This is a genomic window from Kitasatospora sp. NPDC090091, assembly GCF_044747365.1.
Lineage (GTDB): Bacteria > Actinomycetota > Actinomycetes > Streptomycetales > Streptomycetaceae > Kitasatospora.
The window spans coordinates 1-40,590 of record NZ_JBIVDY010000040.1 but is presented as its reverse complement, the minus strand read 5'-3'; the positions used below and the strand labels follow the sequence as shown (position 1 = coordinate 40,590).

At 72.5% G+C, this 40,590-nt stretch carries 26 protein-coding genes; 9 read left to right on the top strand and 17 right to left on the bottom strand.

Annotated features, from left to right (window positions below):
• The 4 genes from ACIPSC_RS38215 to ACIPSC_RS38200 all read right to left on the bottom strand — a co-directional run.
• The coding region (locus ACIPSC_RS38215) for a type I polyketide synthase (RefSeq protein ID WP_400834715.1) at positions 1 to 1,265 on the bottom strand (1,265 nt) is incomplete at its 3' end.
• A gap of 178 nt (positions 1,266 to 1,443) precedes the next feature.
• Positions 1,444 to 2,658, bottom strand: coding sequence for an aminotransferase class I/II-fold pyridoxal phosphate-dependent enzyme (locus ACIPSC_RS38210; protein WP_400834712.1), 1,215 nt, complete (start codon positions 2,656 to 2,658; stop codon positions 1,444 to 1,446).
• A gap of 104 nt (positions 2,659 to 2,762) precedes the next feature.
• Positions 2,763 to 9,122, bottom strand: coding sequence for an SDR family NAD(P)-dependent oxidoreductase (locus ACIPSC_RS38205; RefSeq protein WP_400834709.1), 6,360 nt, complete (start codon positions 9,120 to 9,122; stop codon positions 2,763 to 2,765).
• Between the two features lie 75 nt (positions 9,123 to 9,197).
• Positions 9,198 to 11,423, bottom strand: a complete 2,226-nt coding sequence (locus ACIPSC_RS38200) for an MMPL family transporter (protein WP_400834706.1) — start codon at positions 11,421 to 11,423, stop codon at positions 9,198 to 9,200.
• 681 nt (positions 11,424 to 12,104) lie between these two features.
• Between ACIPSC_RS38200 and ACIPSC_RS38195 the strand changes: the two genes are divergently transcribed.
• The 4 genes from ACIPSC_RS38195 to ACIPSC_RS38180 all read left to right on the top strand — a co-directional run bounded on the left by ACIPSC_RS38195 (position 12,105) and on the right by ACIPSC_RS38180 (position 15,697).
• The gene (locus tag ACIPSC_RS38195) at positions 12,105 to 12,242 is read left to right on the top strand and encodes a hypothetical protein (RefSeq protein ID WP_400834703.1); all 138 of its coding nucleotides are present in this window, start codon (positions 12,105 to 12,107) and stop codon (positions 12,240 to 12,242) included.
• 299 nt (positions 12,243 to 12,541) lie between these two features.
• Complete coding sequence (locus ACIPSC_RS38190) at positions 12,542 to 13,960, top strand: cytochrome P450 (RefSeq protein WP_400834700.1); 1,419 nt, start codon at positions 12,542 to 12,544, stop codon at positions 13,958 to 13,960.
• A complete protein-coding gene (locus ACIPSC_RS38185) occupies positions 13,957 to 14,535 on the top strand; it encodes a DUF2867 domain-containing protein (RefSeq protein WP_400834697.1) in 579 nt (192 codons plus the stop codon). Before ACIPSC_RS38190 ends, ACIPSC_RS38185 begins: the two co-directional genes overlap by 4 nt.
• Positions 14,536 to 14,725: 190 nt before the next feature.
• On the top strand, positions 14,726 to 15,697 hold the full coding sequence (locus ACIPSC_RS38180) for an NAD-dependent epimerase/dehydratase family protein (protein ID WP_400834694.1): 972 nt from the start codon (positions 14,726 to 14,728) through the stop codon (positions 15,695 to 15,697).
• 133 nt (positions 15,698 to 15,830) lie between these two features.
• On the opposite strand, the gene ACIPSC_RS38175 is transcribed toward ACIPSC_RS38180, so the two are convergent.
• The 8 genes from ACIPSC_RS38175 to ACIPSC_RS38140 form a co-directional block, all read right to left on the bottom strand.
• The gene (locus tag ACIPSC_RS38175) at positions 15,831 to 16,667 is read right to left on the bottom strand and encodes an RNA polymerase sigma factor (RefSeq protein ID WP_400834724.1); all 837 of its coding nucleotides are present in this window, start codon (positions 16,665 to 16,667) and stop codon (positions 15,831 to 15,833) included.
• A gap of 1,484 nt (positions 16,668 to 18,151) precedes the next feature.
• The gene (locus tag ACIPSC_RS38170; RefSeq protein ID WP_400834691.1) at positions 18,152 to 18,790 is read right to left on the bottom strand and encodes a hypothetical protein; all 639 of its coding nucleotides are present in this window, start codon (positions 18,788 to 18,790) and stop codon (positions 18,152 to 18,154) included.
• Positions 18,790 to 19,866 carry an SCO0930 family lipoprotein gene (locus ACIPSC_RS38165; RefSeq protein ID WP_400834688.1) on the bottom strand — a complete coding sequence of 359 codons (1,077 nt, stop codon included), beginning with the start codon at positions 19,864 to 19,866 and terminating at the stop codon, positions 18,790 to 18,792. Before ACIPSC_RS38165 ends, ACIPSC_RS38170 begins: the two co-directional genes overlap by 1 nt.
• Before the next feature lie 182 nt (positions 19,867 to 20,048).
• Positions 20,049 to 21,491 carry an NADH-ubiquinone oxidoreductase-F iron-sulfur binding region domain-containing protein gene (locus tag ACIPSC_RS38160; protein WP_400834685.1) on the bottom strand — a complete coding sequence of 481 codons (1,443 nt, stop codon included), beginning with the start codon at positions 21,489 to 21,491 and terminating at the stop codon, positions 20,049 to 20,051.
• Positions 21,488 to 22,264: a hypothetical protein gene (locus tag ACIPSC_RS38155; protein ID WP_400834682.1), complete on the bottom strand. Its 777-nt coding sequence runs from the start codon at positions 22,262 to 22,264 to the stop codon at positions 21,488 to 21,490. The genes ACIPSC_RS38160 and ACIPSC_RS38155 overlap by 4 nt, the downstream gene beginning before the upstream one ends.
• Positions 22,265 to 22,535: 271 nt before the next feature.
• The gene (locus ACIPSC_RS38150; RefSeq protein WP_400834679.1) at positions 22,536 to 23,930 is read right to left on the bottom strand and encodes a DUF1996 domain-containing protein; all 1,395 of its coding nucleotides are present in this window, start codon (positions 23,928 to 23,930) and stop codon (positions 22,536 to 22,538) included.
• A gap of 73 nt (positions 23,931 to 24,003) precedes the next feature.
• Positions 24,004 to 24,732, bottom strand: coding sequence for a DUF4142 domain-containing protein (locus ACIPSC_RS38145; RefSeq protein ID WP_400834677.1), 729 nt, complete (start codon positions 24,730 to 24,732; stop codon positions 24,004 to 24,006).
• Positions 24,733 to 25,205: 473 nt separating this feature from the next.
• Entirely contained in the window at positions 25,206 to 25,859 is a 654-nt protein-coding gene (locus ACIPSC_RS38140; RefSeq protein ID WP_400834674.1) for a helix-turn-helix domain-containing protein, read from the bottom strand.
• A gap of 1,146 nt (positions 25,860 to 27,005) precedes the next feature.
• On the opposite strand from ACIPSC_RS38140, the gene ACIPSC_RS38135 reads away from it, so the two are divergent.
• Positions 27,006 to 28,055, top strand: coding sequence for a LysR family transcriptional regulator (locus ACIPSC_RS38135; protein WP_400834671.1), 1,050 nt, complete (start codon positions 27,006 to 27,008; stop codon positions 28,053 to 28,055).
• On the opposite strand, the gene ACIPSC_RS38130 is transcribed toward ACIPSC_RS38135, so the two are convergent.
• From ACIPSC_RS38130 to ACIPSC_RS38120, 3 genes are all read right to left on the bottom strand, one after another.
• The gene (locus ACIPSC_RS38130; RefSeq protein WP_400834668.1) at positions 28,043 to 28,750 is read right to left on the bottom strand and encodes a YoaK family protein; all 708 of its coding nucleotides are present in this window, start codon (positions 28,748 to 28,750) and stop codon (positions 28,043 to 28,045) included. The genes ACIPSC_RS38135 and ACIPSC_RS38130 overlap by 13 nt on opposite strands.
• A gap of 126 nt (positions 28,751 to 28,876) precedes the next feature.
• On the bottom strand, positions 28,877 to 30,754 hold the full coding sequence (locus tag ACIPSC_RS38125) for an amidohydrolase (RefSeq protein WP_400834721.1): 1,878 nt from the start codon (positions 30,752 to 30,754) through the stop codon (positions 28,877 to 28,879).
• A gap of 128 nt (positions 30,755 to 30,882) precedes the next feature.
• Positions 30,883 to 31,446: a Dps family protein gene (locus tag ACIPSC_RS38120; protein ID WP_400834665.1), complete on the bottom strand. Its 564-nt coding sequence runs from the start codon at positions 31,444 to 31,446 to the stop codon at positions 30,883 to 30,885.
• A gap of 269 nt (positions 31,447 to 31,715) precedes the next feature.
• Between ACIPSC_RS38120 and ACIPSC_RS38115 the strand changes: the two genes are divergently transcribed.
• The 3 genes from ACIPSC_RS38115 (at position 31,716) to ACIPSC_RS38105 (ending at position 34,742) form a co-directional block, all read left to right on the top strand.
• Positions 31,716 to 32,552: an alpha/beta fold hydrolase gene (locus tag ACIPSC_RS38115; RefSeq protein ID WP_400834662.1), complete on the top strand. Its 837-nt coding sequence runs from the start codon at positions 31,716 to 31,718 to the stop codon at positions 32,550 to 32,552.
• Positions 32,553 to 33,423: 871 nt separating this feature from the next.
• Entirely contained in the window at positions 33,424 to 33,870 is a 447-nt protein-coding gene (locus ACIPSC_RS38110; RefSeq protein WP_400834659.1) for an SsgA family sporulation/cell division regulator, read from the top strand.
• Positions 33,871 to 34,043: 173 nt separating this feature from the next.
• Positions 34,044 to 34,742 carry a transglycosylase family protein gene (locus ACIPSC_RS38105; RefSeq protein ID WP_400834656.1) on the top strand — a complete coding sequence of 233 codons (699 nt, stop codon included), beginning with the start codon at positions 34,044 to 34,046 and terminating at the stop codon, positions 34,740 to 34,742.
• A 108-nt stretch (positions 34,743 to 34,850) separates the two neighbouring features.
• Here the strand turns inward: ACIPSC_RS38105 and ACIPSC_RS38100 are convergent, their stop codons facing one another.
• Together ACIPSC_RS38100 and ACIPSC_RS38095 are read right to left on the bottom strand one after the other, a co-directional pair.
• A complete protein-coding gene (locus tag ACIPSC_RS38100; protein ID WP_400834653.1) occupies positions 34,851 to 35,591 on the bottom strand; it encodes a hypothetical protein in 741 nt (246 codons plus the stop codon).
• 129 nt (positions 35,592 to 35,720) lie between these two features.
• Positions 35,721 to 37,982 (bottom strand): RICIN domain-containing protein, encoded by a 2,262-nt coding sequence (locus tag ACIPSC_RS38095; RefSeq protein ID WP_400834718.1) that lies wholly within the window; start codon positions 37,980 to 37,982, stop codon positions 35,721 to 35,723.
• A gap of 524 nt (positions 37,983 to 38,506) precedes the next feature.
• Between ACIPSC_RS38095 and ACIPSC_RS38090 the strand changes: the two genes are divergently transcribed.
• Positions 38,507 to 40,288: an RICIN domain-containing protein gene (locus ACIPSC_RS38090; protein ID WP_400834650.1), complete on the top strand. Its 1,782-nt coding sequence runs from the start codon at positions 38,507 to 38,509 to the stop codon at positions 40,286 to 40,288.
• Positions 40,289 to 40,590 lie beyond the last annotated feature (302 nt).

Here is a 40,590-nt window from a genome sequence, read left to right as displayed (position 1 = left end):
GAGGCCCAGTCCACGTGCGGCGACGGCTCGTCCACGTGCAGCGTCCGCGGCAGAACCCCGTGCCGCATCGCCATCACCATCTTGATCACACCGCCGACACCCGCCGCAGCCTGCGTGTGCCCAACGTTCGACTTCAGCGAGCCCAGCCACAGCGGATCGCCCGACCGGTCCCGGCCGTAGGTCGCCAGCAGCGCCTCGGCCTCGATCGGATCACCCAGGGTCGTGCCGGTGCCGTGCCCCTCGACCGCATCGACGTCGGACGGCCGAAGGCCCGCGTTGGCGAGCGCAAGCCGGATCACCCGCTCCTGCGAGGGTCCGTTCGGCGCCGTCAGGCCGTTGCTCGCGCCGTCCTGGTTCACCGCACTCCCGCGGATCACCGCCAGCACCTTGTGACCCTTGCGACGCGCGTCCGACAGCCGCTCCAGCAGGAGCAGGCCCGAGCCCTCGGCCCAGCCCGTGCCGTCGGCGGCGGCCGCGTACGCCTTGCAGCGCCCGTCCGCCGAGATGGCCCGCTGGCGGCTGAACTCCACGAAGATGCTCGGCCGGGACAGGACCGTGACGCCGCCCGCGAGGGCCATCGAGCACTCGCCGGAGCGCAGCGCCTTTGCTGCCAGGGCGATCGAGACGAGCGAGGACGAGCAGGCGGTGTCGACCGTGACGGCCGGGCCCTCGAAGCCGAACGTGTAGGAGATCCGGCCGGAGGCGACGCTGGCCGCGGAGGCGATCGTCAGGTAGCCCTCGACCTCGGAGGCCCGGTCGCTGGTGCCGGCGACGTACTGGTAGTCCGAGTACATGAGGCCGCAGAAGACACCGGTGTCGCTGCCGCGCAGCGTCGTCGGGTCGATGCCGGCGTCCTCGAAGGCCTCCCACGCGCCCTCCAGCAGCAGCCGCTGCTGCGGGTCCATGACCACGGCCTCACGGGGGCTCAGGCCGAAGAACTCGGCGTCGAACTCGTCCGCGCCTTCGATGAAGCCGCCCTCACGGGTGTACGCGGTACCGGGGTTGTCCGGGTCCGGGTCGTAGAGCCGTCCGAGTTCCCAGCCGCGGCCCTCCGGGAACGGGGACACCGCGTCCCGGCCCGATGCCACCAGCTCCCACAGCTCCTCGGGGGAGGTCACTCCGCCGGGGTAGCGGCAGCTCATTCCCACGATCGCCAACGGCTCGCTGGCCTGGTCCATGAGCTGCTTGTTCTGTCGCCGCAGGCGCTCGGTCTCCTTGATCGACTTCCGGAGAGCGCCGACGATGTCATTCTTGTCGGTGGACATTCCTACTCCTTCACGTCAGGGCACGGGGCGGGGAACCGCGTTCCGGGCAGCACGAATGACACGTTCTTCTTCCTCCTGACCGCCCGAATCCGGATTCGGAGGGCCATGCCGCCTGTCGACCGGCACCGCCCACCGACGGCCCGGACCGATTCCGGGCCGTCGGTGGTACGGCTGGGGGTCAGAGCAGGCCCTTGTCCCGGAGCTTCGTCGAGACGTCGATGAAGTTGCTCAGCTGCTCGTCGGTGTGCGCGGCGTTGATGATGATGCGGAGCACCGCCTGGCCGCGGCGGGCCGCCGGGTACAGGTACGGCGGCACCCGGATGCCCTCTTCGAGGTAGGCGTGGAAGAGCTCCACGCACTTGCGTTCGTCGCCGATCACGAGCGAGGAGAAGCAGGTCTCGGTGTCGGTGACGGGGAGTTCGGCGTCGAGGAGCATCTTGCGGAAGTCGGCGACCTTCGCCAGGTAGCCGTCGACGATCTCCGGCTCGTCGTACGCGAGCAGCTTGGTGATGTAGTCCGTGCCGGCCGCGGCCGGTGCGGACATGCCCGCGGTGAACGATCCGGTGCCGGACAGCAGCTCGAATCCCAGGATGGCGTCCTTGGGACCGGCGATGAGGCCGCCTTCGAGCCCGACGGCCTTCTTCATGGACACCATGATGAAGTCGGCGCGCTGCATGCCCTCGTACTCTTCGGCGAACTTGCGGTGCGGAGGGCCGTAGAGCAGGAAGCCGTTGGCGTCGTCGACGTACGACACCGCGCCGTAGCGCTCGCACACGTCGACGAGTTCGTGCATCGGGGCCACCGTGCCGTCGATGGAGAACACCGACTCCAGCACGACGACGACCCGCTTGCCGGCCAGTCCCTTGAGCACCTCTTCGAGGCTCTCCACGGAGTTGTGCTTGAACGAGAAGATCCGTTCGCCGAACTTCAGGCCCTCGACGGACTTCCACAGCGACCAGTGCGCATCGCGGTCGAACACGAAGACCACGTCGCGGTTGACCATGGCGACACCGGGCATGAACGAATGGGTACCGGACATCGCGTTGATGAAGCCGATGTTGGCCAGCGTGCCGGTCCCGAAGCTGATCGCCGCTTCCTTCTTCAGGTACGCGGCAATCGTGGTCTCCATCTCGATGTGAGCGGGAGAGACACCCTGAACGGTACGGGATCCGCCGCTGGCCAGGCCGTACTTCCTGGTGGCGTCGAGCAGGCGGTTCATCACGTCTTCGCGGCGCTGCAGGTTCAGCATGTTCACCGACGCGAAGTTGGACACCAGGGTGTCGGTGCCGTGGACGGCGCCGGGGATGAGGCTGGACACCGGCGGGCCGGTGATACCGGCGGCCCGGATGCCCTCGGCGAACTTGTCGAAGTTCCAGCCGGGAAGAGTCGTCATCGTGAGCAGACCTCGTTTTCCTTCGTCAGCGTGTGGATACCTGGGCCGGCGCGTCGTCGGGCCGGGCGCGGTAGGGGTGCTCGTCCGCGGGCCGTCCCGTCGGGTCAGCCCTGTGCGGCAGCCTCGTGAGCCGGTGCCCCGGCGCCGGAGCGGCCGTCCGCCAGTTCGCGCAGCCGGTCGAGGAGGCCCGACGCCTGCAGGTCGCTGACGGGGATCGAGGCCAGCAGGGCGCGGACCGCGTCCTCCTCGGTCGGCTCGGCGGCGGTCTCGCTCGCCGGCTTCACCAGGGTGAGCAGGAACTGCGCGATCGCCAGCGACGTCGGGTGGTCGAACACGAGGGTGGCCGGCAGTTGCAGCGACGTGAGGCGGGTGAGCCGGTTGCCGAGTTCGACGGCGCTGAGCGAGTCGAATCCGAGCGACTGGAGCTCACGCTCCGGGTCGACCGTGTCCGCCGCGTCGTGGCCGAGCACCGCGGCGACCTGGGCGCGTACGAGGTCGAGGACGACCTTCTCGCGGTCGGCCTCCGCGACGCCGGCGAGCCGCTGGTCCAGCGACCGGCCGCTGTCCGGGCCGCCGGCCGGTGCCCGCACCAGCCCGCGCAGCAGCCCCGGCAGCATGCCGCCGGACGCCTGGCGGCGCAGGGCGGCGTGGTCGAGCCGTACGGGGGCCAGCAGGGCGGTGTCCAGGCCGAGGGCCTGGTCGAACAGCTCCAGCCCGAGGGCCGCGGGGAGCGAGCGGACGCCCATCCGCTCCAGCCGGGCGATGTCCGAGGCCTCCAGCTGCGCGGCCATGCCCGCGTCGTTCGCCCACAGGCCCCAGGCGAGGGACGTGGCGGGGAGTCCGTCGGCGCGCCGCCGGGCGGCGAGTGCGTCGAGTGCGGCGTTGGCGGCCGCGTAGTTCGCCTGGCCGGGGCTCCCGATGAGGGCGGCCACGGACGAGAAGAGGACGAACGCCGCCGCTCCGCGGTCCTTGGTGAGCTCGTGCAGGTGCCACGCGCCGTCGGCCTTGGGGGCCATGACCCGGTTCACCTGGGCCGGGGTCATCGACTCGACCACGCCGTCGTCCAGCAGGCCGGCCGCGTGGACGACCGCGCCCAGCGGTCCCTCCACGGAGTCGAGCACCCGGGCCACCTGGTCGCGGTCGGCGACGTCGCACGCCTCGATCCGGACGTCGGCACCCGCGGCCTCCAGCTCGGACACCAGTTCGGCGGCACCTTCGGCGTCGGGACCGCGCCGGCTGACCAGCACCAGGTTCCGGGCGCCGTGCCGTTCGACGAGGTGCCGGGCCAGCAGCGCACCCAGACCGCCGGTGCCACCGGTGATGACGACGGTGCCGTCCAGGTCCGGTGCCGTCGGGACGGTCAGCACCACCTTGCCGATGTTGCGGCCCTCGCGGAGGTACCGGAACGCCTCCTGGGCACTGCGCACGTCCCAGGACCGGCACGGTCCGAGGTCGATCGCGCCCTGCGCGAAGAGCGTGAGCAGCTCGCGCAGCATCTCCTGGATGCGGTCCGCCCCCGCCTCCATCAGGTCGAAGGCGCGGTAGCGGACGCCCGGGTGCTCCCGCTCCACCGTGTCCGTGTCGCGGATGTCGGTCTTGCCGATCTCCAGGAACCGGCCGCCGCGCGGCAGCAGGCCCAGGGACGCGTCGACGTACTCCCCGGCGAGCGAGTTCAGCACCACGTCGACGCCCTCGCCGCCGGTGGCCTCCCGGAAGGTGTCCCGGAACTCCAGGTCACGCGAGGACGCGATCCGGTCGGCCGGGATGCCCCGGTCCAGCAGGGCGTTCCACTTCGGCCGGCTCGCGGTCGTGAACACCTCGGCGCCCACGTGGCGGGCCAGCTGGACCGCCGCCGAGCCCACGCCGCCGGCCGCGGCGTGCACCAGCACCCGCTCGCCGGCCTGCAGGCCGGCCAGGTCGAACAGGCCGCGGTAGGCGGTGAGGTAGACGATGGGAACCGATGCCGCCTCGGCGAACGACCACTGCGCCGGCATCGGGGCGAGCATCCGCCGGTCGGACACGGCAACGGGGCCGAAGGAGTCGGCGACGAGCCCGAACACCCGGTCCCCCGGGGCCAGGTCGGTGACGTCCGCACCGACCTCCAGGACCACACCGGCCGCCTCGGTGCCCATGTCGGCCTCGCCCGGGTACATCCCGAGCGCGATGAGCACGTCGCGGAAGTTCAGGCCGGCGGCCCGGACCCCGATCCGGACGTCGCCTGCGCCGAGCGGCCGGTCCCCGTCGGACGGAAGGACGGCCAGGCCGTCGAGCGACCCCTTGGTGGCGGCCGTCAGCCGCCACGCGCCGTCCGGCAGCACCGCGGCCTTGGCCAGGCGCGGCACCACGAACCGGTTCTCGCGCACCGCCAGCTGCGGTTCCTCGTCGAGGACGGCGGCCAGGGCTCCCCACTCGGGTGCGGCGCTGCCGTCGAGGTCGACGAGCACGAACCGGCCGGGGCGCTCGGACTGGGCACTGTGCACCAGGCCCCAGACGGCGGCCTGGGCGATGTCCGGCCGCTCGGACCCGACCGCGACGGCGCCGCGGGTCACGAAGACCAGCCGCGTGTCCACGAGCCACTCGCTGACGAGCCACTGCTGCACCAGCGTCAGGGCGTCCTCCGTGGCCTTGCGGGCGGCGGTGGCCGGGTCGCCCGCCGGGGTCTCGACCGAGACCAGGACCAGGTCGGGCGCGGGCATGCCCACGGCGACCTCGTCCTCCAGGGCGTACAGGTTGACGAACCGGTCTCCCGGGGCCTGGAGGTCGCCGAGGACCGCGAGGCGGACGTCGCGGGGTTCGGGGGTCGCGACCGTGGCCCAGTCGACCTGGTACAGCGACTGCTCGGAGCTCTTGCGCGCCCGCCCGAGCTGGCCCGGCTCCACCGTGCGCACGGCGAGCTCGTCGACGCTCACCACGAGCTCACCGGCGTCGTCGACCATGACGATCCGCACGGCGGACTCGCCGGCCGGGCTGACCCGGACGCGGACAGCGGTCGCACCGGCGCGGCCGAGCCGGATGCCCGACCAGGCGAACGGCAGCACCACCGGGTCCCCGGGCCGGGTGTCGAGCATCCCGGTGTGCAGGGTGGCGTCGAACAGCGCGGGGTGGACGGCGAATCCGGTGGCCGGGACGTCGTCGGGCAGCGCCACCTCGGCGTACACGTCGTCGCCGGTCCGCCACACGGCGCGCACGTTCTGGAAGAGCGGCCCGTAGTGGAGCCCGTACTCGGTCAGCATCGGGTACAGCCCGTCCACGGCGACCGGCTCGGCCCCGGTGGGCGGCCAGGTCGGAGCGGGCGCCGGCTCCGCCTCCGACGCCGCGGCGAGGAAGCCGCGCGCGTGGCAGACCAGCACGGACGCGTCCTCGTCGGCGGACTCCGCCGCGGACAGGACGGCGATCTCGCGGCGCCCGTCGGCGTCGGCCGCTCCCACCGTGACCTGGATCCGGCGTGCCGCCCCCTCGTCGAGGACCAGCGGCGCCTGGAGGGTGAGTTCCGCGAGCACGGGGCTGCCGACCTGCCCGCCGACGGTCAGCGCCAGGTCGACCAGTCCGGTGCCGGGGACGATGGTCACCCCGAGCACGACGTGGTCGCGGGTCCACGGCTGGAGGTCGGTGGACAGGCGACCGGTGAACACCCACTCGTCCCGGGTGCCGACCTGGACCGCGCCGAGCAGGATCGGGTGCTCCAGCGGGTTCAGTCCGAACGCGACGGCGTCACCCGCCTCGGCGCCGGGGGCCTGCCAGTACCGCTCGTTCTGGAACGCATACGTCGGGAGCTTGACCCGGGCCGCACCCGTGTTGCCGTAGTACGTGGACCAGTCCACCTCCACGCCCGCCACGTGGGCCTGTCCCAGGAACCCGACGAAGGTCCGCGCCTCGGGGCGCTTGGCCCGCAGCGCGGGCACCAGCACCGTGTCCTGCACACCCAGCTCGTCCAGGGTCTGGCGGGCCATCGCCGTCAGCACACCGTCCGGGCCGAGTTCCAGGAACCGGCGCACGCCCGCCTCGTGGAGCGTCCGCACACCGTCGGCGAACCGCACCGCCCGACGCACATGCCGCACCCAGTAGGCGGGATCGGCCAGCTCCTCCGAGACCAGACCACCCGTCACGTTCGACACCACCGCGATCCGCGGGGCGGCGTAGGACAGACCGCGGGCAACCTGCTCGAACTCCGCCAGCATCGGCTCCATGCGGGGCGAGTGGAAGGCATGGCTGACGCGCAGGCGGGAGGTCTTGCGACCCTCCCAGGCCGGCAGCCACTCCTCCACGGCATCAGCGTCACCGGACACCACCACCGCCCGCGGGCCGTTGACGGCCGCGATCTCCAGCCGGCCCTCGAACCCGGCGAGTGAGGCAGCCACCTCGTCCTCGTCGGCCTGGACCGCGACCATCGCGCCGCCTGCCGGCAGCGCGCCCATCAACCGACCGCGCGCCACCACCAGCGCACACGCATCCGCCAGCGACAACACACCCGCCACGTGCGCGGCCACGATCTCACCGACCGAGTGCCCCATCACGTAGTCCGTCCGGACCCCGAGAGACTCCACCAGCCGGAACAGCGCCACCTCAACGGCGAACAGCGCCGCCTGCGTGAACTCCGTCGCATCCAGCAGAGCCGCCTCCGCCGAACCCTCCTCCGCACTCAACAGCGCCCACAACGAACGCCCCAGCAGCGGATCCAGCTCCGCACACACCAGCTCCAGAGCAGCGTCGAACCCAGGGAACGCCCCCGCCAACTCCACACCCATCCGAGCCCGCTGCGAACCCTGGCCGGTGAACAGCACCGCGGTGCGACCCGGAACCACACGGCCCTCGACCACCCGAGCCACCGACTCACCAGAAGCCAACGCGGCCAGACCGGCAAGGAGTTCATCACGATCGGCCGCCACCACCACGCCGCGGGAATCCAGCTGCGCCCGCGACACCACCGACGAGAAGCCGACGTCCGTCAGGGAGACATCCGGCTCCGCCAGGAGATGCGCCCGCAGCCGGTCCGCCTGCTCACGCAGCGCCGCCTCGGACTTGGCCGACACGACGACCGGCACCTGGGGCACCTCGGCCGACTCCGGCGCCTCGGCCGGCTCCGCGGACGGGGCCTCCTCCAGGATCACGTGCGCGTTCGTCCCGCTGATCCCGAACGAGGAGACGGCGGCACGCCGCGGACGCTCCGCCGACGCGGGCCAGTCACGCGCCTCGGTCAGCAGCTCGACCGCGCCCGAGGCCCAGTCCACGTGCGGCGACGGCTCGTCCACATGCAGCGTGCGCGGCAGAACCCCGTGCCGCATCGCCATCACCATCTTGATCACACCGGCCACGCCGGCGGCGGCGGAGGTGTGTCCGATGTTCGACTTGATCGAGCCCAGCCACAGCGGGTCGCCCGACCGGTCCTGGCCGTAGGTCGCCAGCAGCGCCCGCGCCTCGATCGGGTCGCCCAGGGTGGTGCCGGTGCCGTGGCCCTCGACCGCGTCCACGTCCGCCGCGGTCAGGCCCGCGTTGGCCAGGGCCGCCCGGATGACGCGCTCCTGCGAGGGGCCGTTCGGGGCGGTCAGGCCGTTGCTCGCACCGTCCTGGTTCACGGCGGTACCGCGGATCACGGCGAGCACGTTGTGGCCCTTGCGGCGGGCGTCCGACAGCCGCTCCAGGACGACGAGGCCGACGCCCTCGGAGAAGCCGGTGCCGTCGGCGGCGGACGCGTAGGACTTGCAGCGCCCGTCCACCGCGAGCCCGCGCTGGCGGCTGAACTCCACGAACAGGAAGGTTCCGGACAGCACGGTGGCGCCGCCGACCAGGGCCATCGAGCACTCGCCCGAGCGCAGGGACTGCGCCGCCATGTGCAGCGCCACCGCCGACGACGAGCACGCCGTGTCCACCGACACCGCCGGGCCTTCGAGGCCGAGGGCGTAGGAGATCCGGCCGGACGCCACACTCGACGACTTGCCGGTGAGGCGGTAGCCCTCCAGCTCCGGGGCGGGCCCGTTGCCGTAGTCGGAGCCGGTCACACCGCAGAAGACCCCGATGTCGCCACCGGTGAGCGAGGTCGGGTCGATGCCCGCGTTCTCCAGCGCCTCCCAGGCCACCGGGAGCAGCAGTCGCTGCTGCGGGTCCATCGCCATCGCCTCGCGGGGGCTGACGCCGAAGAAGTCGGCGTCGAAGTCGCCCACCGCGTCGAGGAAGCCGCCGCCCCGGTTGTAGAACTTCCCGGGCTCGTCCGGGTCCGGGTCGTAGAGCCCGTCCAGGTCCCAGCCGCGGTCGGTCGGCAGCCCGGAGACGGCGTCGCGACCGGAGGCCACGAGCTCCCACAGCTCCTCGGGGGAGGTCACTCCGCCGGGGTAGCGGCAGCTCATTCCCACGATCGCCAGCGGCTCGCTCAGCTGGTCCAGGATGCGGTTCTTGTCCTGGCGCAGCCGGTCGTTCTCCTTGAGCGATTTCCGGAGCGCCTCGACGAGTTCGTTCTCATCAATGGGCATGGTTCTGGGCACCTCCAAGTCAGCGCCCCGGGGGGCGAAATGAACGTCACCCCGGGGCGGGGCGGGCGGAACGCCTCAGCTGTGTGCGCCGGCCGTGGCCGGCGTCTTCTCCTCGTCGGGGTCCGATTCGCTGATGCCGAACCGGTCGTGGAACCGCTTCAGCGGTCCGGGTGCCCACCAGTTCGCGTTGCCCAGCAGCCGCATGAAGGCGGGGACGAGCACGCCGCGGACCAGCGTCGCGTCGAGCAGGACGGCCAGCGGAAGGCCGATGCCGAGTCCCTTGACGTAGCTGACGCTGGAGAAGGTGAGGCCGGCGAATGCCATGGCGAGCAGCAGGGCTGCGTACGTGACGACGCGGCCGGTGCGTTCGAGGCCGAAGGCGACCGCTTCGTCGTTGCGGCCGGTCTTGCGGTACTCCTCCGTGATGCGGGACAGGATGAAGACCGCGTAGTCCAGCGACAGCGCGAAGGCGATCGCGACGACGACGATGGGCACGAGCCAGGTGAGTGCCCCGGTGACGACGAAGTCGCCGACGAGCCACTTCAGGTGCCCGTCCTGGAGGATGTACACCAGTGCGCCGAAGGTTGCGGACAGGCTCAGGGCACTCAGCAGGATCGCCTTCAGGGGCAGCAGGACGCTGCCGGTCAGCAGGAACAGCAGGACGAAGCTGCCGAGGGCGAGGATGGCGATGGCGATCGGCAGCCGGTCGCCCAGGACGTCGAAGGTGTCGACGGAGTCGGCCGGAGCGCCGCCGACGAGGACGGCGAAGGGCGCTGCGGTGTCCCGTACGGTGCGGACGAGCTGGGCGCCGTCGTCGCCGTAGGGGTCGACGTTGAGCACGAGGGACAGGTAGGTGTCGGCCTCGGTGGCGAACCGCGCGGAGGCGGGGTCGGGCTCCAGGACCTTCTGGCCCTTGCTGTAGCCGCCGGTGAGGGCGTCGACCCTGGCGACCGCGCTGTTCTGGGAGAGCTGCTTGGCGTACCGGTCGATGTCCGCGGTGCGGGAGGTGGGGTGTCCGATGTCCGTGGCCACCACCGTGAGGGTGTCCTGCTCGCGGTTGTCGAACTTGTCGCGGACGGCGGTGGCGACCTGTGCCGACTGGGCGGTGGGCGGCAGGATCTGCTCGTCGGGCAGCCGCGCCTTCATGTCCATCGCCGGCGCGGCGAGGAACATCATGAAGGCCAGGACCGCCAGCAGCAGGGGCACCGGGCGGCGCATCACGAACATGGCGAGCCGGTGCCAGAAGCCCTCGCTGTCGGGGCGGGCGGCGGCGTTCTTGCGGGCCCGGCGCCCGGCGATGCGCTCCGGTCCCATCCAGACCAGCAGGGCGGGCACGATCAGCAGGGTGGTGGCGGCGGCGGTGAGGCCGGTGAGGACGGAGCCGACGGCCAGCGAGCGGAAGACGGTGAACGGCAGCACCAGCATGGAGCCGAGCGCCACGGCCAGGGTGGTCGCGGAGAAGACCACGGTGCGTCCGACGGTGCGCATCGTCGTGCGGATGGCGTCCGGTACGGGTGCGCCGGCGGCGAGTTCTTCGCGGTAGCGGGTGATGAAGAGCAGGCTGTAGTCGATCGCCAGGCCCAGGCCCAGGAACGTGGTGACCATCGTCACCATGTCCGCGATCTCCAGCAGGAAGGTGATGGCGAACAGCAGGCCCATCACCACGAACGTGGTGGTGATCGCGATCGCCAGGGGCAGCAGCGCGGCCCGGAGGCTGCCGAAGATCAGGACCAGCAGGACGAGGACGACGGGGATGAAGAACGCCTCGGCCTTCAGCGAGTCGTCGGCCGCCGTTTCGAGGTTCTCCACCCACATGAGGCCGCTGCCGCCGAGTTTGACGTCGAGGCCGTCGACCGTTCCGGAGTAGGTCTTCTTCAGTTCCTTCGAACGCTCCTGCACCGCGTCGAAGTCACCGACGATGCGCCCCAGGACCAGGGCCTGCTTGTGGTCCTTGCCGCGCATCGCGGACGACTGCGTCGTCCAGTAGGAGACGACGTCGCTCACGCCCTGCTCGGCGGCGACCTTCTTGGTGAGTTCGGCGCCGGCCGCGGCCACGTCCGGAGCGTCCACCCCGCGTTCGTCCTGCACCAGGATGACGAGGTTCGGCGGTCCCTGGTCGAACCGGTCCTCAAGCGCCTGGGCGGCGCGACCGGACTCGGTCCCCGGGCTCTCGTACCCCCCGAGTGTGACACGCGACGTAAGACCGACACCGAGAGCTGCGAAGGCGAGCGCCGCGATCAGCGTGATCAGGAGCACCCGCTTGGGCCTGCTGATCGCGAGGTCGGCAATGCGGTTCAGCAACTGACACCCCTCGGTTCGCGGCGCGAGGAGGACTCACGCGAAACGTGCGACATTCGGAACCTTGACCCTCCGTTGGCGGCTGCGAGGCGGCGTTCGGGCCGCCTCGACCTCACGACTCACCAGCAATGAGCCGCCGGGTGGACGGCTGGATACACATCGATCGAGAAACGCAGGAGCCTCGACCGGGTGCCGAGGGGTCGGTATACGATGCCGCCGAGCGAGCAGGCGGAGCGCGTGCGGCCGTTGCAAGGCCGCAACTCCCGTCCGCAGGTCGGGCGTTGCCGACCGGCTCGGCCGGCGGGCCGCGTGGAGCTCCGCTGCCCGGGGCAGCAGTGCGAACGGGCCGCCGTCCCGCCGATGCGGCCGCCGGATCCGTTCGACCGTCAGGACTTCGAACCGTGCCGGGGCGAGAGCCCCGACCGGTTTGGCCCGCCGCCCGAAGGGTACGGATCGCTCACCGCGGAGCCCCCCACGCCGCCGTACGGCCCCCGTCCCGAGCCGGCGCGGACGCCGGACCGCGCCACCCCGACGAACGCGGTGTCGAAGGCTCACCCACCTGCGCGTACCTCTGACGAGTCAGCGGAGAGATCAGTGAATGCGAGCGACGACCACACGGAGCCGGCCTCGGACGATGCGGTGCTCCGCAGGCTCTCGGATGCCGTCGGATCCTGCCCCGAGAGGGTGACCGAGAGCGCCAAGGCCCTCTTCCAGCGCTTCGGTGCTCAAGGGCGCCCGGCCTTCTCCCCCGGGGGGCTGCAGCCGCACTACCCCCGGTACGCCGAAGGAGTCACGCTGAACATGACGCAGCAGTTCCTCTGACGGTTCCTCATTTCTCTGCGGAATCCGTCGGGTTACGCATCTGCAGGAAGTTGCCAACCCCTGCCGCCGCGCCACGAGCGACGACTATAGATGCAGAAGTCGACCGCGAGGAAGCGTCTTTCCGTGGGCGGGGCGAACTGCCCCCCGGTGAGTTGTATCCACGGCCGGGAGTGCGGGCTCTTCATGGTGTCAGGCCATCTCCGCTTCGACGGCACGAGCATGGTTGAACGTAGAACCATCCCTGCGTGCCTCCCATCCGACGTCCGATCAGCAGTGATCCGATAACTCCAGGGACGGACATGAGCACTACCGAAACGACTCCCGCCGCCGCCCGTTGCCCGGTCGACCACTCCGCCCGGCGCCCCCCGGTCACCATCCGGGCCGCCGATCTGCCGGCGCCGAAGGCACCGGGAGCCGTGCAGACGTACCTCTTCACGAAGTACCAGACGGACTGGCTGGAGAAGGTCCGGGACAAGCTCGGTCACCGGTTCAAGCTCCAGCTCCGCCCCGGTCCCGACATGTACGTGATCTCCGACCCGGGCGACGTCAAGGAGATGTTCCAGGCGTCCCCCGACGTCCTGCACACGGGTGCCGGGAACGACGTGTCCCGCAAGTTCTTCGGCCGGACCGGCCTCGCCTTCCTCGACGGGGACGAGCACAAGGTCCGGCGCAAGGAACTGCTGCCCAGCTTCAAGGGCACCGCGTACCTGCGGATCAAGGCCGCGATCGAGGAGATGGCCGAGCGCGACATCCCCAACTGGCCCCAGAACAAGGTGATGCCGCTTCGCCCGATCATCCACCGGTTCACCGTCGAGGTGATCCGCGAGGTCGTCTTCGGCAAGGTCACGCCCTCGTGCTGGGACCAGCTGATCGAAGAGATCATGGGCGTCGTCGAGCTGAACGAGCACATGACGGCGGCCTTCCCGCTGGAGCAGATGTCGGGCTTCTCGAACTGGCTGATCAAGTCGATCCCCAGCACCGGCCTGGCCTCCTTCCTGAAGCACCGCGCCCGCGCGGACGAGCTGCTCTTCGAGGCCTTCAACGAGCGCCGCGAGATCGGCCTGCTCGACGACGACCTGCTGTCGATGATGCTCAAGATCGAGGTCGACGGCCGCAAGCTGACCGACGTCGAACTCCGCGACGAGATCATGACGTTGTTCCTCGCCGGTACCGAGACCACCGTGTCGTCCGTCGCCTGGGCGCTGGAGTACCTGAGCCGGTTCCCCGTCGAGCTGGCTCGCTTGCGGGACGAGATCGACGCGGGTGATACTGACGACTACCTTGAGGCAGTCTGCTACGAGGTGCTCCGCCTCCGTCCGCCGCTGCCTCTGCTGATGCCCCGTGAGGTGATGAAGCCGATCCAGATCGGCGGCGTGTACTACGAACCCGGCGACATCGTGTGGGCGAGTTCCCACCTGCTGAGCACCGATCCGAACAACTTCGACGAGCCCAAGGCGTTCCGCCCCGAGCGGTACCTCAACGTCAAGCTGGACACCTCCGCCTGGGCTCCGTTCGGAGGCAACATCACCCGTTGCCCCGGCGACAAGATCGCGATAGACGAAATGAAGAGCGTGCTGCGCGTGGTGCTCTCCCACTTCGATCTGGACCGCCCCGACAAGACGCCCGAGCGGGTACACCACCGCGGAATCCTCATCAAGCCCGAGCACGGTGCCCGCATGGCGCTCCGAGCACGCAAGAGGAAGGCTGTCACTGTATGAGGGTGCCGAACGAGCTGTACACCGCCCGGCCCTGGCGGATCCACGAGTTCACCGGGGACTTCACCCTGGAGGACGTCTGGGCGCTGCCGACGCCGGGCGGACCGGACGATCTGCCGCGCCTGGTGAAGCAGTTCACCTCGAACGACGACTCCGAGATGTCCGCGGCCGTGCTTCGCGTCCTGTTCGCGATCCGCTGGAAGATCGGCGCGCTTCTCAAGCTGGACAAGGCCGAGGACGGCGTCGGCAAGCGGGTGACGTCCCTGCGCGACCGGCTGCCGGCCGACCTCCTGGAGCTGCCCGACGGACCGGACTTCGAGCTGGTGCCGCTCCGGTCCGTCTACCAGACGGACACCGAGTACGTGGCCGAGATGGCCAACAAGACCTGCCACGTGCTGATGCACATCGGCTGGGTCCCGGACGGGTCCGGCCGGTACCGCGGCGAGATGGCCGCGCTGGTCAAGCCCAACGGGCTGTTCGGCAAGGCCTACATGGCCGGGATCACGCCCTTCCGCCGCACCCTGGTGGTCCCCGCCCTGATCCGCGGGATCGGCAGCAACTGGTCGAAGTACGCCTGACGACCCCCGGACGTGACGACCGCCGGACGTGACGACTCCGCGGCCGGGGCACCGTTGCCGGGCCGGTCGGGCGATCCCCACCGCCGCGCCGCCGACGCGTCGGCGGCGCGGCGCACACCCATGAGCAGGTGCACTCCGCGGTCCCGGGCGGCCGCCGGGTCCACCCGTGCTTCCGAACGAAGGACAAGACATGCGCAACCTGGTGACCGGGGCCAGCGGGTTCCTGGGCAGCCACCTCGTCGAGGGCCTCCTCGCCGCCGGCGAGGACGTGACCGCCCTGGTCCGCAGGTCCAGCGACCGCAGCCACCTCGACCGGCTCGGGGTCGGCGTCGTGGAGGCCGACCTGCTGGACCGCGGCTCGCTCGCGCGACGCGTCGCGGGCTTCGACCGGGTCTTCCACTGTGCCGCAATGGTCAAGGACTGGGGCACCTGGGACGAGTTCCGCGCGGCCAACGTCACCGGCGTGCAGAACCTGCTGGAGGCGTCCGCCGCCGCCGGGGTGGGGCTCTTCGTCCACGTCAGCTCGACGGACGTGTACGGCCACCCGGACCGCGTCGTCGACGAGACCGCACCGCTGCGCCGGCGCGGCTTCCTCTACGGCGACACCAAGATCGAGGCCGAGGAACTGCTGTGGCAGTTCCTCGACCGGCACGACCTGCCCACCGTTGTGGTCCGCCCGGCCAGCCTGTACGGGCCCCGGTCGAAGACCTTCGTCGACGACGCCCTGAAGCTGCTGCGCGAGGGCACCCCGATGATCCCGGCGAACCGTTCGGCGGGACTCACCGAGGTGTCGAACGCCGTGGACGCGATCCTGCTCCTCGCTTCGGACAAGCGCAGCGTCGGCCGGGCGTTCAACATCACCGACGACTCGCCGGTCAGCTGGCAGACCTACTTCGAGCGCCTGGCCGAGATCGCGGGCCTCCCGCAGCCCCGGTTCGTCCCGGTCCCCCGGCGTGCCGCGTACACGGCGGCATGGGCGATCGAGGCCGCCTACCGCGGGCTTCGCCTGAAGTCGAGCCCGCCGTTGACCAGGCTCGCGGTGGACATCCTGACCACCGAGCAGGGGTTCTCCACCGAACGGCTCCGCTCCGAATTCGGGTACCGCCCGCGGATCGACTTCGAGGAGGGCATGCGGAGGCTGCGCGCCGAGCTGCGCCGCTGACGGATCCGCCGTCCCCCGCCGCCCGGAGGCCGCCCTCCCGGAACGCCGCGGAACGGCGGGCCGGGAGGACGCCGCGTGCGGTGGACGGCGACGTCCAGCCGCACGGAGCCGCGCACGTGCCGGGGACGCCTCCTCACCGACGGCGGGCGGGGAGACGGCGACGGCGCGCGGCCTCGGGGCCCGGGGCCGTCGAAGCCGCCACCACGGCACGGTGGTTGGCACGCTCGACCTCCCCGGCCACCCGGGCGCAGCCCTCGCAGTTCTCCAGGTGCCGGGCCAGCTCGGGGCCGCGCCGCCTGCCGGGGCGCCGGATGGCCTCGGCCAGCCGGGCGGTGAAGTAGCGGCACTCCGGCTCGGCGCCCTCGTCCACGTCCTCGCGCAGGTAGGCCTCGCGCAGCCCTTCCCGGGCCCGCGCGGCGAGGGAGCGCACGCCGCTCGGCGTCATCCCCATCCGCTGCGCGACGGCGGCCGCCGGCTCGCCCTCCACCACGGTGAGCCAGAGGAGCACCTGCCACCGCTCGGGCAGGGAGCGGTAGGCCTTGGCCACCAGGGCGGTCTCCTCGGTCGCGAGCAGTGCGGCCTCGGTCTCCGCGTCGCCGGCGAGGTGTTCGACCCAGGTCTCGAAGTCCTCGGGGAGCAGCACCCGCCGGGTGAAGTGCCTGCTCCACTCCATCGCCGTGCGGCGGACGCAGGCCATCAGGTACGGACGCCAGGCGTGGCGCGGTCCGTGGCCGCGGGAGACCGAGACGTAGGTGCGGGCGTAGGCCTCGGCGGCGAGGTCCTGGGCGGTCTGCGGGTCGCGGCAGTAGCCGCGGGCGTAGGCCAGCACCGCGCCGTGGTGGCGGGTGAAGACCTCGGCCATCACGGCTCCGACACGGGAGGTGTCGCTGGCGGTCGCGGCGGGAAGGACCGCGGAGAGCTCGACGTCGCTCAAGGTGCTCAGACCCAGTCCGTAGTCGTCGGAACGCACGGTCAAAGTGTTCTCCTCAGGTCTGGTCGCCCCGTGGTGGGAAGGTCGCGCGCACCGGGGGGTGCGGCGGCCGCACGGGGCCGGGGAGATCGGGGGCTCGGTTGTCGGCGAGCGGGTCAGGCGCGGCGCTGCACCTGGCGGCTCTTGGGCGGGCTGGCGCGGGGGCGCCCGGTCGCGGGGGACGTGACGATGTCGATGCCCTCGGCCTGCCCGGGCGGCGACACCGGTGACGGACGGCTGCCGCGCCGTCGGGGAGGCGGTGGAGGGTGGTCCACAGCACACCAGCCGGACGGCGTTCCGGCAATCGTCTCCTTGCCCGCCACCTGCCCGCCCATTCCCAAACCGAATAGCGAGCGACGCCCGCCGGGCGGTGTTCGCGGGTGCCCGGCCGCCCGGCGGCCGGTGTCTGCGCAGACCCCACCGGTCCCACCAGCCCCGGCGCGCGGGGGAAATCCGGTGCGTAACAGAAATGCCAATTCGGGTTTGGCATGTTCCGAATCCGTAGCGTGACGCAACCGATGGCACCGTGACGGGCGAGCGGGTACACGTCACCAGGAGGTGTCGCATCGCCAGAAGCCGTTCCAGGAAGCCGTGTTCGGCCATCGGCCGTCGACACACCGTGCGCAGGCATGCGCGCTGTGCGCACGGTGGAGTAGTCGGCGAAGGGGGACACCGGCATTGAGAACCGAGCGGTAACTCCCCTCCGCACCAACGCAACTGGAGCTCCCGGGGCGTCATGGCCATGCAGACCGCACCGCCGGCGGCGGGTTGCCGCCACTGTGCGGGCGACGCATGTGACGCGCCGCTCCGGTCGACGGACGGCGCGGCCGGCGCGGACGACCGGCGGGACGATCCGGCAGTCTCTCCGGGGCCGGCGGGCGCGGAACCGGCCGTCCGCCGTCCAGGGCCTGCCGAGGGCTCGTCCAGGGCCTGTCCCAGGGCCCGGGAGCCTTCCCGGGCCCCCACGGCGGGGCGAAGGCCCCGGAAGCGTCCGGCGTAGGCGCCCCCACGGGCGCGCCACGGGGCCCGACACGGTCCGGACGAGGGCATCCTGACCGCCCGGGGCCCCGGGCGGTCAGCGGTACGTCACGCTCTCCCCGGCGTCGCCCCGGCGACGCGGGCAGACCCGGGCCCCCATGCCCGCTCGTCGGCGCACTCCCCCGCCCCGGCCGCGGCCCCGCCACCGACGCCCCCCACGCCGCCACCCCGGGCCCGACGGTCCGCCCGGCGGTGCGGGCGCTCCGGTCGGCCTCGGCCGTGGCCGCCCGGGCCCGCGGCCGCCGCCCGACAACGCCCCGCCCTCCCGACTCGACCCGGCCCTGCTCCTCGCGGAACCCATCACCGTTCACCTCCTCTCCGGCAGCCCGGCCCGCCCCGGGCCTCCCGGGAACCACGACGGCGGTGGCGATGCCGCGGCGACTCCCCGGGCCGGGCCCGGGGAGTCTCCGTGGCATCGCCACCGCCCGATCGGTCGATCGCCCGGGTCAGCCGGCCCCGGACGGATCGCTGCCGTCCTGATCGGCACCGGAGCCGCGGTCCGCACCGGCACCCTGTCCGGCCCCGGCACCTTCACCAGTGCCTTCACCGGTGCCGTGGTCGCCGTGACCGCCCTCTTCGGCGTGGTCACCGTGACCGGCCCGGTCTCCCTGGTCGCCCTGGTCGCCCTGGTCGGCGTGCCCGGTGTGGTCGGTGCCGTTCGTGACCACCCCGCCCAGCTTCTGGTGCAGGAAGTCCGCGGTGGTGTCCGACAGGACGACCACCCACCGGTCACCCACCAGGTACGACCCGCCGTACTCCTCGGCTCCCGACGTCCAGACCGTCTGGGCCCCGGTGGTCGGGAAGGTGGCGATCCACACCTCGTCCTCCCCGAGGTTGCAGAGCCCCTGGCGGAGGTCCGTCGTGTCGGCGGTGATGTCGGCCGTGCAGCCGATCCGCCGGGCCAGGTCCTCCACCGAGGCGCCGGCGGCGCCGGCCGGTGTTCCCGGAAGGGCGAACAACCCTCCGGTCCCACCCATCAGTTCGATGACACCCAGGGCGAGCAGGACGGTCATCCCGAGCCACTGGAGCCGGCGGCGTGCCTTCAGCTGCGGCCGGACGGGCGCCACGGTGGAGTCCCAGGGCATCACTTACCGGTCACCGGCTTCCCGGCGGGGTTGACGGCCGACCACAGGTTGTCCTTGCCGTTCCCGTTCGCGTCACCGGGGGCCTTGTCGCCCGCGAAGGTGTAGACGGGCTTGCAGTTGATGGACAGCTGCCAGCTGCCGTCGGTGCGCTGCATCTTGCCGATCAGCTTCGGGTCCACGCCCTTGACCTGGCTCGGGTCGACGGCGGGCGCCGGCTTCCAGGTCATCGCGCACTGGCCCTCGCACATGGAACGCATCGGCCAGGACGGGTCCTTGGCGTACTGGTACAGCGTCATGCCCTGCGCGTCCACGACGATCTGGCCCAGCTGCGCGTTCGCGGTCACGGAGACCTGGGCCCCGCCGGTGGCCGGCTGGGCCGGCTGGGGCTTCGGCGCCGCGCTGCTCGTCTCCGACGGGTAGGCCGAAGTACCGGCGGCCGCGGCGGCCGCCTTCTTGCCGTCGGGCGCCAGGGCGAACCAGACACCGCCGACGCCCTGGCCCTTGGTGTCACCGGCCGCGGAGTCCTGCGCGTAGCGGTAGACCGGCCAGCCGCCCAGCGTCAGCTGCTTCGAACCGTCGGCCCGCGTGACCTCGCCGAGCATGGCGGCGTCGATCCCGGTCCCCGCGGTCGAGCCCTCCTTGGCGACCGGCGGCCAGGTCTTGGCGCAGCCGTCGTTGCAGTTGGACATCGGGGGCTTGGCCATGTCCTTGTCGAACCGGTAGAGGGTGAAGCCCTCACTGTCGGTGACCACCATGCCGAGCTTGGCGTCGTTGCGCATGGTCAGCGCTCCCCCGGCCTTGCCCTCACCCGCCGAGGCACCGGCCGACGCACCCGCCGAGGCACTGGCCGACGCGCCCGCCGACGCACCGGCGGACGGCGAGCCGCCGGAACCCCCGTAGGAGCCGTACGAGCCGTAGGATCCGCCCCCGGCCGGCGCGGCGTCCTGCGCACCGACCAACTGGCCGGACCCGGACGGCGTCTTGGCGCTGCTGCTCATGCTGCCCCACAGGGCCATCACCACGAGCCCGACCAGCAGGAGGCAGAGCCCGGCCAATCCGTATCGCTTCGTCAACATGTTCCTTGCCTTTCCATCGGTGGAATCTGGCCTTCCGTGGATCTCTTCGTCCCCGGTGATCCGGTCCGGCGCCGAGCGCCGGTCCCCGGACCCGGGACGTGGATGTCAGGGTCGATAGCCCTCCGGAACCTCTCGATCGGCCCGCCGCTGCGACGAGCAGCACGGCCGGGGCCGCGCCGGCCTCACTGCATCCGCAGCGCGAGCGCGGGGCACCGGTCGACGGCGCGCGCCGCCTGGGAAAGCAGCCTCGCGGGTACCGGCATCACGGCGGCGGCGGGGAACCCGTCCGGCCCCAGCCGGATGACGTCGGGCAGGACACCGGTGCACAGGCCGTGGGCCTCGCAGAGCGTCCAGTCGACGACGATGGAGCCGGCACTCTCCACCTCCGGCAGCGGCAGGACGTCCTGCGACGGCCGTCCGCAGCCGCCCTGGTACGAGTGCGCGACCAGGTCGTCGTCGAACACGGCCAGGGACGAGGCCACGAACCGGGCGGCGGCGTCGGGGTGGCTGCACGCCCCCCGTCCGGTGACCGCCTGCATGCCTGCCTGCACCCGGTCGAATGCGCGCTGCCCACCGCCGCGGACCAGGTCCTCCAGGGCCGAGGTCAGGTCGGGCAGCCCGATGTAGCAGGGCCCGCACTGGCCGGCCGTCTCGTCCGCCATCCAGCGGGAGATCCGGACGACCTCCCACAGCGGGCAGGTCGTCTCCGGCAGCGGCAGGATCGCCCCGGCACCCAGCGCCCCTCCGAGGCGCTGGAAGGACTGGCGGGAGATCACGGCCGAACGGGCCGCGTCGGGCGTCAGCCACTTCCCGTGGTACCCGCCCACCAGCACGCCCTGCCCGATGTCCAGCTCGCACGCCGCCAGGACGGTCTCCAGCGGCACCCCGGTGGGGGTCTCCACCACGGTCGAGCCGGCGATGGTGAGCAGTACCGTGCCGGGTTCGTCGGGGAGGCCGATCTCCCGGTAGGGCAGTGCACCCCAACGGGCCGCCACGGCGAGCTGGGCGTACGTCTCGGCGTTGGACAGCAGCGTGGGGGCTCCCCCGACACCGCTGTCGCTGGTGCGCACGCCGCCTCCCCTGGGCAGGGCGATCCCGTTGGTGATGCCACGGGCGAGGGAGCTCCCCTCCCCCGTCACGAACCGCTCCGGCAGTCGCACCACCTCCACCGGCGGCTTCACCGACCTCCGTTCGGCCAGTGCCTGGCGCAGGGACTCCTCGGTGTCGGCCCGGGTGACGCCGATCGCCACCCGTTCCGCGCCGATCGCGGTGGCCGCGATCAGCGCACCGTCCACCACGAGGTGCGGGGCGCGCAGGATCAGCGTGGTGTCCTTCAGACAACTCGGTTCTCCTTCCGTTCCGTTGACGACCACGACCGGTGTGATGCGGCGCCGGGCCGCCGACTTGACGACCGCCCTGATCTTCCGGGCGAAGGGGAATCCGGCACCTCCCCGGCCGCGCAGGTCCACGTTCTCGGCCAGCTCGGCCAGCTCCTCCGCGCCCATCACCGGCAGCTGGCCGTGGACCTGGAGGTGCGAGCGGTAGTCGACCCGGTACAGGCTCTCCAGGCCGGCGAACAGGACCGGCCGTCCGAACCAGAGGACGGGTGGGGGGTAGTCGTTCACGCGCCCCGCCGCCGACGTCCGGATCCGGCACCGGCACCGACGCCGGCTCCGACTCCCACTCCTACGCCCACTCCGAGCCCGGCTCCGGCCAGGCCCGGCCCGGCGGCCAAGCCCCGGCCCACGGCCAGGCCCGGCCCGGCGGCCGTGGCCTGCCCCCCGACCACCGGCAGGCGCTGGGTGGTGGCCTCGGGGGCACCTCCGGAGTCCTGTGGGAGCGGCCGTACGGGGGCCTGGCGCGGGCCGGAACGGTCCTGGAGGAGCAGCCGGACGGTGAGCGCGCCTGCCACGCCCACGACGGCCACGCCGTACAGCACGACCACCCAGGGGGCCGCGACCCGGCCCGACTGCAGGCCGTGGACCAGGCCCGCTCCCCACGCCGGGTACGAGAACAGGTGGATGACCCTCCACCGGCGCGCGTCACCCGAGCGGGCGATCCGGCCCCGGGCCGCCCCGGCCAGCGCCACCGCGGGGAACAGGTACCCCGCGACGGTCCCCAGGCCGAAGACCACCGGCTTGACCGGGTCGGCGAACGGCACGAAGGCCGCCAGCGCGCCGATCTGTCCCACGATCAGCTTCATCCAGACGTGCAGGACCAGGAAGACGACGCCGGCGACGCCCATCGCGCGGTGGACGGCCTGCGCGACGAGCCGGTGCGACGGGCTCAGGACCAGCCGGTCGGTCGCCGCCAGGCCCCACAGGACGGCGGAGGTGAACGACACGAGTGCCAGCACACCGACGGCGAACGTCAGGAACGCCTGCAGTCTCTGGTTCACGACGATGGCCGTCACCCCCAGCCCCGCCGTCAACAGCGGCAGGAACGACCACGGACCCGGCCGCTTGCGACCACCCTCCGCGGGCTGTTCGCCCTCGGCCGCCGTGCGCGCCCGACCGGGCCGCTCGACGTTCCGCGGCACCGGGCCGAACCGCCGTGACCGCCGCCTCTGCCCTCTCACCATTGCTGAGCCCTCCGGCCTCGTCCTGAACCTGCTGTGTCGTATCTGGTCCCGGGGCCGGCCGGCGCGGGCCGGCCCCGGGTGGGGCGGGTCACCCGCAGCGACGCCCCTGGTTGATGCAACTGACCATCTGGTCCTGCAGGTTCTTGCTCATGTTGTTGATGAAGTCACCGTGGTCGGTGATCGGGTTGTGCAGTTGCTCGGGGAAGCTGTCGACCGCGAACCGGACCCCGGCCGGCACGTCGTAGGCGACGCGCTCGACCAGCTGGGGGATCACCTTGAAGTTCTTCGGGCACGCGCCCGAACCGTTGGAGAAGGCGGTGTGCGTCCGGTGGTTGGCGCTGTCGATGTTCTTGCCGTCCCAGCAGTCCGGGAACTTCAGCGTCCGGACGACCCGGCTCCCCTTCGGGCAGATCGGGTACTTGTCGACGACCTGGCGGTTCTCGAAGCCCGTGCAGCTCCACGACGCGTGGGCGTTCGCCGGGCCGTTGGTGAAGGCCTTGGCGTCACCGGTGAGGATGCGCAGGAACTGCTTCATCGGCTGGACCTGGTTCCCGACGGTGGAGGTGTACGTGATGTCCGCCTCGGCCGGCTGCAGGATCCGTCCCACGTTCTTGTCCTTGCCGCCACCGGGCGCCTTCGCGTCCTTCTCGTTGGTGCCGTCGAAGACGCGCAGGACGGGCCAGTAGTACGCCGAACCGTCGCCGTTGGAGCAGGTGGTGCCCGAAGCGGCGAGCTTGGCGTTGGAGGAGAACGCGTCCGTGGCCACGTTCCCGACGTAGTCGTGCATGTGGTGCGCGCCGTTGCTCACACCGGGGGCGACGATCACGTTGTCGGGGTTGAGGTGGCGGTTCTCGTTGCGCCCGCACCGGGAGGTGAAGGAGCCGGTGGCCGACCCCTTCTTGGCGGGCGCGGTCACGGGTTGGACGTTCTTGATGTCGACGAACCCGTTCTTGTTCTTGGAGAGGGACTTCACCTGCGCGGCGGCCTTGGTCTCGGCGACGCCGCCGCCCATCCCGTCGGCGCTGAACCCCTTGGCCGCGTCCTGGACCACCAGGTCGTTCCGGACCGAGCACTTCGCTATGCCCGAGAGGTCCTTCGGCAGACCGGAGTCCGGGCCGGCGCTGTCCGACAGCTTCTTCAGGGTGTCGGCGCGCTTGTTGGCGAGATCGTCCATGACGCGCTTCTCGTTGTCGCCCGGAGCGGGCGCGGCCAGGCGGTTGAACGCGTCCGCCACCTGGACGTCGAGGTCGGCGAGGTTCTTGTCCACCGCCTCCTGGGAGGCTTCCGGCACCTCGTTCAGGGCCACCCCGGCGTCGGCACAGGCGACGGTGCCGACCTGTGGGGACGCCGACTTCGAACTCGACGGGCGCTGGCCGGCGAAGGCGACCGAGACGACGGTTCCCACCGCACCGGTGCCCAGGACCACGGCCAGCAGCAGGGCACCGGCCCTTCTCTTCGACGTGTCACGTTTACGGGACTTCATGTTCTTCGCACTCCTCGGACGGGATCGGGGGCCCGGCGGGCAGGCCACGGACGGCCATCGGCCGGGTCGTCGTCTAGCGGGTCGATCCGGCGGGCGCCGGCGGGCGGCTCGCGGACGGAGCGGCCGAACCGGACGGCGGCGGGCTGAGCTTGTCGAACTTGACGAGTCGGGTGTCCTCCAGGACGTTCATGTGGTCGAGCACCGTGCCGTTGGCCGTGTTCGCCAGGTCCCGGACGGTGGCGTTCTGGGTGCCGGCCCGCACCTGGGCCAGCACCGCGAACACCTGCCCGTGGGCGCTGCGCAGGAGGTTCGCGAAGAGTTCGTCGAACTCGGGGCCCTGCGCGGCCTCCAACTGCCGCAGCCAGCCCTGCTGCTGGGCCGAGGGCTCGGTGGGCACGTTCTGGTTCAGGGTCTGGGCGGCGGTCAACACGGCCCGGTCGAGGTCGGTGTGACCGTCGATCAGGTGCTGGCCGGCCACCTTGACCTCGGGGCTGGTGCCCTTCGCGACGGCCATCCGGCCTGCGGGGATCTCCCACAGCCCGGCCAGCCGCACCCGCTTGACGAAGTCGCGGTCGAGGGCGGTGAGCGGCCCGGACGGCGTCTGCACCACATCCTGGTCGTCGCTCACCGGGGCGCTGCGATAGGCACCGGCCGACTTCGCCACGGGGTACACCAGGGCCGCCGCGGTCAGGATCATCGCGACGATGATCAGAACGGTGGCCGACGACCTCGGGACGCGGCTCACCAGGGGCAGGCCGTAGGCGGCCCCGCCCGGTCCACGCTTCTTCCGCAAAGATGACATGGGGATTCTTCCTCCACCGCACCCGGAGGATCAGGGCCGCGCGGGAGCCACCGGAACGGGTCCGGGTGGCCTTCCGGTGGTCCGCGCGGGGATGATCCACGCGCGACGCTCCACGGACGGCGCGGCCGACGAGGGGATGACACGGCAGTGACGGTCGACTGCCACGAGGGGACGGCCCGGACCCGAACGCCCGGCACCACCCCGGACGGGATCACCGGCGGCACGGCGGACGGCACGACGGACAGCGCCACGGACGGCGCGACGGGCTTGATCGGGGACGGCGTCACGTTCGGCGTCACGGACGGCGTGACGGGCTTGGTCGCGGGCGGCTGCACGAGCCGCATCACCGCGGTGGTGCCACGGTCACGGACCTGCGCGGTCCGGCCGGGAGAGGGCGGGAACGGCCCCGGGGCCGGACTCGCCGGGTGCCGTGCGTCGCCGGCACGGGACCGGCCGGCGCCGGCGGACGGGCCTCAGCGCCCGTTCGTCCGGAGGTTCCGGTTGGGTCCGGCGGTCTGGAGCAGGGACACCATCCCCGCTCTGCGGCGCAGGCGGGCGTACTCGGACGCCATGATCTGGATCTTCAGCGCCAGCAGGAGTTCGAACCTGGCCCGAGGGTCGCGCAGACCGCTGCCGAAGACCTTCTCCAGGTTGCGCAGCCGGTTCCGGACCGCCTGCGGGTGGATGCGGAGCAGCCGGGCGGCCGGGAGCGTGCCGCCGCCCTCCAGCCAGGCGAGCAGCGTCTCCTCCGTCCACTGCCGCTGCTGCGGTGTCATGTCGGCCAGACGGCCCAGCCACTTGGCGGAGAGGTGGCTCGCCAGCAGCGGGTCCTGGAAGAGCATCAGGGTCGCCAGGTGGTCCTCGACGAAGTGGATCCCGGCGGAGGCGCCCTGCGGCACCATCGTCAGCAGTTTGCGGGCCCAGCCGAGCGAGACCACCGCGTCCTCGACCGGTACGGCCGGCCCCACCACGGCGGTCCGCCCCTCCAACCAGAGGGCGAGCACCCGTGGCATGCCCGGCAGCGGGTCCGGGATCAGCAGGTAGGGGAGCGTCCCCTTGGTGCCGGCGACGACCTCCGTAGCGGAGAGTCCCGACGGCGGCGTCCCGGGCGACGAGTACAGCGCCACCGCCTGGACCGTGGTCGGCTGGGTGCGCCCCCGGCCACCGCGGGGACCGTGACCGGTGCCGGTCCGCCCCGCCGTGCCGCTGTGGCGCGCCATGCCGTGCCCGCCCGCCGTGCCGCTGTGGCCCGTCACGCCACTTCGGCCTGCCGTTCCGGCCCGGCCGGCAGCCGCACCACCGTGGCTCACCGTGCCGCTCTGACTCACCGTGCCACTGCGACCCGCCGTGCCACTGTGGCTCACCGCGCTGCCGCGGCTCACCGTGCCACCGCGACCGACCGTGCCACCACGGCTCACCGTGCCGCTCTGGCCCACCGCGCCGCCGTGACTCGCCGTGCCGGCGTGGCCGGCGAGGCGGCGCTGTACGGGTTCCCGGCGACCGACGGCCCCCGGGAGGGCGAGGTCGCTCATCGCGACCCCCTTCCCGCGACGTCGAGACAGTTCCCGTCACCGGAACCCCTCGGGAGCGCGCCGACCCGGACGGGCCGGGCGGGACGCGACCCGACGCACCGCGACCCGGTGGCGGCCGTTCCGCCCGCACCCCGCCCCAGCACGAAGAGTTCGTACGGAGTCGGCACCGGCGACCTGCTGCCGGAGCATGCTTCCCGCATGGCGACACCCCTCTCTCTCGAATCCCCCGACCCGACCGGGCCGGACACGTTTAGAGATGGGCCGCAGGAGGTTTCGTCCCGCCGCGTTATCAATCCGTTATCTTCCGAACCGCGCCCCGAACCCCCGGAGCGCCGCCGCAGGCGCGGCCCCGCAAGGACCGCACGTGCACGACCCGGCAGCCGCACGATGGTCGTACGCGCACCCTCACCCCGCGAGACCCCTGTCGCACAAAGTCCTCACAATCGATCCGGGCCGAGCGCGAATTCACCCCTGATCACATCTGACTCACCATCACATAACCATGATCACGGACCGCTTCGGTCCGATCAGGAGGGGTCACCGGCGAAGCGTCGAGAGCCGCGTTGAGCCATCGAATCGACGAACGCCGGTCCGTCAACGCAATTGTGCCGACCGAACAGGTATTCTCCCGGTTGCTTGTAGGCTGTGGCCCCCACCGGGGGACGGCAGGAACTGCGGACACCTGTCGCACGGCCCCCAGGCCCGAATGCCCTGCACCACATTCACGCGATCGGGGCCGTGATGCGACTCAACCTGAACCAGCTGGCGATCTTCGCGAAGGTCATCGAATGTGGTGGGTTCTCCGCGGCGGCCCAGGTGCTGTTCCTGAGCCAGTCGTCGGTCTCCAAGCAGGTGCAGAACCTTGAGGCGTCGCTGCGGACCGTCCTGGTCGACCGCTCCGGCCCGAAGATCCGCCCCACCCCGGCCGGCCGGGTCCTGCTCGCCCAGACCAAGGAGATGCTGGCGCTCGCCGACCACGCCGTCGGCGCCGTCCAGGCTGCCGCGCGATGGCCCAACGAGCGTCTGGTGGTCGGCAGCACGGCCGCCGTGGGCGACTACCTGCTGCCGGCGGTCATGCGCGAACTGCGGCGCCGCGAACCCGACGGGCTGTTCACCGTGGTCGTCAACAGCCCCGAGTGCCTGGCCGGCGCCCTCCAGCAGGGCCGGATCGGCGTCGGCGTGGCCGACGGCCCGCTGCCCCCGGGGCGGTACGAGTCGGAGGAGCTCGCCAGCGACGAGATGCTGCTGATCTGCGCGCCCGACCACCCGCTGGCCGGGCAGGAGGTCACCCCGGCGGACCTCGCCGCCGAGTCCTTCCTCCTCCTCGAACCGGGCTCCCAGACCCGGCGGCAGCTGCTGGAACTCCTGCACACCTGGGACCTCGTCGGCGCACGCACCCTCGACCTGTGGGGAACGGAGAGCGTCCGGGAGGCCGTCCGCATCGGCCTGGGCATCAGCCTGGTCCCCCGGCGCTCCGTCCGCTTCGAGCTCCTCCACGGCGTCCTCGCCGAACTCCACGTCCACCCCGGCCCGACGCCCCGCACCGTCACCGCCAACTGGACCGTCGCCCGCCCCCTCTCCACCTACGAGGAGCTGCTGCTCTCCATCCTCCGCGAGGTGGCCAACGCCCCCACCACGCCGCCGACTTCGTCCACGTCGGAACCGGTCGGCCGGCCCCGTCCGGGGGGCGCCCCGCAGCCGCCCGGAATCCCCCTGCAGGCCCGCCGCGCCGCGGGAGCGGAGCCCCCACCGGCTCTGGACGAGGCCGAATCGTCGACTCACTCGCGGTAGAGCAGCAGGGTGGCACCGGCCAGGACGGCGCTGGCCACCAGGGCCCAGGCGAGCTGTCCGTGCAGCACCAGGACCGCACCCGGTCCGGCGCCGGCGAGCATGGTGGCGACGGAGAGGATCTTCCGGCGCTGACGCGGAGCGGTACCGCCGGCGAGCCGGGAGTCGGCAGCGAGTCCGGTCAGCGTCAGCGTGAGCACGGTGGTGGTGAGGTCCGGCACGCCGAGGCCGCGCACGGTGCCGTTGCGGATGCCCATCGCCAGGGCGAGCAGCGCGATCACGACGTACTGCGCGGCCCCGTCCGCGCCCCTGGCGAAGACCACGACGGCGGCCGCCGCGTGCAGCACGACCTCCAGGACGAAGGCCGTCCGCAGCTGCCGGGGCCGCCGGGGGCCCTCGTTCGCCGTCGCGAGCCGGCCGGCCAGCAGCGCGCCGAGGAGGAAGGCCGCGAGGGAGGCCAGCGAGCCGGCGACGGAGAACCCGGGTGCCCCGGCGAGGGCGAAGGCGATGACGACGACGTTGCCGGTCATGTTGGCGGTGAAGACGTGGCCGAGCCCGAGATAGCTCACCGCGTCGATCAGGCCGCTGACCAGGGTGAGGCCGAACAGGGCCAGCGCCAGCGGGTGGCGGTCGTGGATGTGCGGCCCGGGCGGCCGGGGAGCGGGGGCGGTGCGGGAGTCGGCTGTCGGCGTGGTCACGGAGGCTCCTCGTGCCGAGGGGGACGTGGGCGTGGGCGTGGGGGAACGCGGGCGTTGGGGCCGAGGACGCAGGGGGGCACCGCCGGATCCGGCGGTGCCCCCCCCTGCGCCGAGGTGTTCGGTGCGTCAGAAGAAGCAGGGGTCCATCGGCACCGAGGGCTGCCCGGGGAGGGCGAGGCCGCGGGCCGCGCGCCAGGCGTGCTGTTCGCCGGAGGCCGCCACGGCCTCCAGCACGCCCTCGGCCTGGTGGACGCCGGCCAGGCCGGGCGCGGGGGTGGCGTGGTAGCCGCCGAACCGCGTGACCGGGCTCCAGGCCGGCGACACGGCGGGCAGGTCCGGGGCCAGGCCCTGGTGCTCCCGGGCGCCGTGGACGATGCGCCCGCCGACGACGGTGAGGACGGACTCGATGTGCGGGATGTCGGCCTCGGGCACGGTGAAGTAGTCGGCGTCGAGCAGCGCGAAGTCGGCGTAACTGCCCACCACCAGTCGCCCCTTGACGTCCTCCTCGCCGGTGAGGCGGGCCCCGCCCAGCGTGTAGAGCTCCAGGGCCTGCTCGCGGCTGAGCCGGTTGTGCTCGGCCGCGAGACGCCTGCCGCTGACCGCGCGGCCGGAGACCAGCCAGTGCAGCGCGACCCAGGGGTTGTAGGAGGAGACCCGGGTGGCGTCGGTGCCCGCCGCGACGGTGAGGCCGCGGTCCAGCATGGCGCGCAGCGGCGGTGCCTCGGCGGCGGCCGGAGCGCCGTACCGCGAGACGAACGCCTCGCCCTGGAAGGAGAGGCGGTTCTGCACGGAGACGGCGCCGCCGAGGGCCGCGATCCGGTCGAGGCTCTCCGCACCGACCGTCTCCGCATGATCGAAGAGCCAGCGGTTGCCCTGCGGGAAGAGGCCCTCGGCGGCGAGCTTCTCGAAGACGGCGAGGTCGCGGCGGATGGTCTCGTCGTACGTGGCGTGCAGCCGGAAGCCCCAGCCGTGCTCCGTCAGCAGCCGGACGGCCTTCTCGAACTCCGATTCGTAGGAGCCGAGTTGCGGCCTCGGCTCGGTGAAGTTCTCGAAGTCGGCCGCGGCCCAGGTGAGGTTCTCCCCCGCCCCGTTGAGGCGCAGCCACGCATCCCCGTCACCGGGGCGCACGGTGTTGACCCAGCGGGTGAGATCGTCCAGCTCCTGCCCCGCGGTCTGGGGGAAGAGGTGGTAGGCGATGCGCAGGGTGAGGTCCCCCTGCCGGGCCAGCTCCATGACGGTGCCGTAGTTCTCGGGGAAGCTCTGGAAGCCGCCGGCGGCGTCGATCGCGGAGGTGAGGCCGAAGCGGTTCAGCTCGCGCAGGAAGTGCCGGGTGGAGCCGATCCGGTCGGCCTCGTCCAGCGTCGGCGCCTTGGCCAGGGTGGAGTAGAGCAGCAGCGCGCCCGGGGCGGCGATCAGCAGGCCGGTCGGTTCGCCGTCGTGACCGCGCACGATCTGGCCGCCCGCAGGGTCGGGGGTGTCCCGGGTGAAGCCCGCGGCGCGGAGCGCGGCCCGGTTGAGCAGCGCCGACTGGTAGAGGTGCAGCACGAAGACGGGGGTGTCGGGCGCCGCGGCGTTGAGCTCCGCCAGGGTGGGCAGCCGCCGTTCGGCGAACTGGTCGGCGGACCATCCGCCGACCACCCGCACCCACTGGCCGGGCGGGGTGCGCTCGGCCTGGAGCCGGAGCATGGCCAGGGCCTCGCGCAGCGTCGGGACGCCGTCCCAGCGCAGCTCCAGCACATAGTTGAGGCCGCCGCGGATGACGTGCAGGTGCGCGTCGTTGAGCCCCGGCACGGCCCGGCGGCCGAGCGCGTCGACCACCCGGGTGTCGGGGCCGACCAGCGGGGCGACGTCCGCGTCGTCGCCGACCGCCTGGATCAGTCCGTCCCGGACGGCCAGGGCCGTGGCCCGGGGGCGGCGCGGGTCGTTGGTGTGCACCTTGGCGTTGCGGACGACCAGGTCGGCGGGCCGGGCGGGGGCGCCGGGACGAATCCCGGCGACGGGCATGCTGGACAACGAGGGTTCCCTTCACGCAGTGGCGGTGGTGGATCGGCCGTGGCGCGCGGCCGGCAGGCCCCAGGGCCTGGCTTGTGCCGCGGCGGCCGGGCCCGTCCGGGGGCGGGCCCGGCCCGCGGTCACGCCCCTGTCCCGGGGGTGTCGACGAGGTGCTCGGCGAGGAACCAGACCTGGGTCTCGCCGGTCCGGATGATCTGGGAGACCAGCAGGTCCTGGGTGCCGTCGTCGCCCAGCTCCGCCGTGCGGGCGGCGGCGTCGCGGGCGTCGGCGAGGATGGTCTCGTGCGCGTCGAGGAGCCCGGAGAGCATCGAGCGCACGGGCTCGATGCCGTCCGGCGGCCGCGGCACGCCCGTGATCTGGGCCGCGTGGCGCGGATCGCCCACCGCGACACCGCCGAGCATCTGCACCCGCTCGGCGAGCGCGTCGACCAGCTCCAGCTGCTCCTGGGCGTGCTTGTCGAAGAGCAGGTGCAGCTGGTACGCCGTCGGCCCGCGCATGCCCCAGTGGTACTTCTTGTACAGCGCGTAAAGGAACTGGGTGTCCGCCAGCACGCGGTTCAGCCGCTGGGAGGAGTACTGCCGGGCGTCGTGGGAGAGCGCGATCGGCAGCTGTGTGACGGTGCCGAACTCCTGGATCTCGGGGGCGTGCTGGTGGAGGCGCGGCTGGCTGGTCCGGCTGGTCATGGTGCTCCTTCGGGAGGGGGCGGCGGACGAGGCGGCATCAGACTAGGAGCGCCGGACCCCGGGACCTGTTCCGACGGCGCACCACCCACAGCCGGTCCGCGCACCTTCACCGGCGTAGTCGACGACCCGTCACGCGCAGCCGCCGACGGCCCGATCGCAGCACTCTCGGACGACACCGTGTGCTCTCAGAGTCCACAGGACGCCGCCCGCCGCCCCTAGCGTCGGAGCACCACAGCCCACACACCGCCGTCCGAAGGGACCGAAGAGCCATGCCGTTCATCACCGTCGGCCAGGAGAACTCCACCTCCATCGACCTCTACTACGAGGACCACGGCTCCGGGCAGCCGGTCGTCCTCATCCACGGGTTCCCGCTGAACGGGCACTCCTGGGAGCGGCAGAGCGCCGCGCTGCTCGATGCCGGCTACCGGGTCATCACCTACGACCGCCGCGGCTTCGGCCAGTCCTCCCAGCCGACCACCGGCTACGACTACGACACCTTCGCCGCCGACCTGAACACGGTGCTGGAGACCCTGGACGTCCAGGACGCCGTGCTCGTCGGCTTCTCGATGGGCACCGGCGAGGTCGCCCGGTACGTGTCCGCCCACGGCTCCGCGCGGGTCGCCAAGGTCGCCTTCCTCGCCTCGCTGGAGCCCTGGCTGCTCAAGACCGACGACAACCCGGACGGCGTCGCCGCCCAGGACTTCTTCGACGGCGTCGTGGCGGCGGTGAAGGCCGACCGCTACGCCTACTACAGCGACTTCTTCCAGAACTTCTACAACCTGGACGAGAACCTCGGCACCCGGATCAGCGAGGAGGCCGTCCGCAACAGCTGGAACGTCGCGGCGGGCGGCGGCTCGTACGCCGCCTCGGCCGCGCCGACCACCTGGTACACCGACTTCCGCGCCGACATCCCCCGCATCGACGTGCCGGCCCTGATCCTGCACGGGACGGGCGACCGCATCCTGCCCGTGGAGAACACCGCGCGCCCGTTCCACCGGGCGCTGCCCACCGCCGAGTACGTGGAGATCGAGGGCGCGCCGCACGGTCTCCTGTGGACCCACGCCGAGGAGGTGAACGCGGCGCTGCTGGCCTTCCTCGCGAAGTGACCCGGACGGCCGCGGGCCCCCGACCGCGGCCGTCCGACCGTCCGCCCTCGTGGTGTTCGCGTGATTGCAGTCGCCGGTGGGCGGCCGGGCGCCTCGTCGCCCCGGCCGCCCACCGGCATGTCTGCCGCGCGTTCCTCCGCCCCCTGCCCGGGGCAGGGGCTACCGCGGCCGTGCGGCGCCCGACCGGGCCGCCTCGTGGATGAACTCGGCCACCGTGGTGGGCCGGGAGACGGCCACGGCGTGGGAGGCCTCGGGCATCTCCAGGACGGTGGCGCCGGCGCGCCCCGCCGTGAACCGCTGGATCGGCGGGGGCAGCGCCCGGTCTGCTGCGACCGGGCGATCGCGTCGGGCGAGAGGTCCGGGTCGGCGAGGTTCTCCTCGATGTGGGCGCGGATCCGCGCCAGGGTCCCGGCCGCGCCGGTCGGGTGCTCCGGTCCCTCCCGTTCGAGCAGGTCGGTCACCAGGATGGCGGCGATGTCGGAGACGCTGCGCGCGAGGTGGCTGCCCGGCCGGGCGCGGTGGGCCCGGGCCTGGGAACGGCTCCAGCGCACCGCGCAGCGCCACCGCGACCTGGCGCCGGCCCCCGGACGCACCTGCCCCCACCCACCGGACAGCGCGGACACGACAGCAGCCGGGTCCGCCTTCCGCCCCGCGAACCGGCCGAAGCGGTGCACCGTCGGAACATCTCCGCCGGCACCGCGCTCCTAGGCTGGACCGTGACTCCGCCTCTCCCCTGTTCCCGGCAGCTCCCAGGGCCCGAGGCCGGAGCACCGCGCCGCCGCCGAGCCGATCGACCGGCTCGCCCGGCCGCCTCGCCGTGCCAACCCCGGCCTGCCGCCATCGCGCCATTGCCCCTCACCCAGGAGAACCCGTGCCCGCCCTCTCAAGCCCCCAGCCCCACCCCGAGGTCACCAGCACCGACATCGTCCTCGACGCGCAGATCGTCCTCGGCGAGCACGAGTGCGTCGACGTCCCGGTGCGCCTCGCCTACCGCAGCGACGACCCGCTCGCCGTCGCCCTCGAATTCCTCGGCCCCGCGGCGGAGGCGGGCACCTGGCAGTTCTCCCGCGACCTCCTCTGGGAGGGACTGCAGAAGCCCACCGGCATCGGCGACGTCCGCATCTGGCCGCCCTGTCCCTGCCACGGCCGCACCGCCCTGCGCATCATGCTGCTCGGGGACGACGGATCCGTCCTCCTCGACCTCCCGTCCCGCCAGGTGCGTCGCTGGCTCCGCCGCGAGAGCTTCACGCTGGTCCCCCCGGGCACCGAAGGAAGCGCGATCGACTGGGACGCCGAACTGAGCGGCCTGGCCGGCTGAGGTACGGGGACCAGCGCCGCCCTCACGACTGCGGTGGGGGTTCGCTGTTCGAGTGGTGTCAGACCGCCGGTCGGATGAGATTACGGCCCCGCCGGCAACCCGGCACGGCCGCGCGGTGCATGGGTGGAGAAGGCGCTTCGGCGCCGGTCCCGGTCCCCAACTGCGGAGCGTTCATGTCACCGCTGTCCGTTGCCCGTCGGCTGTTCGCCGTTCTCCTGCTCCCGCTGCTCGCTCTCGCCGCTGTCGTCGGCAGCCCCGGCGGGACTCCGGCCGCTGCGGTCACCACCAGCGCCCCGGCGGGCGTCGACTGGGATTCACTCGCCCGCTGCGAGAGCGGAGCGCGCTGGCACGCCAACACCGGGAACGGCTACTACGGCGGGCTGCAGTTCGACGGGGCCACCTGGCGGGCCAACGGCGGCCTCGCCTACGCGCCCCGCGCGGACCAGGCGACCCGTGAACAGCAGATCGCCGTGGCCGAGAAGCTCGCCGCCCGGCGCGGCCTCGCGCCGTGGCCCGCCTGCTCGGCCCGTGCCCGCGGCAGCGACGCCCCCGCTGCCCACAGCAGTACCCCCGCCCGCGCCCACCGCCCGGCGCAGGCACGACCGCACACCCCGGCCAGGTCCACGCCCCACACCAACGGCACCGGCGGCACCGGCGGCACCGGCGCAGCCGACGCACCCTCAGCGGCGGAAGCCGGCCCGGACGCGGACCGCCCGGGCACCTGGACGGTGCGCGAGGGCGACACCCTCAGCGACATCGCCCAGGCCGTCGGCACCCCCGGCGGCTGGCCCACCCTCCACGCACTCAACGACGAGACCATCGGGTCCGACCCCGACCTGCTCCTGCCCGGCCAGGTCCTCGTCCTGAGCTGAACCGCCCCACGGCCCGGGCTGCGCGGGACACCCACCGCGAGGACGTCGGCGTCGGTCCGTTCCTCCCGGACGTGCCCGGCCGCGGGTCGGATCAGCCGAGGTGTCCGATCAGCCGCGGGTTGCGTTGCGGCGGCGGAGTCGGAAGCCGAGGACGACGAGCACGACGGCGACAACCGCCGTGCCGATGGCGGCCCAGGTGGCGACCGTCGAGCCGTCGTCGTCCGCGGCGGCCTTCGCCCGGACGTCGGACGTCGCCGTGGCGGTCGCGGGACCGGGGGTGGTCGAACCGCCGGTGCCGGTGGCAGTGCCGGTGCCGGTCGCAGTGCCGGTGCCGGGGTCAGTGCCGGTGCCGGTCGGGGCTGGGGCTGGGGCGGTCGGGCCGATCACGGTGCCGGGGGTGACGGCCGGGGACGGGACTCCGGTCGGTCCGACCGTGGGGCCCGCGGTGGGCATCGAACCGGCCGGGTCGGTGATGGCGGCGGCCTCCACGTCGAGTTCGCGCTCGCCGTGGCCGAGGTCGGGGAAGGCGCAGTCGACGGTGATCTTCCAGTGACCGCTCGGCAGGGTCTCCCGGGTGGTGTAGCTGCCGGGGTGGCCGGGGACGGCGACCAGGCGCCAGGGTCCCACGGCGCGCCCGTCGGAGGAGGTGGCGGCGAGCGAGCCGGCGAATCCTTCGGTGACCGGGTCGCGGTCGTTCTCGAAGCTGGCGACGGTCGTGACGTGCCCGTTGTCCGCCCCGGTGATCTCCAGGTGGACGGTGTCGCCGTGGGCGGAGGCGGGGACGGCGGCGGGTGCGAGAACGGCCACCCCGGCAACGGCGAGGGCAGCGGCGATGGAACGGATGCGCATGGGCGGTGCTTCCTCGTGCGGTGAGTGGGATGGCCGGGTGCGGCCGCCGTGAGTTCACGGCGGCCGCACCCGGCCGGTGGCCCTACCTGCGGTCGGCGGACCTGTCTACGGTCTGCGGACCTGTCCGGGTCAGGAGGCCTTCTGCAGAGCCCAGCTCTGGTAGGCCTGACCGTTCGGCTGCTGGAGCTCCAGCAGCCGGCCGCCGTAGTACCAGCGGTTGCTGATGCCGAGGACCAGCGAGGTGCCCTTGGCGGTGAGGGTGACACCACCGTTGGAGGAGTTCACCTGCCACTTCTGCGCGTCCGCGTCGGAGCACGGCTGCTGGGCGACGTACTGGCCGGCCACCGCGTTACCGCCCAGCTGGAGGCACTTGTCGGAACGCACGGACTTGATCCGGACGGTGCCGGAGCCGGCGTCCTCGAAGGTCCACTTCTGGTTGGCGTAACCGGTGCGCTGGTAGGCGATGGCGACGGTGCCGTCGTTGAGCGAGCTGCCCCACAGGTCGGCGGCCTGGCCGGTGAACCCGTTCACCATGGTGTAGCGGGTGCCCGGCTGCGGCTTGCCGGAGTCGGCAGTGGTCTTGAAGGTGACGGTGCGGCCCGGCTTGGAGGCCTTGCCGGCGGCGTCACGGTAGGCGATGGCCACGCTGTACTGGGTGCCAGGGGCGAGCCGGACCAGGCCGACCACCGTGGCGCGGACGGTGCCCAGGGACTGGCCGTTGAGCAGGACGTCGTAGCCGGTGGCGCCGTTGGCGGCCGGCCAGCTCAGCATGACCGAACTCTGGGTCACCTGGCTGACCGTCACGTCCGGACCGGTGGAGCCGGTGGTGGAGGTGGCGGTCGGGGTCGGCGTGGCGGTCGGGGAGGCGGTGCCGGTGGCCGTCGCCGTCGGGGACGGCGTGGCGGTCGGGGAGGCGGTGCCGGTGGCCGTCGCCGTCGGGGACGGCGTGGGCGTCCTGGTCGGCGTGGTGGTCGCGGTGGGCGACGGGGTGCCGGTCTTGGTCGGCGTCGGGGTCGGGGTCGGCGTCGGGTTCGGGCCGGTGCCGCCGCCCGCGATCAGGAAGCGGTTGTTGGCGACGTTCCAGTGCGTGGCCAGGTAGCTGCCGGGAGCCGGGTTGGTGTTGTAGTAGTCGTCGTGGCGGCAGTCGAGCCGTTCGTCCTGCTTGTTGTCCGGGCAGACGGTCTTCATCTTCGGGTAGTTCGGCGCGTCCGAGTAGCACATCAGGTCCCACTCGTCGACACAGTGACCGGCCTTGCTGGAGTTCGGCGCACTGTCGTTGACGGCGCCGAGGTTGTGGCCCAGCTCGTGCGCGGCGGTGGCGCCGTTCCAGCAGGCCGAGTCGTTACGGCCGTACGAGGGGCCGAAGTTGCTCCGGTTGTCCTGGCCGGGACGCTCGTCACCGTCGAAGGTACCGATGCCGCAGTACACCTGGGCGTCGGTGAACATCATGTACTTGCGGTCCTTGCGGTTGAACCCCTGCTTGGCGAGCGCGTTGTTCTGCGAGTTGAAGTCCTTGATCTCGGCGCTGGAGATCTGGACGTTCAGCACCGACGCGCTGCAGTCGGACTCGGTGACGAAGCGCACGTGCCGCTCGCCGCCGGTCTCCTGGGCGCTGGCGTTGTAGATGACGTCAACGTCGGCGGCCCACTTCTTGAACGAGGCCTGGTACTGGGCGAAGCGGTCGTTGCCCGGGGCGTGGACGTACACCACCTGGACGCGGTTGCCGCTGGTGCCGTCACCCTCGCAGACGAGGGCCGAGCCGCCCGCGGCCGAGCCACCGGCCGGAGTGGTCTGCTGCGGGGCGCCGGCCGCGTCGCCGAGCAGGGCCTTGCTTCCGGCGTCCAGGACGGGCGAGCCGCCCGACACCAGGTCGGCGGCGGCCGGCGGCTGAGCGCCGGCCGGCGGGGTCAGCGCGGCCGGCTGCGCAACGGCCGCGGCCACCGGGGCGACGTCCTTGTGGATGTCGACGCCCTGCGGAGGCGCGTCGGGGCCGTGGCTGCACAGCTCACCACCGCTGACCTGCAGCTGTCCCGCGCAGCGGTCGTCGCTGGGCAGGCTCAGGCCGGCGTAGACGAGACCGCGCTCGGGCTGCTCCTTGGGTATCTCCTTGAGCGGCGTCGCCTTGGTGTCACGCTTCGGGGCCGGCGCCTGGGTGCCGTTCTCGGCGGAGCCGGTCTCCCCCTCGTCGTCGGCGACCAGACCGACCATCTGGCCCGCCCCGAGGCCGTCGGCCGACGCCACGGCCGAGTTGCGGGAGGGTGCGTCCACCACGGTCTGGATTCCCAGCACGCCCGCAACCAGGCCGGCCGCGACCGCGAGGCCGATCATTGCCGTCTTGCGGGTCGAGCGCTTCTGCCTGCGACGGCGAAGCTCACTGCTCCGGTGTCCCATCACGGTCCTTTCCTCGTGTGAGGGCCCGGGATCCCCCTGTAGCGAGACGGGTCCAGGCCTTCCGACACACAAGAGATCCGGCGGGACCGGGGGAGATAACAAAAACATGTTTCGAAAGTGGCGAGATTGTTCGATCCGCGCCCCGGGGGCCGGCCGTCGCCGCGGGCCTCCCTGCCGCCGGACCGCCGCGGACTCCTTCTCCATCTCCCGCCCCTGCCAACGCTGTTGACGACTTGTCTTGCAAGACCCCACAGCGCATCGCGCCGCGAGACGGGCCTTGACGCGGGAAGTTCATTCCGGCCAACATCCTCTACCGGCGAGTAGAGAAGGCACCGTGGGAGGCGGCCCCCGGCGCCCGCTCGGCGAGCCGTGGCGACGCGATTCCAGCACTCGAACCCGCTTCCGCGGCACCGATTGCCCGTGCCGCTCCTGTTGCGGCCCGCGACGTCCGCGCCCCGCCACCGCGCCGCACGGTGGCCGTTCGAGCACACACCCCCATCGGGGCGCACAGAGGAGAAGAAGCGATGCCGGATTCGGTGACCGATGTGGCCGCGGATGCCGAACTGGCACGTGCTATCCGGGCGGGGCACGAACGGGACCCGACGGCACTCGCCGACCTGGCGCGCCGCCACAGGGATTCGGTGGCGGCCTACGCCGGGCTGTTCTGCGCGGAGGGCCGTGCCGCCGAGGAGCTCGCGGACGAGTCCTTCCAGCGAACCCTGGAGGCCATCCGCACCGGCGGCGGACCGACGGCGAGCTGGCGGCCGTACCTGCTGGCCGAGGTGCGGAGAGCCGCGGCCGGCTGGGCCGACACCGGACGCGAGGCGAAGCTGAGCGCCGGCTTCACCGCCTGGCTCGACGCCCTCCCCCAACCGGATCCGGCCGCCCCTTCGGCGCGCGCGGCGACCGCTGCGGCGGAAGCGGATTCGTTCCTCCTGCGCACCTTCCTGAGCCTGCCGGAGCACCGGCAGGCAGCGCTGTGGCACTGTCTCGGGGAGCCGGCCGGTCACCCGCCGACGCCTCGACCGGAACCGGACGCACCCGCCCGGCAGCTCCTCTACGACGCCTACTTGCAGGTGTACGCCGCGCGAATCCCTCAGCGGTCGTGCCGCCACCTGATCGCCGCCCTGGGGGAATCCGTCCGGCACGGCATCACCGACGACACGGCGGACCTCGATCGCCACCTCTCGCGGTGCGACAGCTGTGGCCACGCCCGAGCGGCACTGACCGCCATCGACCTGTGGCAACGGCCGGTTCTGCTCCGGGGATTGCTGCTGTGGACGGGAGAGCCGTCGTCGCCCGCCCTGCCGGCGGTGACGACCGACACCCGGCCGACGCCGACGGTCGCCCCACGCCCCACGCCCCGCACCACTACCCGCCCCACGCCCCGCACCACTACCCGCCCCACGCCCCGCACCCGAGCCTGGCCACCGCACGCCAACGGCCACCGCCTTGCCGGGCGACGTGCCCTGGCAGCCTTCACCGCCGCAGGGACCTGCGCGGTCGCGGCGCTGCTCGTCGCCGGCACGGCCTTCACGACCACACCCCCGGCGGGAGCACAGCCTCCACTGTCCGCTCCCCTCCCGCTCACCGTCCCCCTGGAATCGACACCCCCGACGACACCCCCGACCACGGAATCCGCGACCACCACGGACTCACCTTCGGAGTCACCGTCAGGCTCACCGTCGAACTCGCCTTCCCCCACTCCGCCGTTCACAGCCTCGACCACCTCGGCATCGGCCTCCCCGTCCCGCAGCCACTCGACCTCTTCGGCCACGGCCACGGCCGCCCCCTCCCCCACCCCGTCGACCCCACCACCGACCGTGGTGGTGCCACCACCACCGACCGTGCCCGTCGGCCTCGCTCTCCTCAACATCAGCTCGGGGCTCTGCGTCGGCATCGTCGACCGGAGCGCCGACAGCCCGCTGCAGCTCGAGAAGTGCACCGGCCAGGCGTCCCAGCGCTGGGAGCGACTTGCCGCCGATCAGGACGTCTACCAGCTCCGCAACGTGGAGACGGGGCTGTGCCTGGACGGCACTACGGCCGGCGGGAACACCGTCGCAGTGGTCCTCCGAAGCTGCCGATCCGGCGCACAACGCCAGCAGCAGCTCTGGCGGTTCGCCCCGGACAGCAGAACCGGCGCCGTCCGCCTGTGGTTCGTCCCACCCGTCCCGTCGAGTGACTACGCCTCTCATCTGCTCGGCCCCTACAACTGGCCGGAGGCCGACCCACCGCACGTCGGATCCCCCCTCGTCCAACTGCCCGACTACTACCACTCCAACAGCTTCCTCTTCACCATGGAATGACCGGTTCGTGTCCCGCGCCGCGGGGAACCCCACCGAGGCCCCGCGGCCGAACTGGCCTCCGACCGGCGCACTCCCGTCCCTCCACCTCCTTGGGCGGCTCGATGGACGTGCGCAATTTCGCCCTGCTCTGCGTGGCACACCACCGGCAGGCTCACCGGCCCACGTCGACGTGTGGGTCTACCCGTTGGACCGGTTCTTGGCCGTGGACTGCGTCTTCTGGTTGTAGATCTCCTTGCCGTCCGCGTTGTAGGCATGGACGTAGGGGGCCGGGGGGAAGGGGTTCGCGTTGTGGCCGGTGGAGA

Coding starts and splice junctions, on each gene's coding strand:
- ACIPSC_RS38190 (WP_400834700.1), top strand. CDS start 12,542: ATGAGCACTACCGAAACGACTCCCGCCGCCGCCCGTTGCCCGGTCGAC.
- ACIPSC_RS38095 (WP_400834718.1), bottom strand. CDS start 37,982: ATGGGACACCGGAGCAGTGAGCTTCGCCGTCGCAGGCAGAAGCGCTCG.
- ACIPSC_RS38165 (WP_400834688.1), bottom strand. CDS start 19,866: ATGTTGACGAAGCGATACGGATTGGCCGGGCTCTGCCTCCTGCTGGTC.
- ACIPSC_RS38090 (WP_400834650.1), top strand. CDS start 38,507: ATGCCGGATTCGGTGACCGATGTGGCCGCGGATGCCGAACTGGCACGT.
- ACIPSC_RS38185 (WP_400834697.1), top strand. CDS start 13,957: ATGAGGGTGCCGAACGAGCTGTACACCGCCCGGCCCTGGCGGATCCAC.
- ACIPSC_RS38100 (WP_400834653.1), bottom strand. CDS start 35,591: ATGCGCATCCGTTCCATCGCCGCTGCCCTCGCCGTTGCCGGGGTGGCC.
- ACIPSC_RS38205 (WP_400834709.1), bottom strand. CDS start 9,122: ATGCCCATTGATGAGAACGAACTCGTCGAGGCGCTCCGGAAATCGCTC.
- ACIPSC_RS38210 (WP_400834712.1), bottom strand. CDS start 2,658: ATGACGACTCTTCCCGGCTGGAACTTCGACAAGTTCGCCGAGGGCATC.
- ACIPSC_RS38115 (WP_400834662.1), top strand. CDS start 31,716: ATGCCGTTCATCACCGTCGGCCAGGAGAACTCCACCTCCATCGACCTC.
- ACIPSC_RS38135 (WP_400834671.1), top strand. CDS start 27,006: ATGCGACTCAACCTGAACCAGCTGGCGATCTTCGCGAAGGTCATCGAA.
- ACIPSC_RS38125 (WP_400834721.1), bottom strand. CDS start 30,754: ATGCCCGTCGCCGGGATTCGTCCCGGCGCCCCCGCCCGGCCCGCCGAC.
- ACIPSC_RS38145 (WP_400834677.1), bottom strand. CDS start 24,732: ATGTCATCTTTGCGGAAGAAGCGTGGACCGGGCGGGGCCGCCTACGGC.
- ACIPSC_RS38105 (WP_400834656.1), top strand. CDS start 34,044: ATGTCACCGCTGTCCGTTGCCCGTCGGCTGTTCGCCGTTCTCCTGCTC.
- ACIPSC_RS38150 (WP_400834679.1), bottom strand. CDS start 23,930: ATGAAGTCCCGTAAACGTGACACGTCGAAGAGAAGGGCCGGTGCCCTG.
- ACIPSC_RS38180 (WP_400834694.1), top strand. CDS start 14,726: ATGCGCAACCTGGTGACCGGGGCCAGCGGGTTCCTGGGCAGCCACCTC.
- ACIPSC_RS38170 (WP_400834691.1), bottom strand. CDS start 18,790: ATGCCCTGGGACTCCACCGTGGCGCCCGTCCGGCCGCAGCTGAAGGCA.
- ACIPSC_RS38120 (WP_400834665.1), bottom strand. CDS start 31,446: ATGACCAGCCGGACCAGCCAGCCGCGCCTCCACCAGCACGCCCCCGAG.